We start from the raw sequence: 54511 nt of genomic DNA, 5'->3' as shown, positions 1-54511 counted from the left end.
TACCAGGACCACGACAAGCCCGAGAAGATGTACGCCGAGGCCGGCCTCGACGCACACGGCATCCAAAATACCGTCCTCAACGCATTGCCGGCCAAGCGCGACGACGACAATGTCGTCAGCGTCCGTCGCCGCCAGCGCTGAGATCCCCCCACACTCACCTCGAGCGCGCATCGGAACCCGCTTTTGCGATGACGCCCGGTCGCTGACGGAGAGCGGGCCGGGCGCGGATGGGCCTGTCCCGTTTTCTATGCTCGAGGGTCAGGCGAGCTTCGGCAGCACGTCCTTGCCGATCAGATCGAGCTGCTCGGGCAGTTCCTCGCTCGGCACGATGCAGAGCACGACGGAGGTCGAGCCTGCCTCGAACAGGGCCTGCATGGAGGCCGTTGCCTCCTCGGGCGAGCCGGCGATGCCGATCCAGTCGAGCCACTCGTCGGGCATGTCGCGCTCCACCGCCTCGGCGCCACCCTCATCCAGCATGGCGCTCAGACGCTCGTTGACGCCGTAGACTTCGGTGAGCTGCGTCGGTCCCATGGCGTGCAGGTAGAAGGCGGCGAACTTGCGCATCTTGCGCCGCGCCTGCGCCGAATCCGGATCGATGCAGGCCAGCGCGTAGGTGACGATCTGGAAGTCGGGCGAGAGGCCCTCGGCCTTCCGCAGGGCGGCGACCCGCTCGGCCACCTGCTTCACGTAACGCGGGCCGGCCAGCACCGAGATCTGCAGGCCGTCCGCGATCCGGGCGGTGAGATCGACCGATTTCGGGCCGACCACCGCGGTGAGCACCCGCAGGTCCGGAGCCTTATGAGTAAGGCTGACCTTGTCGAAACTGTAGTAGTCGCCCTTCTCCGTCAGGGTCTCGCCCTTGGCCAAGCGCTTGATGCCGTGGACGGCCTCGGACATCGAGGTCAGGACGGATTTCGGGAACAGGTCCATCTGGCGCATCCAGGCGGGGACGCCGTGGCCGAGGCCGAGATCCCGGAAACGACCCGGGAAGGCGCCGGCCAACGTGCTCGCCTCCATCGCCGCCACCGCCGGATGGCGGACGCGGTTGGCGATGGCGCCGATGCCGACGCGGATCGACTCTGTGGCCTGGAGCGCGATGCCCGAGGTCGCGAAGGCCGAGAGCATGAAATAGTCCTCGGCAATCCAGATCTCGGTGAATCCGGCCGCCTCGACCCGCTGGGCCATCTCGGCGATGCGATTCGGCGGCAGATCGCCGAGGAGGAAGACGCCGACATCGCGCTTCGGTCCGGCCATGGGCTTCGATGCTCCTGGGATGAGGGCGGGGGGACGCCCGGAAGGATCAGGACGTCGCGGTCTCGCGCTCGCCGTCCATAATGGCGGCCAGCACGTCCTCTGGCGTCACCGGGATCTTGCGGATCGGCCGGCCGATCGCGTCGGAGACGGCGCAGGCGACCAGGGCTGCCGGCAGCAGGATCGGCGGCTCGGCCGAGCCCTTGGCGCCGAATGGGCCATCGGCAGAGGGGTGCTCGGTCAGGATCGACTCGACCCGCGGGGTGTTGATCGCGAGCGGCAGGCGGTAGCTGCCCAGGCTCGCTTCCAACGTCCTTCCCTCGTCGTCGATGCGCAGGCTCTCACAGAGGCCGAAGCCGAGCCCTTGGGCCACCCCGCCCTGGATCTGGCCGCGCAGGCTCGTGAGGTTGACGACCTTGCCGACCTCCTGGGCCACGACGTAGCGCTCGATCGTAACCGTGCCGAGCACCGGGTCCACGGCCACCTCGATGTAGTGGACATGGTAGGTCGGGCTCGCGAAATAGGCGAAGAGCAGGCCGCTGGCGCAGCTCGGGTTGTAGGGGACCGGCGGCAGGGCGCTGCGGCCGCTGCCGGCCAGCGTGCCGAGACCGAAAGTCGAGGCCGCCCCCACGGTGGCGAGGGCAACGCGCCGGCCCGGTTGGGCCCGCACCCGCACGAAGCCCTCCGTCATCTCCAGCGCGTCGGCTGAGGCCTGAAGCATCGGCGCGGCGGTCTCGAGGATCCGGCCCTTCAACTCCCGCGCCGCGGCGAGCGCCGCATTGCCCGCGACCTGCAGGGTGCGGCTGCCCTGGGAGCCACCGTCGAAGCCGCCGATATCGGTGTCCGGATCGGGGATCACCACGGCGTCGGGCGCGATGCCGAGCTCCTGCGCCACGATCTGGCGCAGGCCGACCGCGACGCTGCCGGTGCCGTTCTCGTTGGCGCCAGTGAGCAGCACCACCGAGCCGTCCTCCTGGAGCTTCGCCGTCGCCGAGCCCGGCAGCGGGTTTACCAGCCACAGGGCCGGGGCGATGGCGCGCCCGCGCCAGGGCTTGCGTTCGTAGGCGTCCCAGGGCGCCACTTCCTCCACCGCGGCGAATTGTTGGCGCAGGATCGAGGCGTCGTGAAGGACTTGGCCGTTCGGGAGCTTGTCGCCGTCCTTGAAATGGTGGCGCAGGCGGTATTCGCGTCGGTCGACGCCGAGCTTGTCGGCGATGTGGTCCATGTGGGTTTCGAGGGCGGCGTACATCGGCACGCCCGTCACTCCCCGCATGGCCGCAGTCGGCGGGGTGTTGGTGTAGACGAGCCGGGAGCGGGCTCGCAGTCGGCCGACCCTGTAGCTCATCGCCGCGAAGTAGAAGGGGAAGCAGGCGAGGAAGGCCGTCTCGCCGGTATAGGCGCCGTTGTCCATCAGGCAGTCGGCGTCGCGGGCAATGATGTTGCCCTCCGCGTCGAGGGCCGAGCGCAGGCGCACGATGGTACCCTCCCGCGCGGTCGCGCAGGTGATATCCTCGGCCCGGGTGTTCAGGATCTTCACCGCCCGGCCGCCGGCGGCCCGCGACAAGGCGACCGCGTGCGGCTCCACGCTGGTGTCGAGCTTGCCGCCGAAGCCCCCGCCATAGGGATGGCCGATCACCCGCACCCGTGCAGTCGGCATGGCGAAGTACTGACAGAGCCGGGCGCGGATGTTGTAGGGCCATTGCGTGCCCGAATGGACGGTGATCCGCCCCTCGCGGAAGATCCCGACGGCGCCCTTCGGCTCCAGATAGCCCTGATATTGCCGCTGGGTGCGGAACTCATCCTCCACGACCAGGGCCGCGGCGGCGAAGGCCTCCTCGACGAAGCGGGGATTCTCCAGCGTCGCGGATTCGGCGGCCACGTTGCCGTAGCGGGGATAGGGTGTGCCCTCCTGGTCGGCGAGGACGTAGCGGGACAGGTCCGGATGGATCGGGCCCGCGCCCTCGGCGAGCGCCGATTCCATCGAGGCGAGCACGGGCACCGGCTCGATCTCGAGGAGGATCGCGTCGACGGCCCGGCGGGCCTGGTCCAGGGTGTCGGCGGCGACCGCCGCGATCGGCTCGCCGATGTAGCGCACCACGTCGGAGGCGAACATCGGCGTGTCGCGGATGATCCAGCCGGCGAGCACCGGCGGCACGTCCGCGGCGCTGACCACGGCCCGCACGCCGGGCATGCCCCGGGCGCGGCCGAGATCGAGCCGGACGATCCGCCCGGCCGCGACGGGCGCGCGCAGCAGCACGCCGTGCAGCATGCCGGGCTCTGCATAGTCGGCGGCGTAGATCGTCTCGCCCGCGACCTTGCCGAAGGCGTCGGGGCGCGCATAGGCGCCGTCAAAGGTTTCCATCGGGCGCTCCCTGGAGCCGGCGGGCGGCGGCGAGCGCCGCGTCGACGATCTGCGCGTAGCCGGTGCAGCGGCAGAGATTGCCCATCAGGGCCCGCCGGATCCGATCCTCGTCTGGCGCGGGCTCGGCCCGCAGCAGGCTGGTCAGCATGACGACGAAGCCGGGGGTGCAGTAGCCGCACTGGACCGCGCCCGCGGCGACCATGCTCTCCTGCACGGCGCGGGCGACCAGATCCGTCAATCCCTCCACCGTCTCGACATGGTGGCCGGCCACCGCCTCGGCGGGGTAGAGGCAGCTGTTTACGGGCACGCCGTCGACCAGCACGGTGCAGGCGCCGCAGACGCCCTCGTGGCAGCCGCCCTTGGCGCCCGTGAGGAAGAGGCGGTGACGCAGGGCGTCGAGCAGACTCTCCAGGGGGGCGACCGGGAGGATCTCCTCTCGTCCGTTGATGGTGGCGGCGACGTCGGTCATGGCAGGCGGCATGGCGGAGGTCCGGGGGGGCAGGCCGCCGCCGCCCTGGCGCCGTCGCGCAGGGCTCGGGCGAGGAGGCGTGGCAGCACGGCGCGGCGGTATTCGGCGCTGGCGCGCACATCCGTCTGCGGTGCAGCGGGGATCAGGGCGGCCTGTCCGGCTTCCGCGAGCAGGGTGTCCGAGAGGCGCTGCCCGCGCAGGAGCCCCTCCGCGGCCTCGGCCCGGAATGGCAGCGGCGCCATCGCGCCGACGGCGATGCGTGCTTCCTCGACGGTTTCCCCGTCCTCTGCGAGGCTCAGGCGGATCGCGAGCGACACGGTCGAGAACTCCATCCCGCCCCGGCGCGTCACCTTCACGAAGGCATCCGCCGTCCGCGCCGGCCGTGCCTCGAGGCTCACGCCGGTCAACATCTCGTGGGCTCCACGGGCGACACGATGCGGGCCGAGTAGGAAGTCCGCGAGCGGCAGGATGCGGCTGCCCTCCCGCAGGCTCTCCAGCGTGACGGTGGCGCCGTGCACGAGCAGCGGCGGCACAAGGTCGGCATAGGGCGCCGCGTCGCAAAGGTTGCCTCCAATGGTGCCGACGCCCTGGATCTGCCAACTGCCGCTCAGGGCGGCGGCCCGGCGCAGGCCGTCATAGGCTGCGAGCTGGGGCGCCTCGGCGAGTTGGCGGAGCGTCACGGCCGCTCCGATCCAGTCCGGGCTGAGGCCCGCGAGATCCGGCGCGCGTCCGACATGGATCACCGTCTCCGCCCCGCCCCCGCAGCGGCGCAGGCGGGGCGCGATGATGGTCCCGCCGCCCATCACCGCGGCGGCGTCGCCGAAACGGTCGAGAAGCGCGAGCGCCTCGCCCTTGCTGGTTACGGTCAAGAAGTCCAAGGGCTGCTCCCGCTGCGGAGGTCGGTCGAGCTCTGGCGGTGAGCCTATCGGGGCGGCCGAGCGCCGCCCAATACCGACGGTGCCGCTTCTGATGCGTGTCCGGCATCAGAGGCGGAGACCCGAACGATTGATGATCGCTGCGCTTCCGGCCGTGCTGAAGCGGTATTGGTCGCGTCTTTTCCGGGCCGCCTAGAGTTCGTCCGTGCCCCGGAAGACTCCCGCACGGTCCGATGCCGGCGCTTGCCGGGCACTCCCGTCGCCTGTCCGACCTCCAGGAGTCCTCCGATGCTTTCAACGCGTCTTTTCGCGCGCGGCCTCGCCCTGGCCGCTTGCCTTCTGCCTCCGCTGAGCGCCCCCCAGGCCGCGCCCCCCGACATCGTGGTCGGCTTCGCCGTCTCGAAGAGCGGCTGGATGCAGGCCTACAGCGTGCCGCCGATGGTGGCCGCCAAGATCAAGATCGACGAGATCAACGCGGCGGGCGGCCTGCTCGGCCGAAAGATCCGCACCGTCGAGGCGGATGTGAAGACCGACCAGATCCAGGGTACCAAGGCCGCCCAGGAGGTGATCGGCAAGGGGGCCGACTTGGTCGTAGTGGATTGCGACTTCGATGTCGGCGGCCCGGCTGCCCTCAAGGCCCAGGCCGCGGGCAAGATCTCGTTCTTCCTCTGCGCCGGCGACCCGAAGGCCGGCGTCGACGGCATCGGCAAGTTCTCCTTCTCGGGCGGCAACGCGGCGCCGCTGGGCGGCATCGCGCTCGCGACCTGGGCCTATGAAAAGCGTGGCTTCCGCAAAGCCTACGTGCTGACCGACGACACCATCGCCTACAGCAAGTCCGAATGCGCCGGCTTCAAGCACGAGTGGCCGCTCTTGGAGGGGGCCAAGCTCGTTGGGACCGACACCTTCCAGAACGCCGACCCCTCGATCGCCGTGCAGATCAACCGAATCAAGGCGCTCGGCGAGAAGCCAGACGTGATCGCCCTCTGCACCTTCACCCCGGGCGGGGCCAGTGCTGTCCGCCAACTGCGGGCAGCCGGCATCGACACGCCGATCGTCTCCGGCATCGCCATGGACGGGACCTACTGGCTCTCGGCAGTGCCGGACCTGTCGAACCTCTGCGTGAGTGCCTTCGGCTCGATCTACGGTGATGCGCCGGAGCCGGCGCTGGCGAGCTTCATCGACAAGTACAAGGCCCAGGCCGGGGCGCCCGCCACGGCGTATCCGCTGACGGGCTACGCCCTCGTCGAGCTCTGGGCGAAGGCGGTGGAGCGGGCCGGTAGCACGGACACCAAGCCGGTGGTGGCCCAGCTCGAGGCCATGCAGGACGAACCGACTATTCTGGGGCCCCGCGGCTTCAACACTGCCCTGCACATCCAGTCCAAGGCCCGCTACGCGATGATCTGCGTGGAGAAGGGGCAGCCGAAGTTCCAGGGCTACTGGACCGCCGGCCCCGTCGAGAAAGCGGTTCTGATGAAGAACTGAGCGCGATCGGCATCGGTCCCGCGGGATCATGACCCGAACGGCATTGGACGCGAGCGCCTCCGTGCCCGCAAATCGGATCGTCCCGCGGTGGCCGGCCCGGTCCTCGCGCCTTAGGCACGGAGGGAGTGCGTCCACCATGAGCGCGGATCAGCGCGGCGACCGCCCCCACTTGCGCGTGTTGACGGGGGGCGCCTCTCCTCCTCGGGTCGGGACGCCCGCCCGGCGCGCCCCGTCCCACCCGACCGACGTGATCCGGCAGATCGACACCGACATCCTGGGCGGCAAGCTCAACGCGGTGGTCGACGAGATGGCCACCGTCCTAGTGCGGACGAGCCTCAGCCCGGTCATCAACGAGGTGCTCGATTTCGCCTGCTCGGTCTGCGACGCGGAGGGGCGCCTCGTCGCACAGACCAATGGCATCACCATCCTGACCGGCACCATCTCCTGCCAGCTCGCGGCGATCCGGAAGAAGTTCGCCGGCACCATCCGCTCGGGCGACGTCTTCATCAGCAACGATCCTTACGGCGGCAACACCCACACCGCCGACATCACCTTGGTGAAGCCGCTGTTCTTCGAGGGCGAACTCGTCTGCTTCGTCACGGTGACTGCGCATTGCAACGAGCTCGGCGGCAAGGTCGCGGGCAGCCTGTCGCCGGACGCCTCCGACATCTTCCAGGAGGGCCTGCGCATCCCGGCTCTGCGGATCGTGCGCGAGGGCGTCCGCCAGGACGACCTCATCGAGATGATCGCCGGCAATGTCCGCCTGCCGGAGATGACGGTGGCCGACCTTTCCGCGCAGCTCGCCGTGGTGCGGCTCGGGGATCTACGCCTGCGCGAACTCTGCGAGGGCTACGGTGCCGAGCGATTGCGAGCGAGCTTCGCCCGGGTCCTCGATGTCGGCGAAGCCCTGAGCCGTGCCGCGATCCGGCGGCTGCCCAACGGGACTTACCCGGGCCGGGATTGGATCGACGGCGACGGCAACGAGGACGAGCGCCTGCCGATCCAGGTGAAGATCACGATCTCCGGCGACGAGATCCGTGTCGACTTCACCGGGTCCGCCCTCCAGCGCGCGGCCCCGATCAATTGCACCCGCGCCGTGCTGGAGGCCGCGGCTAAGACGGCGCTGCTCGCCGTGGTGCGGCCGGAGACGCCGGCCAATGACGGCTGGTTCCGCCCGCTTACCGTGATCGCGCCCGAGGGCACAGTGTTCACCGCCACCCACCCGGCCCCGACCGGCTGGTGCTACGAGACGGCGGCGCAGGCAATCGACCTCGTCTGGAAGGCGCTGGCGCAGGGCGTGCCCGAGCGCCTGAGCGCAGGCAATTACACCAGCCTCTGCGTCACCTATCTCGGCGGCCGGAAAGCGGATGGCGAATCCGACTTCGTGCTGGTGGAGCCCCATGTCGGGGGCTGGGGCGGCGCGTCGGGCGCGGATGGGGCGAGCGCCCTGATCGCGCCGGCAGACGGCGACACCTTCAGCCATTCCGTCGAGCTGTTCGAGGCCGAGCATCCGATCCGGATCACCCGTTACGGCCTCGCGCCCGGTGGCGCGGCGGGGGCCGGGCGCCATCGCGGCGGCCTCGGCATCCTGCGCGAATACGAGATCCTGGCCGACGGGATCTTCTTCTACAGCAGCTTCGGCCGCTCCCGCACGGAGCCCTGGGGCCTGGAGGGCGGGGAGCCCGGCGGTCTCAACCACGTCCAGGTCGAGAGCGGCGGCACCGTCGAGCGCGGCGCCCGCATCCCCTTCCGCCGCCTGAGGGCCGGGGACCGAATCCGGGTCGTGACCGGCAGCGGCGGCGGCTATGGCGACCCGCTCGGCCGCAGCCCCGCCGCGGTGCTGGAAGACCTGCGCAACGGCTATATCGACCCCGAGACCGCCCGCGACGTCTACGGTGTCGCCCTGATCCCGGGGAGGGACGGCAGCCCGGTCGCCATCGACCTCGAAGCGACCGCCGCCCTGCGCAACCGGGGAGGCAGCCGATGGGACCGCTGACGGTCGACATGGGCGGCACCTTCACCGATGCCGTCTATCTCGATGAGGCGAGCGGAACGCTCCGCACCGCCAAGGCGCTCACCCGTGCCAGCGACTTCGTGGCGAGCCTCCTTGACGTCATCGACCGGCTCGCGGTCCGCCCCGAGGAGGTCAGCTACTTCGCCTTCGGCAGTACAGTGGCGATCAACGCCATCCTGGAGCGCACCGGCGCGCGCACAGCCCTCGTCACCACCGCCGGCTTCCGCGACGTGCTGGAGACGGACCGGGGCAACCGGCCCGACCTCTACAATTTCCGCTACCGGAAGCCGCGGCCCTTTGTGCCCCGCGCCCTCTGCTTCGAGGTACGCGAGCGCCTCGACGCCCGGGGCGCGACGGTGACGCCCCTCGACCTCGACGATGTCGATCAAGTTGCCCGGCGCTGCCGCGAGGAGGGGGTCGAGGCGATCGCGATCCAGTTCCTGCACAGCTACGCCGCGCCCCGCCACGAGGCCCAGGCCGCCGCCCGCCTGCGGGACCTCTGCCCCGGCATCGCGGTCACCGCCTCCCACGAGATCTGCCGGGAATGGGGCGAATACGAGCGGTCCAGCACTGCCGTGTTCAACGCCTATCTCCAGCCGGTGGTGCGGCGGCAATTGGAAGGCGTCGAGCGGGCGCTCAAGGAGCGTGGCTTCCGCTGCCCGCTCTTCGCGCTCCAGTCGAATGGCGGCATCGCGAGCTTCGCCGATGCGATCCGGCATCCGGTGAGCCTGCTGGAGGCGGGCCCCTCTGCGGGGATCAACGGCGCGGCCTATCTCGGTGAGGCCTGCGGCGAGGGCAAGATCCTCTATCTGGATGTCGGCGGCACCACCGCCAAATGCTCCATCATCGATGCCTACCAACCGCGCATCACCGGCCAGTATTGGATCGGCCGCTCGCGCGAATGCCCGGGCTATCCGGTCAAGGTCCCGGTGGTCGACGTGGTGGAGATCCCCGTCGGCGGCGGCTCCGTGGGCTGGATCGACGAGGGCGGCAGCCTCCGGGTTGGGCCGCGCAGCGCCGGAGCGGATCCGGGGCCGGCCTGCTACGGCCGGGGCGGCAGTGAGCCGACCCTCACCGACGCCAACCTCGTGGCGAGCCGGATCCGTGCGGACTACTTCGCCGATGGCCGCCTGACCCTCGACATGGGTGTCGCCCGCGCGGCGATGGAGACACTCGGGCGTCCGCTGGGGCTCGACGCCGAGGCGGTAGCGGGCGCCATGCTCCGGGTCGGCGAGGCGGCGGTCATCAATGCCCTGAAGCTCGTCTCGGTCCAGCGAGGCCATGACCCGCGGGACTTCGTGATGCTGGTCGCGGGCGGCTGCGGCCCCCTCCATGCCGCCCGCCTCGGCCAGGAGCTTGGCGTGCGCGAGATCATCGTCCCGCGCCATCCGGGCTACGCCTCCGCCTTCGGCATGCTGGTCACCCAGCCGCGGCGCGATTTCGTGCGCACCCTGCCTCGGGCCGCCGAGACGGTGGATGCCGCCCTCCTGCCGGGCATCTTCGCCACACTGGAAGCGGAGGCGCGGGACGCCTTCGCCGGCCTGCCGGAGATCGCCGTCTCGGAGCTGTTCTTCGAGTACCGGGTCGATCTGCGCTATGTCGGCCAGCAGCATTGCCTGACCCTGCGGCTCGATTCCGCTGAGGACCGGCCCGCGGACCTCACCCGGCGATTCGCGGAGGCGCATGAACGCGCCTTCACCTTCGAGCTCGATGGCCACCCGGTCGAATTCGTGGCCTACCGGCTGTCCGCTTCCGTCGAGGCGGTGCGCCCGCCTCTGACCCATCCCCGCCGCGGATCGCAATCCATGGAAGCGGCGCTGCAGGGGGAACGCCTCGTCGAGATCCCGGATCAGGGCTGGCAGAAGGTCCGCGTCTTCACCCGCGACCTCCTGCCGGTCGCTCTCGAATGCGCCGGGCCTGCCCTTGTCGAGGAGGCCTCGACCACCACCCTCGTCCTGCCCGGCCAGCGCCTGTTCATCGACGAGGCCGGTCTCCTCCACATCCTTCCGGCAGAGGTCTCCTCATGACGCCGTGCCGGCATGCACGCGGCCCATCGCCGCCGGCTCTGATCCCTGGCCCGCTGCGAAGCGCGCCACCAGAGCGGCGAAATCGACCACGATCCGAGAGGTGTTCTCCCGATGCCAGGCACAATGCAGATCGAAGCTGAGGGGAGTCTCCACCAGGGGCCGTATCACGACGCCGCTGCGCGCGCTCATCTGCACGCCGGCTGGGCAGACACCGATGCCCGCCTCCGCCGCCACGAAGGCCAGCAGCGCATCCTGGTGCGGCACCTCCTGGTGGAGCTGCGGCAGGAAGCCGGCCTTCAGGCACAGGCGCTGAAGGTTCTCCCAGCCCTCGCCGCCGCAGGTCACGAAGCGCTCGCGGGCGAGGTCCGCCAGGGTGAGCTTGGTCTTCAGGGACAGGCGGTGCGAGACCGGCATCACCACGACTGGCAGATCGGAATGGATGCAGCGGGCGTCGAGCCGGACGTCGCGCACCGGGCCCGGCAGGAACCCGCAATCGATCCGGCGGTCCGCGAGCAGTTGCAGCACCGTTTCGGGGCTGCCCTGCGTGAGTTCCAGCTTGGCGTTCGGGTTGTCCCGGCGGAAGCGGCGGATGATCTCCGGCATCGGCCCGCACAGGGCGGCATCGGCGTAGGCGACCGAGAGGAGACCAGTCTCGCCCCGACCCATGCGTTGGGTGGCCTGCACGGCGTCCTTCATCTGCCGCATCAGCTTGCCGAACTGGTCACGGAAGAGCTGGCCGGCCGGCGTCAGTTGCACGCTGCGTGTGCTGCGTTCCAGGAGCTGGACCCCGAGGATCGCCTCGAGGTTCTGGATCGTCCGGCTCAGGGCCGGCTGGGCGATGTTGAGCTGGTTCGCGGCCCGTCCGAAATGCAGTTCGGAAGCGACGGCCAGGAACGCCCTGACGTGGCGGATTTCGATGACCACGGGCGGCAACCCCTTCTCTCGGACCGCCGGAGCGTCAGCAAGAAGAATGCCGCGCCGATCCACACACCGCCGCAAGCTTGCGGCATGGTCTGAGGAGCGCGCCCTGCCATGGATATTCAACCAAAAGTTGGAAATCTTCATATACGCAATGCTTGCGTGACGTTTCAGGGCATTCTGGCCATCGAGGATGTCTCCGAGACCTTGAGCGGCGGCGAGATCCTGGGGCTCATCGGCCCCAACGGGGCTGGCAAGACCACCCTCGTCAACGCCGTGACAGGATTTCAGCCCCTTAGCGGCGGCGACGTGCTTCTGGGCGACGTCTCCCTGAAGAGGCTGCCGCCACAGCGGGTGCGCCGGCGCGGCGTCTCCCGCACTTTCCAGGCCGGCCGCCTGTTCCACAGCATGAGCGTGCGGGAGAACGTGGAACTCGCTGGGCTCTCCGCGGGGCTGTCGCGCCGGCGGGCCGCGGAGGAGGCCGGGGAGATCCTCGCCTGGACCGGCCTGTCGGACGCGGCGGCTTTGCCCACCGGCGTGCTGCCCTATGCCGACGAGCGGCGGGTCGGCATCGCCCGCGCGCTGGCCGGACGCCCGGCGTTCCTGCTGCTCGACGAGCCTGCGGCCGGCATGTCCGACCTCGAATGCGACCGGCTGATCGCTCTGATCCGGGAGATCCCGAAGCGCGTCGGCAGCGGCGTACTTCTGATCGAGCACAATGTCCGCCTCGTCACCACCGTTTGCGACCGCATCCATGTGCTCGAATCCGGCCGCACCATCGCCCGTGGCTCGCCGGAAGCGGTGCGCGCCGACCCGGCCGTGGTCCGGGCCTATTTCGGAGAGGAGCGCAGCCGTGCAGCTTGAGCTCGACCGGGTCAGCGTCCATTACGGCCGCCTCGCCGCTTTGCGCGACGTCAGCCTACGGGTGGCGGAAGGGGAAGTGGTCGCCATCGTCGGCCCGAACGGGGCCGGCAAGACCACCACTTTGCTCACCGTCTCCGGCATCCTCGCCCCGACCAAGGGCGGGATCCTGTTCGGCGGCACCCGCATCGACCGGCGCGCGCCGGAGGACATCGCCCGGCTCGGCCTCGCCCATGTGCGCGAGGGGCGGCATACCTTCACCACCATGACCGTGGAGGAGAACCTCCTGGTCGGCCTGTCCCTGCGCCGCGACAAGGCAGCGGCGCGGCGCGAGATGGCGGCGCTGATGGAGCGCTTTCCCCAGCTCGGGCAGCGCCGCGGCCAGCCTGCCGGCAAGCTCTCCGGCGGCGAGCAGCAGATGCTGGTCATCGCCCGCGCCCTCCTGAGCAAGCCGCGCCTGATGGTGATCGACGAGCCGTCCCTCGGCCTCGCCCCCCTGGTGGTGGATCGGGTCTACGAGACCTTGCTCGACCTCAACCGCAGCGACGGGCTGACCCTGCTGATCGTCGAGCAGAAGCTCGAACGGGCGCTGGAGGCCGCCGGGCGGATCTACGTGCTGCGCGGCGGCGCGCTTCAGGCAGAGGGCTCGCCCGCGAACCCGGCCGACACCGACCGCATCCGTCAAGCCTATTTCGGCTTCACCGACGCTCCAGCCGGAGGGATCGCCGCATGAGCAACGCGCTCCAGATCCTGATCACAGCGCTCAGCCTCGGCAGCCTCTACGCGCTCACAGCGCTCGGCATCGGCCTCATCTTCGGCGTGCTGCGCCTCGTGAATTTCGCCTACGGCGCCTTCATCACCATCGGGGCCTATGCCCTGGTCATGCCCTCGCACGAGGCGGAGGCGACGATGGGCATCGGCGCCCTGCCGACGCCCCTGCTCGTGGGCGGCATCCTCGCCCTCGTCACGCTGCTGGCGGTGGCTTCGGAAGCGGCGGTGTTCCGGCGCCTTCGCAACGCTTCCCCGGCAACGCTGATGATCGCCTCCTTCGCCCTGGGCTACACGCTCCAGAACGTGGTGATCATGTTCTACGGCAGCCGGCCCAAAGCCGCGGGGCTGTGGTCGGGGCTGATGGAGAGCGCGCAGATCACCGAGAATGTCGGCGTGCCGCGGCTCCAGTTCCTGGTGATCGCCCTCACGGTCGTCTTCCTCGGCGGCCTGATCGCCTTCCTCAACCGCACGTCGCTCGGCCTGCAGATGCGCGCCGCGGCGGAGGACTTCCAGATGGCACGCATGCTGGGCGTGCGCGGAAACCGCGTGATCGGCGCCGCCTTCGCGCTCAGCGGCATCATCGCCGGCTTCTCGGCGTTGATCCTCGTCGTGCAGACCGGCGTGCTCGACTACGAGATGGGCACGCCGCTGATGCTGTTCGGCTTCATCTCCACCGTGATCGGCGGCATGGGCAGTCTGCTCGGCACGGTGGTGGGCGGCTATGTCGTCGGCGTCGCCAGCGTGTTGCTCCAGGCCTTGCTCCCGGAGGAGATCCGCGGTTTCCGCGACGCCATCGTCTTCGCCCTCGTCATCGTCATTCTGCTCGCGCGGCCGCAGGGGCTCGTCGCGTCCCCGGCCATGAAGGAGCGCGTCTGATGAGCCATCCCGTCGCCGCCCCCGCCGCTGCCAGTCCCGCGCTTCCCGCTGCGGCCCGGAGTATGCTCCGCAGCGTCTGGCCGCTCCTGCTGATGAGTGGCCTCGTCACTGCCATCACCCTGCTCGCGGCCGTCCTCGGCGCGGGCGCCCTGGACGAGGCGATCATCGAGGGGTTGATCCGCCTCACCATCGTGCTTGGCCTCTATCTCTTCATCGGCAATACGGGCGTGATCTCCTTCGGCCATATCGGCTTCGTGGTGATCGGCGCCTACGCGACCGCCTGGCAGACCTGCTGCGTCGATAACCGGGCCATGTACATGCCTGGCCTGCCCGGCTTTCTCCTCGCGATGGATCCGCACCCGCTGATGGCCGTGGCGGCGGGCGGCCTGCTCGCGGGCCTCGTCGCCCTCGTCACGGGCCTTGCCCTGATGCGGCTCAACGGCATCGCCGCCTCGATCGGCACCTTCGCCTTCTTCATCGTGGTGCACTCGGTCTACCTGCATTGGGACAGCTGGACCGCCGGGCCGCGGGCGATCATCGGCATCCCGACCGTGACCACGGTCGGCACCGCCCTCGGCTTGGCGTTGTCCGCGATGGTCGCTGCCTTCGCCTATGCCCGCTCGCGCTCCGGCATCGCCGCCCGGGCCAGCCGCGACGATCAGGTCGCGGCAGCCGCCTCCGGCGTCGAGGTCTTCCGGCACCGGCTGATCGCCTTCGTGCTCAGCGCTGTGCTCGCGGGGGCGGCCGGCGGGATCATGGCCGAGTTCCTCGGCATGCTGACCGTCTCCTCCTTCTACCTCGACATGGCCTTCGTGACCCTCGCCATGCTCGTCGTCGGCGGTATGCAATCCTTGTCCGGCGCGGTGTTGGGCACGCTGACCCTCACGATCCTGATCGAGGTTCTGAGACGGCTGGAAACGGACGTGACCGTGTTCGGGGCGAACCTGCCGGCCAACTCGGCCGAGGTGGGGCTCGGCCTGGTCATGCTCTCGATTTTGGTCTTCCGGCCCGAGGGCCTGTGCCGGAACCGGGAGATCCTCTGGCCCTTCAAGGGGCCTGCGGCCGGCGCCCCCCCGGCCCATCGCCGTCAGTCCTGAGAGCGCCTCCGCTCGCTCGACGGGGAGGCGGGGTCACCACGGCCGCCCTTACGACGCACGCTGTGCACGAATGATGCTGCCGCACGATGAGCGGCCCTTCCATCGGTATTGGCGGCACCGGGAACGGCGCTGCTAGCCTCCAGCATCGACACCACGCCGTTTTCCTCCCCGTCAGAGGTCGACATGTCCGAAAAGACCGCCGAGAGCGTCATCCGGGACTTCCTCGCTTGCCTCGCCAGCGGTGACAGTGCCGGGGCGGTCGCCCTCTTCGCCGAGGACGGCGCCATCGACATGCCCGGCACCGGCGCCCTCCCCTGGGCCGGCCGCTGGACCGGCAAGGCCAAGCTCGTCGAATATTTCGAGGTGATGCCCGCCGCGCTCGAGATCCGCGGGCATACCCAGAAGGTCTGGGTGGTGGATGGCGACAACGTCGCGGTCACCGGCACCGAGGTCGCCGCCTCGCGGATCAGCGGCAAGGAATACACGGCCAAATGGGCCTGGGTCTTCACGGTGAAGGACGGACGCATCCTTCTGTGGGATGCCTATGAAGACACCGAGGCGATGTTCAATTGCGGGCCCTGGCGCGCCTGACCCCCGGCCCACCAATGCCGCCTCCGCTTGGTTAGAGCTGTCGCGGCAAGTCTGCGCGGCGTTTGAGCGATGACCCCATCCGCCATCCCCGAGGGATCGAACGGATGGCGGATGAGCCCCGACAACCTTCACGAGACGAGGACACAGGGATGTCGATACCCCCCCCGGGAGCCGGGGGAACGGCGGAGCTGACCGCCGTGACCCACGAGATCATTCAGGGCAAGCTCCTGTCGGCCGTCGACGAGATGGCCATCGTGATGGCCCGCACCAGCATGAGCCCGGTCATCTACGAGGTTCTGGATTTCGCCTGCGGGATCTGCGACGCGGATGGCGCGCTCGTTGCCCAGGCCAACGGCATCACGCTGTTCACCGGCACCTTCTCGACGCAGGTCCGCTCCCTGATGCGCCGCTTCGGGGACGATCTGGCGCCCGGTGACATGCTCGTCACGAACGATCCCTTCAGCGGCGGTACCCATGCCTGTGACCTCGCCTTGGTCCGGCCGATCTTCTTCGAAGGTCGTGTGATCGCCTTCGCAGTCAACGTCGCCCATTGGCTCGATGTCGGCGGCGCGGTGCCCGGCAGCCTGCCGCCGGACGCCAATTCCGTGTTCCAGGAGGGATTGCGCCTGCCCGGCATCCGGATTGCCCGGGGCGACGTGCTGATCCCGGAGATGGTCCGGATCATCACCGAGAACGTGCGCATGCCGGATCTCGCGCTGGGCGACCTCAACGCCCAGGTCGCGACCCTGCGCGTGGCGGAGAAGCGGGTGCTCGAGATCGTCGGGCGTTACGGCCTTCCGGTGACCCGCGCTTCGATCGAGCGGCTGCTCGATGACAGCGAAGTCCGCAGCCGCGCCGCCATCGCTGCCCTCCCCGACGGCACCTACCGCGCCGCGGACGTCATCGACGGCGACGGCGCCACCGATGCCGCCATCGTTACGCAGGTCGCCGTGACGATCCTCGGCGACACGATGATGGTCGACTATACCGGCTGCCCCGCCGCCCGGCCCGGGCCGATCAATTGCTCCCGCGGAGCCCTCGAATCCGCTGTTAAGACCGTGTTCAAGGCGCTGGTCGCTCCCCACGAGCCCTCGAACGAGGGCTGGTTCCGGCCCCTGACTGTCGTGGCGGAGGCCGGTACCCTGTTCACCGCCGAGAAGCCCTCGCCCACCGGCTGGTACTACGAAGGCTCGGTGCATGCCTCCGAATTGCTCTGGAAGGCGGTGGCCGGTCTCGTACCCGAGCGGATGTCCGCGGGGTCCTATACGAGCCTGTGCGCGACCTACATTGCGGGCGAGGGCGACGACGGCCGGCCCTTCGTGCATATCGAGCCGCATCACGGCGGCTGGGGTGCCTGCCGCGACCGGGACGGCGCCAGCGGCTTGATCGCGCTCACCGATGGCGACACCTACAACTACTCCGTCGAGGTCATCGAGACCAAGTTCCCGCTCCTCGTCCGTCAATACGCCTACAACACGGCCGGCGGTGCCGGTGCCGGCCGCTTCCGCGGCGGGTTCGGGCTCGTGCGCGACTACGAGATCCTGAGCGACAGGGCGCAGGTCCATTGCGGCATCGGGCGCACCCGCACCGCCCCCTGGGGCATGGAGGGCGGCACTGACGGAAGCTGCAACGGGCTTGAGGTGCTTTCGCCCGCCGGCGGCAGCACCGAGCTCACCCGCTCACCGCCCCGGCCCCTGAACCGCGCCGACGTGGTGCGCATCCGGACCGGCGGCGGCGGCGGCTGGGGGCCGGCCGCCGAACGGGATGGCGCTGCCATTGCCGCGGACATCGCCGACGGCTTCCTCACCTCTGACGAGGCCCTGCGCCTCTACGGCCGGACCGGCCCCTCGGATGCGGCCCCGGAGGCCTTGCACGCATGATCCGTCTCGCGACCGATGTCGGCGGCACCTTCACCGACCTGATCGGCTACGACGAGCGTGAGGGCCGACTCTACACCGCCAAGGTGCTCACCACGACCGATGACCAGTCCCAGGGCGTGATGCACGCCATCGACCGGGCCGGTGAAAACCAGGGCCTTGACCCGACCGAGGTGCGCTTCTTCGTCCATGGCGGCACCACGGTCATCAACGCCATCACCGAGCGCAAGGGCGTGCGCACGGCTTTGCTGACCACCCGCGGCTTCCGCGACGTGCTCGCCATTGGCCGGGGCACCCGCCCTGACCTCTACAATTTGCGCTCGAAGACCCCCGACGCCTTCGTGCCGCGCCACCTCCGCTTCGAGGTGCGCGAGCGCCTGAACGCAGCCGGCGAGATAGTGGAGCCCCTGAACGAGGACGACGTGCGCGCCTGCGCCGATGCTTGTAGGGCGCAGGGCGTCGAGACGATCGGTATCGTTCTCCTGCACAGCTACGCGAATCCGGCCCATGAGGAGCGCTGCGCGCAGATCCTTCGCGAATGCCTGCCGGACGTGCCGGTCTGCGCCAGCCACGAGATCTCGCGGCAATGGCGCGAATACGAGCGCTCCAACACCGTGGCGCTCAACGCCTACGTCCAGCCCATCGTGCAGCGCTACTTCGCCAATCTCGAACGCTCGCTGGCCAAGGGCAGCCTCGAGGGGCCGTATTACGCCATGCAGTCGAACGGCGGCATCGCCCGGTTCGACCAAGCGGCGCGGGCGCCGCTCACCCTGATCGAATCCGGGCCGGCCGGGGGGGTGGCCGGCGCGGCGCGCATCGCGCAGGTGCTGGCCGAGCCGGACCTGATCTATCTCGATGTCGGCGGCACCACGGCCAAGTGCTCGGTGATCCGCGGCGGGCAGCCGAGCCTCGCCCCCGATTACAAGCTGGAGAAGACACGCACCTCCCCCGGCTACACCGTGCAGGTGCCGGTGGTGGACATCGTCGAGGTCGGTGCCGGCGGCGGCTCGATCGCCTGGCTCGATGCGGGCAACCGCCTGCGCGTCGGCCCGCACAGCGCCGGCTCCAATCCAGGCCCCGCCTGCTACGGGCTCGGCGGCACCCGGCCGACCGTGACCGACGCCAAGCTCGTCACCGGCGTGATCGATCCCGTCACCTTCGGCGAGGGTCGCATCGCCCTCGACTTGGAGGCGGCACGCAGGGCTGTGGCCACGATCGCCGAGCCTCTGGGCATGAGCGTGGAGGAAGCGGCCTCGGCCCTCATCGAGGTGGCCGAGGAGACCATGATCAGCGCCCTGAAGCTGATCAGCATCCAGCGCGGCCACGACCCGCGGGACTTCGCCCTCCTCGTCTCCGGAGGCGCCGGGCCGCTGCTCGCCGCCAAGCTCGCCCGCGAGATGAGCGTGCGCGCCTGCATCATCCCGACCCAGCCCGGCATCTTCTCGGCCTGGGGGATGCTCGCGGCGCGTCCGCGGATCGATCTGCGCCGCATGATCCTCGCCGGCATCGACGACGAGCTGACCGAACGGCTGCCGGTCCTGTTCGCCGAGCTGGCGAAGGAGGCGGCGGCCTATTTCGGTGTCGATGACGCGAAGGCGCTCGTGCTGACCCCCATCGTCGAGGGCCGCTACCGCAACCAGGAGCACAGCGTCGCCTTCGATTGCCCGCCCGACGCCTCGCCGGCCGAGGTGCTGGAGCGGTTTCATGCCGCCCACCGGAAGGCGTTCACCTTCGATCTGCCCGGGGTCGCCGCCGAGCTGACCACGATCCACCTGCAGGCCGAGGCGCCGGTCGAGACCGTGCCCGTGCCGCGCAGCGACGACCGCAGACACACGCCGCCGGTGCCGGATCGGCACCGGCCCCTGTATCTCGATGGTCAGGGCTGGGCCGACAGCCCGGTCTACCGCCGCGAGGGCTTGCGTCCCGGTCAGACCGTCTCGGGCCCTGCCCTCGTCGAGGAAGCGACCACCACCACCCTGGTGCTGCCGGGACAGACCTGCGCCATGGACCCCACGGGCCAGATGATCATCCGCGAGGACATCGCATGCTGACCCTCGGCTACAAGGCCTCGGCAGAGCAGTTCGGGCCGCGCCAGCTCCTCGACTTCGCCGTCGAGGCGGAGGCCTCCGGCTTCGATTCCGTCTTCATCAGCGACCATTTCCAGCCCTGGCGACACACGGACGGGCACGCGCCTTTCTCCGTCGCCTGGATGGGGGCGCTGGGCGCGCGGACGAGCCGGATCGTCATGGGCACGAGCGTGCTCACGCCCACCTTCCGCTACCATCCCTCCATCGTGGCCCATGCCTTCGGAACGCTCGGATCCCTGTTCCCGGGCCGGGTCGTCCTCGGCATCGGCACCGGCGAGGCGCTGAACGAGACGCCGGCCACCGGCCTCGCCTTCCCGGAGCCGAAGGAGCGCCTCGCACGACTGAAGGAATCCGTGGAGCTGATCCGCGAGCTCTGGACACAGGAGCGCGTCTCCTTCTCCGGCACCTACTACGAGACCCGCAACGCCACGATCTACGACCGGCCCGAGATCCCGGTGCCGATCTACATCGCCGGGGCCGGACCGCTCATCACCAAATTCGCCGGGCGCGTCGCGGATGGCTTCATCTGTACCTCCGGAAAGCCGTCGACGCTCTACAGCGAGACGCTTCTGCCCAACCTTTCGGCAGGCCTTGCCGCGGCCGAACGTCCCGAGAGCGCGGTCGATCGGATGATCGAGATGAAGGTCTCCTTCGACACGGACCGAGCCCGGGCGCTGCAGGACACACGCCACTGGGCCGCCCTGGCCCTGACGGGCGAGGAGAAGATGTCCGTGGAGGATCCCCTCGACATGGAGCGTCTGGCCGACGCGCTTCCCCTGGAGCGAGCGGCAAGCCGTTGGATCGTCTCTGACGATCCGGAGGAGCACGTGGCGCGCATCCGCCCCTATATCGAGCTCGGTTTCCGCCATCTCGTCTTCCATGCCCCCGGCACGGATCAGGTCCGGTTCCTGCGTCTCTACGCGGAGCAGGTGCTGCCGCGCCTGCGCGCCCTCGCCTGAGGGGGCCGAGCTTGAGACGACGCCCCGGATGAGAGTCCAGACGCCCCTTACGCTAACGCCGCTTCCGGGGCTGCCCCTCGTGCGCCCCGGCGATGACCTCATGGGCCTGCTGATCGCGGCCATCGATCGGGCGGGGCTCGTGCCGGGGCCTCGGGCCGTGCTGGTGGTCGCCCAGAAGGTGGTCTCGAAGGCGGAGGGACGCTTCGTCGATCTCGCCGACGTCGTCCCCTCGGCGCGGGCGCGGGACATCGCCGCCATGGTCGACAAGGATCCCCGCCTCGTCGAGGTGATCCTGTCGGAATCCGACGAGGTCGTCGCCACCCGCAGGGGCGCCCTGATCGTCGCCCATCGCCTCGGCTTCGTCATGGCCAATGCCGGTGTCGACCAGTCGAACGTGGGCACGCCGGAGGATGGGGACCGGGTGCTACTGCTGCCGGAGGATCCGGATGGCTGGTGCACCCGGGCGCGGGAGGCGCTTTCCGCCCGCTATGGAAGGGACGACCTCGCCGTCGTGATGGCCGATAGCTTCGGCCGGGCTTGGCGGCACGGCACGGTCGGCGTGGCACTCGGCGCCGCTGGGCTGCCGGCTCTGATCGATTGCATCGGCACGCCGGACCTGTTCGGGCGCGCGCTCCGCGTCACTCAGATCGGCTTCGCCGACGAGATCGCGGCGGCTGCCTCCCTGCTCATGGGGCAGGCCGCCGAGGGCGTGCCCGCCGTGCTGGTGCAGGGCCTGTCCTGGCAGCACCCATCAATGCCCGCTGCGGCCCTCTTGCGCGACAAGGCCGGGGATCTCTTCCGATGACGGACAGAGCGGAGCGGCCCCTGCGCCCGGAGCGTGTGCTCGCCCTGTGCGGCGGCATCGGCGGCGCCAAGCTGGCTCTCGGCCTGACCCGGGTGCTGGAGCCGGACCGGCTGACCGTTCTCGTCAACACCGGCGACGATTTCGAGCATCTCGGTCTCACGATCTGTCCGGACATCGACACCGTGACCTACACCTTGGCTGGCCTGAGCGACCGGAAGCGTGGCTGGGGCCTCGCGGGGGAGAGCTGGGGCTTCCTGGAAGCTCTCGGCCGGCTCGGGGGCGAGACCTGGTTCATGCTGGGCGACCGTGATCTCGCCACCCATGTCCATCGCACGCAGCGCTTGCGGGAGGGCTCTACCCTCTCCGAAGTCACCGCCGAGATCGCCCGGAGCCTCGGCATCCGCGCCCGGCTGATGCCGGCGAGCGACGATCCCGTCCGGACGATCGTGCAGACCGAGGAAGGCCCCCTGCCCTTCCAGACCTATTTCGTGGCTCGCCGCTGCGCGCCGGTCCTGACCGGGCTGACCTTTGCCGGCGCGCAGACTGCACGCATGCCCGCCGACCTGCCGGGCCTGCTCGCGGACGAGGATCTTGCCACGATCCTGATCTGCCCGTCGAACCCCTATCTCAGCATCGACCCCATCCTGGCGATCCCCGGCCTGCGGGCCGCCCTGCGGAGGGCGGCCGCGCCCGTCGTCGCGGTCTCGCCGGTGGTCGCGGGTAAGGCGGTGAAAGGACCGACCGCCAAGATCATGGCCGAGCTCGGCCTGCCCGTGAGCACGCAGGCGGTGGCCGCCCATTACGGCGATCTCCTCGACGGCATGGTGCTCGATGCGGCCGACGCGGCGGAAGCGCCCCGGCTCGGCCTGCCGAGCCTCGTCACCAACACGGTGATGACGAGCCTGTCGGACCGGGAGGATCTCGCCCGAGCCGCCCTCGACCTCGCCGCGACCCTGCCGCGGAGACCGCTGTGACCGCCCCCTGGTGCCTGATTCCCGTGAAGCGCCTGGAGCAGGCCAAGCAGCGCCTGGCGCCCCTGCTCGATCCGGACGAGCGGGCACGGCTCGCCCGTGCCATGGCCCTCGACGTGATCGAGGCTGCGACCCGGGCCTCGACTCTCGCCGGGGTCGCGGTGATCACGGCGGATGCAGAGGTCACCGCGCAGGCGCGCCGGGCCGGCGCCCGGATCATCGCGGACAGGGCCGAGGCCGGCACCTGCGTTGCTGTGGCGGAGGGCGCTCGCATCCTCGCAGAGGATGGCGCCGCGGGTATCCTGGTGCTGGCCGCCGACCTTCCCCAGGTCATGCCGGAGGATCTCGATCACGTCGTCGTCCGGCACGGGGCTGCCCCGGCGGTCAGCCTCGTGCCAGCTGCCGCAGACAGGGGCACGAACCTGCTCGCCTGCTCGCCGGTGCAGGCAATCCCCTTTCTCTATGGGCCTGACAGCTTCCACCATCATTTGCAGGCAGCGCGCGCCTGCGGGATCACTCCCCGCGTTCTCGACCTGCCCCGGCTCGTCCGCGACATCGACCGGCCGGGGGACTTGAGCGCTTTCCTCGCGCAGGGCGGCCCGCCGAGCCGTAGCCGCACCTTGCTGAAGGCGCTCCCCGGCGCGATCTGGCGCTTCGCCGAAGCCCCGCCCGGCGTCTCCCGCGCCGATCCGCCCCCGACCCGCCTGCCTGCATGAGAGGCCTGCCATGACCGCATCGTTCGGCCACGAGGCCGGCTTCGGGAGGCTTTCCGCCGAAGAGGCCCTGGCGCTGACCGAGGTCCTTGACCTCGATGCTCTGACGGCACGGGCGGCGGCCCTGCGCGATGCGGGATTTGGCGACACGGTCTCCTATTCGCGCAAGGTCTTCATCCCCCTCACCCAACTCTGCCGCGACACCTGCCGCTACTGCACCTTCGCGCGCGCGCCGGCGAAGGTCGGTACCGCCTTCCTGCCGTTGGAGGATGTTCTCGCCATCGCCCGTCAGGGCGCGAAAGCCGGCTGCACCGAGGCGTTGTTCACCCTCGGCGACAAGCCGGAGCTGCGCTACCGCGCCGCCCGCGAGGGCTTGGCGGTCCTCGGCCACGCCCGCACCCTGGACTATCTGTACGAGGCCGCCGAAAGGGTTTTTCGCGAGACGGGGCTGATGCCTCATCTCAATCCGGGCCTGATGGAGGCGGACGACCTCGCACGCCTGCGCCTCGTCAGCGCCTCTATGGGCATCATGCTGGAGACGGCGAGCGAGCGGCTTTCGCAGCGGGGTGGCCCGCATTTCGGCTCCCCCGACAAGCGCCCCGCCGCCCGGCTCGAGACCATCCGGCTCGCCGGCGAGGGCGCCATCCCCTTCACGAGCGGCCTGCTCATCGGCATCGGTGAGACGCGGCGCGAGCGGATCGAGGCGCTCCTGGCGCTACGCGACCTACACGACCGCTACGGCCATCTCCAGGAGATCATCGTCCAGAACTTCCGTGCCAAGCCCGGTACGGCCATGGCCGGGGCGCCGGAACCGGATTTCGAGGACCATCTCTGGACGATCGCCGTGGCGCGGCTGGTCTTCGGCGCAGGCATGAGCATCCAGGCGCCGCCGAACCTCGCCAAGGGTGCGCTGCCCCGGATGATCGCGGCCGGCGTCAACGATTGGGGCGGCGTCTCGCCCGTGACGCCGGATCACGTGAACCCCGAGGCGCCCTGGCCGCATCTCGACATCCTGGCGCGGGCGACCGCGGCGGCGGGCAAGCACCTCGTGCAGCGCCTGCCGGTCTATCCGTCCCATCTGCGGGAGCCGGAGCGCTGGCTCGCCCCGCTTTTCCGCACACCGGCCCTGCGCGCGATCGATGCGGACGGCTTCGTCCGGGACGACGACTGGTCGCCGGGCGAAGCCCGCAACCCGCCCACCGGCTTCCTCGGGGATGGTCGGGCGGCGCCTGTGGCGACTTCGGCCCTCGGTGGCATCCTGCGGCGCGCCCAAGCCGGGCACACGCTCGGGGAGAGCGACCTTCTCGCCCTGTTCGCCGCCCGCGGCGAGGCCTTCCGCGCGGTCTGCACCGCCGCGGACGAGCTGCGGGCGAGCACGAACGGCGACACGGTCAGCTACGTCGTCACCCGCAACATCAACTACACCAATCTCTGCACGCTCAGTTGCCGCTTCTGCGCCTTCTCCAAGGGCAAGACCGCCGAGCACCTGCGGGGCAAGCCCTACGACCTCAGCCTGGACGAGATCGAGCGGCGCGCCCGCGAGGCCTGGAGCCGGGGCGCGACCGAGGTCTGCATGCAGGGGGGCATCCATCCCGACTATACGGGCGAGACTTATCTCGACATCTGCCGTGCGGTGAAGGCGGCGGTGCCCGGCCTGCATGTCCACGCCTTCTCGCCGCTGGAGGTCTGGCAGGGCGCGGCCACCCTTGGTCTGCCGCTTGCCGAATACCTGGCTCGGCTGAAGGCGGCGGGCCTGTCGAGCCTGCCGGGGACGGCCGCCGAGATCCTCGATGACGAGGTCCGGGCCGTGCTCTGCCCGGACAAGATCGACACGGCGCAGTGGTTCGCCGTGATGGAGGCGGCCCATGGGGCCGGCCTGCGCAGCACGGCCACGATCATGTTCGGGCATGTGGAGCGGCCGGTGCACTGGGCGCGCCATATCCTGAGGATCCGCGCCCTCCAGCGGCGCACCGGCGGCTTCACCGAATTCGTACCCCTGCCCTTCGTGCATATGGAGGCGCCGATCGCCCTGAAGGGCTTGGCCCGGCGCGGACCGACCTTTCGGGAAACGCTGCTGATGCACGCTGTCGCCCGCCTCGCCTTGCATCCGCTCGTGCCCAACATCCAGGCGTCCTGGGTCAAGCTCGGGGCGGAGGGCGTCGCCCAGGCGCTCCGCAGCGGCGTGAACGACCTCGGCGGCACACTGATGAACGAGACGATCTCCCGCTCCGCCGGCGCAGCGCATGGCCAGGAAATGACGCCTGCCGCGATGGAGGCGCTGATCCGGCGCTGCGGCCGGGTACCGGTCCAGCGTACGACCCTCTACGGCCTCGCTTCCGAGGAACGCTCCCGCGCCGCAGCCGCCGCGCCCTTCCTCACCGATGTCGTCAACGATCCCCTCCCCCGGCGCGCCACCTCGGCAGACCGGCCCCTCCGCTTCGCCAGCCGCCGCCTTGCTAAGACCGCAAACGATGGAAGGGGCTCATGAGGTGTGACTGGCGAATTGGTGGAGACTTCCCGCTATCAGCAACCAATCATTCCTGCTTGGGTTTTTGTTTTGCCGCCGCTTCTGTGGGCAGGTCACTGATCCCTCTGTTTCCAGTTTTCTGGAACAAAAAATAGCCTCTGGTTTTTATATTAACAAATAATTATTTATCTAACGGTAGGTGAAGTTAGTCTTCGCGGCAACCGCGATTTATTGCATTTCTCACGTGCTTATAAACTATTGATGTCAGAAATATTTTTATTAAGCACAGATAATCGTATCGAGGGTGAAAAATAAAATTGCTTTTAGTAATAATTGATATTTGTCAAGACAGATTGTATGAATAACAATTTTATCAGCTGTAAATATTAAAATTAATTAATACTAAGATGTTTGGTCGGCCCTAAAAAATTTTTCTAAAAGTTGTTCAAATATATTAGCGTCAATTGAAAACGAAGAATTCATGTCATTATTTTCGTCGTTACTTAATCCATGAAGTGAAATGTACTGGCCTTTTTTTAAAGAAACCAGATCCCAAAAAAAATCGTCCTGCATATTTTCAGGAGAAAGACCGAAAAACTTTACGCCAGGCTTGCTAAATACGATATTTGTGCATTCTGCACCCAAGACTCCTACGACAGCTTCAGCATTTGCAAACGTAAGAACTTGTTGGTGAAAGCTCATTTTACTGGGATTTACAATAGCAAACCCATTTTTTGAAGCGATGTCTTGTATTATTTCGATATTTAATAACGAGCGACGTGATGTGTTGGGGCGTTCAATAAAAATTTTGCTTGAGTATGCGATAGGCTTCTCTGTTGATTCTGCAATGATGGAGGCGCACAATTCATCCAAGGCAACCACGGAAAGTGGTGATTTTATCCACGGTTGAATAGTAATCGGGCTCGGGTAAATCACTTCATCAAAATAGTAATTATTGTATTGACTAAAGAATATATCTTCTGGGGCAATGCCAATTGTTGCCAAGCTATCAACATAAACCTGATCGATTTTTCCACCGTTTCCGGAAACAATAATCTTAAATCCCTGTATAGAGATGCTCTTCGAAAGCAAAATTAGGCGCGGAAGGCACTCTATTAGCCAGTGGCCATAATTTCCGTCCCATTGGACTTTTATGTGAATAAAATTGCCATCCAATCTTTTGACAATATTGTTGTGATTCAACTCAAAGCCATTTGCAGACTCTACGCGGTGGATGTTGCCAAGGGTTTTGTCGTGCTCGCAGTTTTGTAATGTTTCTTGTACCAATATTTTGTCCGACAATGTTACGACTCCAGGTCCATGTATAGTAGCATTTTTAAATTTTATAATATCAAAGTCGGGCGCTTTTACTTCTTCATCAATTTTTTGAGAGATAATATCTTTCATCCACTCTGCGCGAGGGCCATAAATCAAAGGGATGGTTCGCTTATATGGTGGAGACTTGATGCCAAAAGGCATAACTTCTCCACAGGAGGTATAATTTTGAACTTTTAGCATGGCGGTATCCCAACTAAATGCAAACAAAGTGCGCGAGAATGTATTATAGATAGCATAGACCCCGTAAAATTAAGTCATGCTGGCGCACCTTCAAGTGAGTAGGGTTTTGTGTCGTAAATCATTTTGCAAATAGGCCTAGCTTAAGAATGTGTTATGTCGGATGCGCCTGCGAAATTGGTGCAATCGATATAGAAATTCATTGCCATCCGAGGTATTTGTTGGTGGACGCAGTCATCAAGCACACTTTGTTGAGTTTAAGCGATGTATCGCGGGACAGGTATGGATGGATATTTATTCTTCGCGTCTGATGCCGTCGCAATCTGTCGCACACTTAGCTGGGTAGGTTCCTCACCCCATCCTCCTCGGGCTCCAACAGCAGTCTCACTCCCGAGATGTTGAACGATAGAGTCCTAGTATCGGAGGATGCCTTGTCGATATCGACAGGACGAGTGGCGCGGCTCGCAATCAGGCGAGCCACACCGAAATAACGCGGAGCGGGAAGGGTGAAGCGGATGGTATGGCTGCGGCCGTCGACCAACCCAAGCGGCTCGCCCGACAGCGCCGCTTCGTTGTCGAGCATCAGGAAGAGGTCGGGTGGCGTGTCGCCGATGTAGGAGACCACGCTGATGAGCAGGCCGGTCGCACGCCGGTCCGCGAACGGGTTCAACAAAGTCGCGGATTTGGGCATCCATCGAGAGGCAACACCGTCTGTCGTCTCCAGCCTGTGCCAGTCATCGCCATAGGATGCGTGTCCCGGATCGAGGCGCAGAACATCCTTGGCGCACGGAGCGATCCGGCCGCTCCGAGGCTGCCTGATGGTCTCATAGAAGGCCTGGACCGTCTGGTCGATCTCTGCGGCGCTGCTCGGATCGTCCGGCGCCTGCAGGCCTCGGTCATAGACGAGGGCCGAGAAGTATTCGATGACTTCGTTGAGGCGCATCTGTTGATGCGCGATCGCCTCTTCCAAGAAGCGGCGGTTGCTGACGGCATCGATTCGTGCTCTCGCGCCGAGCTGCGCGACTTTCGCCTCCAACTGCGTCACGGCCTCCGCCAGGGCGTCTCGGTCGGTTCGAGCGAAGTGGAGACTGGCGATAGGCTCGAGGCTCGGCAGGGTGTGGATGCCGATGCTTGCGCCCGTCTCGGTCAGATCGCCGGCTTCGAGGGCAAGCGAAATCTGACAAGTGCTGCCGCCTTCGTCGCGCAGGTGCATAGGACCGATCTGGACCTGACGAACGACTTCGTTGACCTTCGCAACCAACACCGGCACTGCGAGCCCGTTGAGCGCATTGGTGACTGTGCCGATCACGACTCCATTCTCGATCCGCAGCCCATCGCACGTGATCTCGCCAGGGCCCGCTAGCCGTATCGCCTCGGCCGCGGATCTGATCGGAATCGGGGGGGCCACCTCGCGGCTCTCCTCGTCAGAGAAGCGGATCTCACATGGCAGCGCGACGAATGGAAAGCGCCTGATGGAGATTGCCACCTCCTCGCCCAGCAAGCAGGTGCCGAGCGGTCGGCTACGGCCAATCTCGATCCCCTCGACGAGTGCGAGCACGGGGCCGGAGACGCGGACCGTCTCCCGAGCCGTGAGGAGGATCTGGCCCGGGATGAGGCGCCCGTGTTCGAACGGAAACCGGTCGATGATTGTGGCGCTCGGCATGGATTCAGACGGGCTCTTTGTGGCCCTGGCGCTGGCAAGCATGGGAGAGATCCTCGATGGAACCGATCAACGTATCGAATTGTCCGGTGACTTCGCTCGCATAGGCGACGGCGAGACTGCGGCTCGCCCCGGCCACCTCTTCCTGAAGCGCGGCGCTTGCCGCGTAGTCTTGCATGCCATCCGCCAAGGCCTCTGGGCTCGCGAAGCAGTGGAATGGGTGGGCGGGTCGCAGACCCTCGAATGCCGCCGTCGTCCCAATGATGGGCCTGCCGTATGACAGCGCCTCGATGGTCTTGATCTTGAGCCCGGTGCCCCCGATCATCGGGTTCACCACGCAGGCAACGTGATCGTAGAAATCCCGCGGATGGTCGAGACGGCCGAGTTTGAGCGGGGTGGTCTTCAAGTGCAGCCGGCTCTCGCAAATCGTCCCGGCAATGGCCCAAGTCCGGTGGGGCCGCGTGGCCAGGGCGGCGTCGAGGGCTAGGGCCGAGCGTTTGTTCCAGGGATTGCCGCTCGCGAAGTAGCCGAACGGCAGCGGCCGGTCCGAGTCGGAATCCGCGAGCAGGAAGCCGAGGTCGAGGGGATGTCCTACGGTCATGACTCGGCCCTCGAACCGCTCGGCGATCAAGGTGCTCTCCGCATCCTGGATGCCGATCACGATGTCCGCCCGGGCGAAGGCTTTGTGCTCCTCGGCCACCGAGGTGAAGAACCAGCGCGGGTCGAGGCCGGCCTCCACCATCTTGTCGCGCCGGTCGGCGAACATGTCGTGGGTGTCGATGATCTTGACCGGGATGTCGCAGAATTCCAGCACCCGCGACATCCAGGTGTAGTTGACGACGATCGCGTCGTAGCGGCGCGCAGCGGCGAGCCGATCAACGACGTCGCAGAGCGCGTCAGAGCACCAATCATCAATGCCCCAGAAGGTCGGGTAGGATTGCCGGCCAAGCGGCTGGCTCGGTACGTGGATGAAGTCGTCCCAGGCCGCCCGCATCGCCGCCTCGGCGTCTGGCGTCAGTCCTTCCATGCCGTAATACACGAGGTCGATGCGTGCCCCGCGCGCCATCAATTCCCGGTTGAACGCCAGGAGCCGGAGCGAATTGCCTTGGTTGAAAGGGTGGGATGCCATGGGCGAGACGACCAGGATCCTGGGCCTGGCCCTGAGGGGCGCGGTGCGGCTCATCAGGCGTTGGTCTCCTGGGGTACCGGCTGTGCACTGGTGGGCGTCAAGGTCACGGCCTTGATGTGTATCGTGAGCAGGCGCCCGTCACCTGGGGGCCGGATGCCCTCGCGGCAGCCGATCGACAGAACCAGTGGCTCGGCCTCCTGAACCGGCGGAAGCGTGAGGAGCGCCGCCCCGTCTTGGCCCGCGATGGCCGTCGCCGCCTGGACTGTCCGGCCGTTGAATTGGAAGTGCAGCAGATCACGGCAACGGGAGGCGATGCCTGCGTCGATAGCCTGAAAAGCGATCCCGAGCGTTGACCGGGTGAAAGGTCGGCGCCCGAGCGCGAGACGCAGGGTTCGGTCAGGCCCGCACCAGATCCAGGATTGTTCCCCGGACATCTCCGCCGTGCCGGAGGCGCAGATGAGGTGCTGGGGCAGGAGTAGGATGCGCTCGAGAACGGGCGCTTCGTCCGCGGGTGGGAGGAGCGCGGTCCGCCGTCCCGAGCCGACCAAGGCCGCGACCTGCAGACCGTCTACGTCGACAGGACCGAGATCGACCCGTGTGGCTCCGGCCGGCTCTGCCGCGAGAGCATCCGTAATGCGGGCTGGCTCATCCCGCACCAAGAAGGAGCGCAACGCGAGGGACGGCCCGAGGCGGCGGGGCAGCCCATCGCATCCGCCGACATAGACCCATTCGTGGGATTCGGGCCTGTGCGGCAGGCCGCCGACAAAGATCGGCTTGTTGCCGCCCTGCTGGCGGAACTCGGCGTAGAACTGGGCTCGATCCTCCCGTTCGAGCAGCGCGGGAGGCGCAGCCACTGCCGTTTCCGGCACGAGGCTGGGAAGGATGTGGTCCGGATATGTGGCGTCGACGAATCGAGCTTCTGGATCGAGGCGCCTCACTGCCGATACCGCGCTGGCGAGGGCGCGCAAGGCTAGGTCTTCCGAATACCGAGCGACGTCCTGGCCTCTCCGCTGCATCATCTCCAAGCGGATGATCGGCTCGATCAGATGGACGGTTGTCCGGTCGCCTATATGGAGTGGCGCTGCGAGGCGCCCCTCACGCATCCCGAAATGCAGGTAATGGACGAGGGGATGCTCACCGGCTGCCCGGACGTCCGGATTCTGTTCCAGGTACCAGAGGGTGCTGAAGTCGGGGCTCGGATCCCGTCCATCCTGCACGCCGTGCCGCAGGTAGTGGATCAGGGGATGCTGGCCGTAACTGAGCACATCGGGGTAGCGCTCGACGTACCACCGCGTGTCGAAGACCGGGTTCGGCCGCTGGCCGGCGGCGAGCCCATCGCGCAGATAGGCGAGGATTGGCAACGTGCCGTCCTTCACGGCCTCTGGGTATGTCTCCGCGTACCAGACGGGATCGAACAAAGGGTTGGGCCAGCGGCCTTCCGCGGCACCTGAGAAAAGGTAATGGGATATCAGGTCTCGGCGAGCGGCTCTGACATCGGCGTAATGCCTCTGGTACCACGCGGCATCGAACAGGCCCGATTCCAGCAGGCTGCGGCCTTCCTCGGATCGGAATGCCCGCTTGATCGACAGGATGTTGCGCAGGGAAACCACATCAGCCTCGATGCAAAGGGAGCGTGGCGTGTCCGTCAGGCCGCCGGCGCATAGTGCAGACCGACCTTGCGGCAGAGATGCAGCCGGAGCTCGTAGGTTGCTTCTCCGGTGCGGGTTTCGGACGAAACGGGTGCGACGCGGACGTGCCGGGCCTCTGCGCGATCGGGCAGAAGGGTGTCGAGGAGCGGGCGCGCAGCGACCGCGGCATCAATTGGGCTGATCACGACCTCGATCCCGGCCGGATGTGCCGCGAGCGCCTCGGCAAGGCGCGGGCGCGCAACGGCCGGATCAAGAGCGAGGTGCAGCGCGGGACGTGGGGGCGGGGCCGGCATGGCGAGACCGGGCGCGTCGAGGCCGTCGAGGACCTCGCAGAAGCGCGCGATATAGCGGTCCATCGACAGGTCCGTTACCGCGTAGTGCGCGGCTTGCCGCTCGAAGGCATCGCGCAGGGCAGGTTTCTCCGACAGGGTGCTCAGGGCCGCAGCGATTATCCTCGGCGCCCCGATCGTCGGGATCTTGACCGCGACATCGGCCGGAATCTCCTTGAACGCCGCCGTATCCGACACGAGACAGCAGGTCCCGTTCCCGAACGCTCGGGCCAACGAGCCTGAACTCTCGCCCTCCGAGGGGAAGCGAAGGTTCACCAGGACATCGGCTGCCGCGATGGTGGTGTCGAGGTCTCTCTCCGAGAGATAGCCCGTAACGCGCGACACCGCCTTCACAGCCGGGAAACGGTCGAGGAGGGCGGACATCGGCACCTCCTCCTCCCGCAATTCGCCCGCCTGGATCCAGATCACCGGCCGGGCGTTCGTCTGCACTACTTGGTCCAGGGCCTCGATCAGCCATTCGTAGCGCTTGCGGCGGTGGACGAAGCCCGCGGTGACCACCACGAAGGCGTTCCGGTTGAGACTGAGGGCGGCCCGCGCGGCCTCTCGCGACAGCTTCGCGGGGGGATAGGCGAAATGCGGGATGACCGACACCTTCGCGGCCGCTGCCTCGCCGTGATGGCGGCGGATCAACTGGCGCGCATATTCGGAATGCACCACGATGGCGCGGGAGACCCGCAGCACCTCTGCCAGCGCATCGAACAACACGTGATCGATCCGGGTCGGCCCGCGGCCGTTCAAGCGTGCGTCGCGGGCAAATTGGGCTGCGCGAGGGTTCGAGGCGACCATCAAATCGTAGAGATCCTGGGTCTTAGTGCCGGCGACCTGATATAGGTACAGGAGACGCGGATCGTGCAGCACGACCACGCCGGGATAGCGCAGAGCTGCGCGCAGCACGAAGACGTGGCCGGGATTGTTGCCGAGCTGATACACGATCCTCGCGCCCGGCGACACGTGCTGGAACGCGAGCGCCTCATCGACCAGCGAAACCCCGTCCGGAACCTCGGCGAACAACGATTCGGCAAATGCCGTAACCTTGTAGCGCAAGGATAGTTTTGCCAGAACCCTGGCTGAATAATCCGCAATGCCGTTGCGAGATGGAGGCAGGGGACTAAAAAACAACAGATCCGTCATGTTGTGACGCTGCATTTTGGTTTGCTGGCCATCCATCAGCATCGTTCCTGCAGCGGTGTGGGCCAGCGCGTATAATTCCGATGAGCGAGGAAGCAAGGCTTCAGTCTTATTTTCCGTGCCTGCCGTTTGATCCTGGCTCGGATCTCGCGCAATCTGTCGGTTACGGGAGTGTCTAAGAGAGGTGCAGCGGGATGATGCTGCGCTCCGTCGTTCGATCGGGCGTAGCCTCGACCAGGCCAGATCCAGATAGAGCCCCTGGAGCGTGTCCACGCGTCCGGCGCGATGATCCGGGGCCCGGTCAGGATGGCTCTCCCACGATCGCGAGCCGTGTCCATCCAAGCATATACAGGCAAGACTCCGACCAGCCCTCATATAGGCCGAACGGAATATCTGAGCTGGCGAGGAGTCTTTCCGCCTCCTCGGAGGGATCGACGATGATCAGCGAGGTGTGCAGGCGGGCCAGGTCGATTAGTTTTGACGGCTCACTATCGTCAGAGGACATATCCACGAGACAGATCGAACCCGCCGCCGGTTCCGCGCTACCCTCGCTGCGCGTCGACAGCTTGTCCTCGATCAGCTGACCGTGCTCCGCCTGGACAGAGATGGCGGTGCGTTTCTGTGACAATAGCTGCCTACACACGTGCATGCCGAGCCGGGTCGGAGCGTCAAACCCGCATTCGCTACACACGAGCCTCGGCCTGCTGCTTCCGGAAGAGTCGAGTCCGGTGCTGCCGCCAATCGTGCTGAAGCGCGTCCTGTCTTCGCAGACGATGCAGTAGCCGGTCGGAGCGTCGGAACTCTGAAGCGCCTGTTTCACTCTGCCTTCCGCCGCCTCTCGGGTGGCGCGCACGCGAGGGGGAGGTCCTCGATCGGCGCGGAGGTTGCGGAGAGGGATGTGAGGAGGAGCGTCGTTTTTTGGGCGGTTCGAGTAGATTTCCAAAAGAGTGTGCTCATTTCTTCCGGAGGAACCAGACCAGTTGAAACCGTAGTCAATACTTGAGAAAAAATTATGACCATTATTGAATATAATTTTTCTGTATTCTTTTAATAAATCTCCAACAAATCCAAAAGAATGAATGTTGAACTCGTGGCTGTGTCTTGAAAAGACGTTGGCGTCCTCGATTAGATTTCCGCTGAAGTGAAAGAACCTCAGGGGCAGCCGATTGACCTGCCATTGTGTCCCGCATTTGGTCAGGCGTCTCTGGCTCAGGTTCCAATATGCGGCGTTGTAGCCCGGGTGACGGAGAATCGCCGTGTTTCCGATCATTGCAGGCAGAAGGTCAGCCCATTTCTGATCGACGAACCGTCCACGCGGAAGATCAATGATGCATTCGGTTTCCAGCCGCCGCGACCACCAGGCCATGACCCTCTGCACATGTGGCGTGTCGTGAAAGCAGCAGAACCCGAGGTTGTAGATGCCGTAGATCAGGAACATGCCGTCATTCATATCGGCGAACTCGGCAGGCTCGGTGATATGCGGAGTCAGGATGCAGGGTGCGCCCGCGTGCATTAGCTCTTGGAGTTCGGTCAGCGGCGAGAAAACCATAATGTCAGGGTCAAAATAAGCGACGTGCTTTCCAGGATGCTGATCAAACAAATACAGAAACATAAATGGCTTAAGAGATGTATTGAGTTCTGTAATGCTGTAATTATTCTTCATATTTTGGAAATTTGGAACACCTAAATCTTCTATATATATAATATCAAAATCGAACGCACCAACGTCGACGGATCCTTTATTATCACAAAGGAGAACATAGAACGTGAGATCTGCCTCGTGCTTTGATAAAGTTTCGTGGAGTGTTAAAGCATAGCTCATGAAATTGGCAGAGCAAATCGTAAAAGCTATCATTTCTGAGCCCGAGACGCTTAAACTCTCAACCACCGCCGCCGTGATTGCGTCGCTACCCTGTCGAAGGGATAGGACTTTGTGTCGAGAGACGGCCCGTCGGCGCGGGCGCCTTGCGCGCAATCAGCTTCAGCGCTCCTCCGACCTCGCCGAGCTATGTCACTTTGCGCTTCATGCCAGTCTAGTTCGGCTGCATCAACCCAGCGATGCCAAATCTCGAATGCAGAGAGCCGGCTCATCATTGCGCCGGCAGCGTGTAATCACCTTATAATAGTATAATTATTTTTATAACTACTTATAGTTGTGTATGAGTCGTGGTAAAATTTCATACAAAGGGGATGAGACTTCATTCGTGCATTTGCGTCAGCGAGCCATTGATCCGATGTTTGCCGGGCGCCAAGTCGCTCCGGACTTTCTCCCTGCAGCCCCATCTGCTCGCTGAAACAAGTTGCCTGGAGGTTTTATCCGCCGGCTCGCGCGACATGTCGCTGTGCTGGGGCGGCGTGGTATCGGGCGGTTCGGTGAGCTGAGCGGTGCATGGGTTGAGCGCGGGCAATACCGCTCGCGGATGCGTGGCTCGCCGGCAGGCTTGAGCCAGGATTCGGCGCGTGTAGATATGCGCACTGCTGCTGGCCTCCGGTCCGCCTCTTCGGATCCCATGGCACGGTCGGCGGATGGACAGGACAGATATTCTCAAGCGACGTCTCGATCCCGATCGCGGCTTCCACGAAAGCATCTTGTACAAGGTTCAACGATGGGAAAAGGACGTGGCATGTTTGTCGAGTATGCCACCCGGACCGGGCGAGCATTGAATGGATACCGCCGCAGGCACCAGACAAAAATAAACACTAAGTTTTATGAAGATTATCAAATTATAAAAAACAGCATGGGTATGTTTGATATCGCGTGGTACCTTGCGGAGTACCCCGATGTCAGAGAATCAGGGATAGACCCGATCGCCCATTACATCGATCACGGGGCTAAAGAAGGGCGTATGCCGAATCCGCTCTTCGCGGCACGCTGGTATCTCGATCGATATCCTGATGTAGCCTCGTCCGGCGAGAACCCTCTGATTCACTACATCCGCCACGGCGTCGAGCGCGATCTCCGGCCTCACCCACTCTTTGATACGGCCTGGTATGCCCGCGAGTACCCGGACACGATGCGCGGCGGCCTTCATCCGCTAGCCCATTTCCTGCGCCATGCCTTCGAAGGCACCGTCGATCCGAACCCACTGTTCGATACGGATGCCTATCTGAAGTATTATCCAGAGCTTCGTGGTGCCAGGATCAACCCGCTGGTGCATTATGCCTCTACGGATTTGAATTTCTGCGCGACCGCAGAGATGGCAAGAGCTACCCGGGCTCGCAGGAGCTGTGCAGAAATTCTCTACATCGACAGCTATCATCCCAGACCGAAGGCCGATTCAGGATCTCTTGATGCGCTCAACTTCCTCAGAATTTTTATCGATATGGGATTTAAGGTAACTTTTGTCGCGGCCGCTGAATTTTTCAATCATAACCCATATCGCGTTCACATCGAATCCATGGGAGTCGATTGTATCGATTATTATAAATTTAATTCAGTCGAAAATTTTATTGAGAAAAATGGACAAAAATTTGATATATTTTTTCTTTCTCGCGTGCATTGTGGGGGTAATTATTACAGGCTTGCAAGAAAAAACTCTCAAAAAGCAAAGATTGTTTTCAATACGGTCGATCTTCATCACGTACGGGAGGAACGGGAAGCTCGACTCGTCGGCGATCGTGAGTCGCTCAACCGCAGTTACTGGACGCGTGAGCGGGAGTATTATCTGAGCAGAATGTGTGACGCGACCATCGTGGTGTCCTCGGTCGAAGCAAGGCTCATCGAAAACAATGTTGGGGGCGCAAATATCCGCGTGATCCCGCTGCTCCGCGACGTGACCGGGCGCGGGAAGCCTTTTCGGGAGCGAAATGGGGTCGGATTTATCGGTGGCTACCGCCACACGCCGAACGTGGACGCCCTCCTGTATCTGCTCACGGAGATCTGGCCGTTGGTCACGATGATCAACGATCGCCTCACATTGTACGTCATGGGGGCGGATCTGCCGTCGTCTTTCAGGGAGAGGAATGATCGCAACGTCGTGTATGTCGGATACGTCGACGACATGGAGGAGGCGCTCGGGACGCTGCGCGTGACGACGGCTCCGTTGCGATATGGCGCGGGCGCCAAGGGGAAGGTGGTGTCCAGCCTCCTTCATGGCGTTCCCTGCGTCGCGACATCGGTTGCGGTCGAGGGCATGGATCTGGTTCCCGGGCGGGACATTCTCGTGGCCAGTGATCCGGCCGCATTCGCCGAAATGATCTGCCGTCTGCACGAGGATCAGGAACTGTGGGAGCGCGTGTCTCAAGCGGGATACGACCACGCATCAGGATTGCATGACATCATGCGGGGATATGACCTGATACGAAGCCTGCTCGACAGCATGCGCTTCGATCGTGCCGCCGCGTGAGGCAGCCCCGAACACCGATTGAGATGTTGGGCCGATGCGCTTCAAGGGCGTGGTGCTGGTCACGAACCTTGAGCGAAAAGGGGCCGCTCGCTTCTCCTTGGCTCCGTTCCCTCAAGCCTTGAAGCCGCTGGCAAGCCCCCGTGTGGCGTGATCGCTCCGGCTAGGGTCAAGGGGTGTGAGGAAGCCGCAGACCGTCCTGAGGCGGGGATCCGCCCTCATCAAGGGAGACGTCCTGAGGTATGGCTTTCGAGCCAGGACGAGGGCGGACAGACGGGAACGAAGCGGCATAGGCCGCAAGAGATGGCCGGCAAGCTGCGGCAGATGGAGGTTCTGGCCTCTCAAGGACCGAGCGGGGGAGGGCGTGATCTGCGCCATCGGTGTGGCGAAGGTCACAGACAGGTCCGACACACGAGTAGCCGAATCTGATGGTGCTCGGCTGCGCTTATCACCCGCACTTCAGTGCGGGAATGGCGCTCCCAAGGGGACTCGAACCCCTGTTTTCGCCGTGAGAGGGCGACGTCCTAGACCGCTAGACGATGGGAGCTTTCCGGCCGGCGAGGGGTCGTATAGCGAGGCGTTTCCGGGTGGGCAAGGCCCCTCTCGGATCTTCGTGAAACTTCTTTGCTGGCATCGGGACGGAACGGGTGGATCAATCGGCAGCGCAGCGGCGTGCGGTCGTCTTGGGCGGGGAGGAGATGCCGGCAGGGGGCGAGCGGCTCGACCGGGCCCTGGCCCGGGCCCTGCCGGAATTCTCGCGGGCGCGCCTGCAGGCGCTGGTGCGCGCCGGGCAGGTGAGCGCGGGGGGGCAGGCCCTGCGCGATCCCGCCGCCAAGGTCGCGCCGGGGCTGCATCTCGACATCGTTATCCCGGAGGCGCTGCCTGCGGAGCCTGCCCCGGAGCGGCTCGCCCTCGTCGTCGTCCACGAGGACGACGACCTCATCGTCATCGACAAGCCGGCCGGGCTCGTCGTGCATCCCGCACCCGGTCACGAGGGCGGCACGCTCGTCAACGGGCTCATCGCCCATTGCGGCGCGAGCCTGTCGGGCATCGGCGGGGTGCGCCGGCCCGGCATCGTGCACCGGCTCGACAAGGACACAAGCGGCCTGCTCGTGGTCGCCAAGAACGACCACGCCCATCAGGGCCTCACCGCGCAATTTGCCGATCACGGCCGCACCGGGCCGCTGGAGCGCGCCTATCTCGCCCTCGTCTGGGGCGTGCCGCAGCCGCGCAGCGGCACCATCCGCACCAATCTCGCCCGTTCCCGGCGCAACTTCGAGAAGATCGCCGTGGTCCGCGAGGGTGAGGGCCGCCATGCCGTCACCCATTATAGGGTCGAGGCGGAGCCGGACGGCGAGAGCCAGGTCGCTCTGGTGCGCTGCCAGCTCGAGACCGGGCGCACCCATCAGATCCGGGTGCATCTGAGCCATCTCGGCCATCCCCTCCTCGGGGATGATCTCTACGGCAGCGCCTTCCGCACCAAGGCCGCGCGGCTCGGCCTGGCGGCGCGCGACGCCCTCACGGCGTTGGGGCGACAGGCGCTGCATGCAACCCTGCTCGGCTTCGCCCATCCCCGGACGGGGGAAACCCTGCGCTTCGAGAGCCCGCTGCCGGCGGATATGGCGCACCTGCTCGCCGCCCTGTCGGACTGAACCGTGACAACCGGGGTGCGGTGTCGCTCTGTCGTCACGGTCAACGATGCATCTTGTGCGTTTTTGCACCGCGACTCGGTGACCAGGAATGCGAGAGAACTCTGCCACCCGGTTCGCGCGTTGTTGAGGACGCGAGGGGCGACCGACGCTACCGGAGCGGACCGAACCCCGTTAGAATTCGAAACGAGGGCGGCCGGCTTCAAGAGGAGCGGCGTGTCCTCGTGAGCCTGCCCGTCCGGGGGGCCTTGAAGGAGGTGTACATGGCTGGCGCTCTGCCCGTGCTCGCCACTGAAGGCGGCCTGTCGCGCTACCTCGACGAGATCCGCAAGTTCCCGATGCTGGAACCTGCGGAGGAATTCACCCTCGCCAAGAGCTGGCGCGATGCCGGTGACCGCGAGGCGGCCCACAAGCTCGTGACCTCGCATCTGCGCCTCGTGGCCAAGATCGCCATGGGCTATCGCGGCTACGGCCTGCCGATCAGCGAGGTCGTGTCCGAGGGCAATGTCGGCCTGATGCAGGCGGTCAAGCGCTTCGATCCCGACAAGGGCTTCCGGCTCGCTACCTACGCGATGTGGTGGATCAAGGCCGCCATCCAGGAATACATTCTGCGCTCCTGGTCGCTCGTGAAGATGGGCACGACCGCCAACCAGAAGAAGCTGTTCTTCAACCTGCGCAAGGCCAAGGGCCGCATCTCTGCCTTCGAGGAGGGCGACCTGCGCCCCGATCAGGTCCAGCAGATCGCGACATCCCTCGGGGTGCCGGAACAGGATGTGGTGGAGATGAACCGCCGCCTGTCGGGCGATTCCTCGCTCAACGCGCCCCTGCGCGAGGAGGGCGAGGGCGAGTGGCAGGACTGGCTCGTCGACAACACGCCGAGCCAGGAGAGCGTGCTCGCCGGCGAGGAGGAGGGCCGCAATCGGCTCTCGGCCCTGCGCGACGCCCTCGGTGTGCTCAACCCGCGTGAGCGCCGCATCTTCGAGGCGCGTCGCCTCGCCGAGGATCCGATCACCCTGGAGGATCTCTCCGGCGAGTTCGGCGTCTCCCGCGAGCGTGTGCGCCAGATCGAGGTCCGTGCCTTCGAGAAGGTGCAGGAAGCGGTCAAGAAGAACCTCGCCACCCGCGAGCTTCCCCGGGGCAACGGCGCCGCTCTGCCCGCCTGATCCGTTCCCGGGCCGGGCGGCTGCCCTCCCCTCCGCCTGACACAGACTGCAAGAAGGGCTGCGCAGGCGATGCCGCGCAGCCCTTCTTCGTTTTCGATGGGAGGCTTGAGGGCCGCGCTCAGGCCGCGCGGACGTCGGCGAGGAAGCGCTCGACCTCGGCCCGCAGGTGCTCCGACTGCGCCGCGAGATCGTCTGAGGCCTTGAGCACTGAGCCGGCGACGAGGCCGGCCTCGTCGGCGACGCGGGCGACCTCGGCGATGTCGCTCGTCACGGCGCCGGTGCCGGCCGAGGCTTGGCTCATGCTGCGCACGATTTCCTGGGTGGTGACGCCCTGCTCCTCGACGGCGGAGGCGATGTTCGTTGTCACCGCATTCATGGTCTGGATCCGCGCGGCGATGCCCTGGATCGCCTGCGAGGCGCCGTTGGTCGCCGCCTGGATCGAGGCGACCTGCTGGCCGATCTCCTCGGTCGCCCGCGTGGTCTGGCTGGCGAGTTCCTTGACCTCGGCGGCGACCACCGCGAAGCCGCGGCCGGCCTCCCCGGCCCGGGCCGCCTCGATGGTGGCGTTGAGGGCGAGCAGGTTGGTCTGGCCGGCGATGGTCGACACCAGGTTGACCACGTCACCGATGCGAGAGGCGGCGGTGGCGAGCGCCGCCATGGTCTCCTCGGTGCGCATCGCCTCCTGCACGGCGGCGGAGGACAGGCTGGCGGCCTGCTCGACCTGGCGGCCGATCTCCTCGACGGTGGCACCGAGCTCCTCTGCCGCGGCGGCGACGGCGTTCACGCTGGCGGCGGTCTGGTGCGCCGCGGCTGCGACGCTGCTGGAGCGCTGCGAGGTTCCCTCGACGGCGCGCTTCATGCTGCCCGAAGAACCGTGAAGCTCCTCGACCGCGCTCGACACCCGGGTGACGATGCCGCCGACCGAGCTCTCGAACTGGCCCGCGAGGTCGCGCAGCAAGGCGCGCCGGGCCTGCTCCTCGCGCAGCCGCGCGGCTTCCGTCGTCTTGAGCTGCTCGGCCGCCTCCTCCAGCGACATGTCGCGGATCGTGACCACGGCGCGGGCGATATCGCCGATCTCGTCCCTGCGGGCGCTGCCGGGCACCTCGGTGAGGGGCTCGCGGGCGGCGAGCGCCTTGAGGGCGCGGGTCAGGGCGTCCAGCGGACGCACGATCGAACGGGCGAGGCCGAGCCCGAGCAGAGCGGTGACGGCGAGCACGCAGAGGGCGATCAGGGCGAGGGTCTGCGAGAGGGCCTTCACCGAGCCGATGGCCTCCGCCTCGCTCTGCTCGGCGACGACCGTCCAGGGTGCCCCGAGCACGGTCACGGACGAGGTGGCGCCCATGTGCGGGCCGTCGGCCGAGGTGAAGACGAAGTTCTCGCCATCGCCCAGAGTCTTCGGGTCGATGCCGAGGGAGGTGGGCGGGTCGCCCGCCTTGGCCTGGGTCTCCAGCGGCGGATTGCTGCGTAGGCGTCCATCGGTGCCGATGGCGAAGACCTGGCCCGTATCGCCGAGGCCGGCCCGCTTCGACAGGGTGCGGTCGAACAGCTCGGCGTTCACGCGCATCACCACGAAGCCGATCCGCTCGGCCGCCTGGGCGGTGCCCATGGCGACGTTGGCGCGCTTGGTCAACGCACGGCCGATGAAGGCGGAAGGCCCTTCGCCGACGGGATAGGCGGCGTAGTCTTCGAAGACGACCGCGTCCGTGTCGACGATGCGCAGACGGTCGTAGAGCCGTGCGATGCCGGTGGCGCGCAGGCTCTCGTCGGTCACCGGCTTGCCGAAATCGACTCCCTTCGTCGTCGTGTAGACGATGCGGCCGTTCTGATCGAGGATCATCAGGTCGGCATAGCCGGTCTCGGCGACGAGCTTGCGGGCGACCTCCTGGATCTTGGCGTGCCGGCGCCCATACATCGTGTTGGTGGACAAGCCGTCGAAGGCGATGCGGGCTTCGACCGTTTGGGGAGCCTGAAAGGCTTCGATGACCGCGGTGATATCGCCTTTGGCCGGATCGAGGATGTCGATCAGATCGGGGGCGTTCGAGGCAACTTGAGGATGGGCGGCGATGGTGAGGAGGTCTGCCTGCAGGCGATCCGCCATCAGCCCGATGCTGTCGCGCTGGGCTGTGGCAGCGAGCTGCAGCCGGTCGCGGGCGGCGTCGATCAGGCTGCTCCGGGCCGAGTTCCAACTGAAGCCGCCCATCGCTGCCGCGCTGAGCAGAGCCAATCCAATTGTGGTGGCGGGGAGACGAACCTTCAGCGTTCTCAGGATAGACATCGCGATATGCCGGCCGACCTTAGGATTTGGTTCGGGCGATCATCGCTATGCCACGTTAAGTTTTTGATACTGCGCGGAATCTAGCCTTTTTACAACCATTGATGGCTTTGTGCGGCCTCTGTCGTGGGTGCGCCGAGGCGCGCGGACAAGCGATGCGGCTTGCTTAATCGTTCCACTGCTCGAAGGCGCTTTGGATCACCTGAGTGCCGGTATTGCCCTTTTCGAAACTCAGGATGGCACGGCCGCCGCCGGCGTATTGCAACCCGAGGTCGAACCATGGGCGATGCAACAGGAGGTCCGTGTTGCGGTCGACATCACTTTTGAGGGAGGACAGGCCGATCAGGAAGAGGTTGTCGCGCACCCGCACCGGCAGGCCGGACACGGTGGTTCCGCGGCCCTTCTCCTCGTCCTTGAGGGCGATCAGGCCGATGCTCTGGACGGCATGCTTGGCGGCATCCGTCCCGGAGGTGGTGAAGGCGATCTCGACCGTGTGCGAGGCGGGCAGCGCCGCATCGGTGTTCTTTCGGATCGTCATGGTGAGGCCGAAACCGGCATCCGGATAATCGACGTTCGCCCGGATCACCGTCTGGAGGGGCTGGCTCTGCTCGCCGCTCACGGTGTCCAGGCGCCAGACCACACGGCCTTGGGTGACCTTGGCCGGTCCTTCCGGATCGGCGGTGTTCTCCTCGATGAGCACGGCGCGCTGGGCCACGGTCATGTCGGTCTGGGCCGGCGCCCGGGCCGGTGCTTGGCTCTTGCGGGGGGCCGGCGCCTGCTCGCCGCCGATGCGGTCGGCGAACTTGGAATCGGCGGGCTCGGCCGGGGTCTCCCGCGAGGACGTCGTTTCCTGCACCGGCGAGGGCTTGTCGCGCAGGAGATAGGCGGCGACGCCGATCGCGCCGATCACGATCGCGAGGAGGCCGAAGACCACGGCGTTGCGCAGCATCTGCGCACGGCCGGTCCGCGGCGGCACCACGTCGATCTTGGGCCGGCGCCGGCCATTGGCATTGGCGGGCTCGGCCGGGGCCTCCCCTTCGGCCGCTGCGGCCGGCGCCGGCTCTGGCCGCGGCGGGCGCGGCGGCACGAAGGCGGCGAAGGGTTCGGGCGGCCCGGCCTCGGGCAGCGCGTCGGCGGCGGCGGCGGGCGGCATCAGCTCCGGCGGCGGGGCCGGCGGCAGCGTGGGCTCCGAAGCCCGCTCCGGAGCCGGGGCCGCAGGCTTCGGAGCCTCTTCCGCCGCAGGCTTCGAAGCCTCCGCTGCCGGGGATGGATCGGGCAGGAATGTGGGCTTCGAGGAGGCCGCAGCCGCGGGGGACGCCGGCGGCGGAGCCGGGGGTTCGGCTGCGGGCGCCTCGGCCGGCGGTGCGGGCTCCCCGTAAGCCGTCTCCAGGCGTCCGATCGCCGCGTCGAGGGCCTTCCGCTCCAGCTCGATATCGGCTTCGGCGATCGGCGGGTCGAGGGAGCGGAGCTGAGCGATCAGGGCGCCGCGGGCGCGATCGTAGACGGCCTTGCGCATGGCCGGCGAACGGTCGGGCAATGCGTCGAGCGCCCGCGCCAGCAACGGATAATAGTCCGCCATCGTGCCTCGATCCGATCCCTTCGGGGCGGCTCAGACTGCCCGCCTCTGCCTCAATCCTCGAAGGGGTTGTGCATCAGGATCGTGTCGTCCCGCTCCGGCGAAGTCGAGAGCAGGGCGACGGGGGCACCGATCAGTTCCTCGATCCGGCGGACGTACTTCACAGCTTCCGCCGGAAGCTCCGCCCAGGAGCGCGCGCCCGCCGTGGTGCCCGACCAGCCGGGAATGGTCTCGTAGACGGGCACCGCGCGCTGCTGCGCGCCCTGGCTCGCCGGCAGGTGGTCGAGCCGCGTGCCGTCGATCTCGTAGGCGACGCAGACATTGATCGCGTCGAGGCCGTCGAGCACGTCGAGCTTGGTCAGGGCGATGCCGTCGATGCCGGAGGTGCGCACGGTCTGGCGCACGAGGCAGGCATCGAACCAGCCGCAGCGGCGCTTGCGCCCGGTCACGGTGCCGAATTCGTGGCCGCGCTCGCCGATGCGCTGACCGATCTCGTCGTGCAGCTCGGTCGGGAACGGCCCCTCGCCGACGCGGGTGGTGTAGGCCTTGGCGATGCCGAGCACATAGCCGACCGCGCTCGGGCCGAGGCCCGAACCCGTCGCGGCCTGGCCGGCGACGGTGTTGGAGGAGGTGACGAAGGGGTAGGTGCCGTGATCGACGTCGAGGAGCGCGCCCTGCGCGCCCTCGAACAGGATGCGGCGACCAGCCCGGCGGGCTTCGTCGAGCAGCCGCCACACGGTGTCCTGGTAGGGCAGCACCTTGTCGGCGATGGCGGCGAGCTCGTCGTAGATCGTCTGGTGCGCGATCTCGGGCAGGTCGAAGCCCCGGCGCAGGGCGTTGTGGTGGGCGAGCAGCCGCTCGATCTTCGGCCCCAGGGCGTCGAGCTCCGACAGATCCATCAGCCGGATCGCCCGGCGGCCGACCTTGTCCTCGTAGGCCGGCCCGATGCCGCGCTTGGTCGTGCCGATCTTGGTGCCGGGCGCCCCCTCCTCGCGCAGGGCGTCGAGCTCCCGGTGCAGCGACAGGATCAGGGTCGCGTTGTCGGCGACGCGCAGGTTGTCGCGGCCGACCTTCACGCCCTGGCCGGCGAGCCGCTCGATCTCCGCGACAAGCGCGTAGGGATCGAGCACGACACCGTTGCCGATGACGCCCAGGGTGTTGGGCCGGACCACGCCGGAGGGGAGCAGGGAGAGCTTGTAGACGGCCTCGCCGACGACCAGCGTGTGGCCGGCATTGTGGCCTCCCTGGAAGCGGACCACGATGTCCGCCTTCTCGGAGAGCCAGTCGACGATCTTGCCCTTGCCCTCGTCGCCCCACTGGGCGCCCACGACGACGACGTTCGCCATAAGGTTCTGACCTGTCTCGCGCGGCGAGGGGCCAGAGCCCGGACGCCACGCGCGAAAACCCCGGCATTGGCCGGGGCGGGGTGGGTTGCGGGGCCTCTTCGGCCATCCCTGCGCCCGGGTCAAGGCGAGGGAGCGCAATCCAGCCGTCCGATCCCGTGAAAAGCCGCCGCTTCTCGAAGGTGTGACGCCTTATTTCGCGTTGCCCGGAGGCTTGATCACCGGCATCGAATTCGGGTTCGGTTCCGGTGCGATGGTCTTGATCTCGGGATCGACCTCGGAGGGCGGCTTGATGACGCCGTCTGAGTCCCGGAGCTTGTCGCTCAGCGTCCTGTTCTGCGCGTCCGTCTCGGGTCTCACCTTCTCCGGAACCTGCTCGCTCGGCGGCGGCAGCTTGGGGTCGGTGTCCTGTCCCTTCTGCGGCACGGACGGGTCCTGGGCATAGGCGGCCGTGGACAGGAAGATCCCGGCCAGCACGGCAATAGGCGAAACTCTGGGCATCCCGAACTCCTCGTGGCTCCGTACGGGAGAGTCCGGGACAAACCGGCCGGGGGCGGATGCGTTCCTGCCCCGCGGCCGAGGGGCGCCGCGGGATCTTCGGGGGATCGTCAGGCCGCCGCGGCCGCCGGCATCGGTCCCGCGCCGCCGTCGCGGCTGGCCTGGGCGGGATCCAAGCCACGGGTTTCCGGCATCAGCGTCAGGTAGACGAGGAAGCCCGCCGCGGCGATCGCCGCCAGGGCCAGGAAGGCGGCGGAGAAGCCGGCTCCGACGATGATCACGCCGGCCAGGGTCGCGCTGAACGAGGCACCGACGCCCTGCGCCGTGGCGATCGCCCCCTGCGCCACGTTGAACCGCCCGCTGCCGCGGGTGAGGTCCGCGACCACGATCGGGAACAGGGCGCCGTAGATGCCGGCGCCGATCCCATCGAGACATTGCACGCCCACCAGCCAGAAGGGGTTGTCCGAGAAGGTGTAGAGCACGCCGCGCAGGGCCAGGAAGCCGAAGGCGGCCAGGAAGATCGGCTTGCGGCCGATCGCATCCGCCTTGGCGCCGACGAAGATCGCGACCGGCACCATCACGCATTGCGCGGCGACGATGCAGAGCGCGATGAGCGAGGTCGCGTGGTCCTTGCCCGAGATCTTGGTCAGCAACTGGCCGACGGACGGCAGCATGGCCGCATTGGCGAGGTGGAAGGCGGCGCAGAGCAAGGCGAAGAGCAGCAGGTGGCGGTTCTGCAGGAGCGCCGACAGGCCGGAGGGCTGCTCGCCGCCCTGCTGCTCGGCGTGGTCGAGGCCACGGGCGAGGTCGTCGTCGATCGCCTCCGCCGGGATCATCAGCATGGCGACGATCGAGGCGCCGGCGAGGATCGCCATCAGCCAGAACACCACGATCGGCCCGAAGAAATAGGCGCTGGCCCCTGCGATCATCGCCGAGGCGGCGTTGCCGGCATGGTTGAAGCCCTCGTTCCGGCCGATCCGCTTGGAGAACATCTTCGGGCCGACGACGCCCAGCGTGATCGCCGCCAGGGCCGGTGGGAAGATCGCCCCGGCGATGCCCGCCAGCGATTGCGTGGCGGCGACGAGGAAGAAGTTCGAGACGAAGGGGAGCGCCAGACAGCTCAGGGTCACCGCCACCGCCGCGGCGATCACGATGGCCCGCTTGTGGCGGGTTCGGTCGATCAGGGCGCCCGCCGGCGTCTGAGCGATCAGCCCGACGATGCCGGAAATGGTGATGACGAGGCCGATCGTGGCCTCGTTCCAGCCCTGCTCGGGTCCGCGCACGGCGAGCAGGTAGATGGCGAGGTAGGGGCCGAGCCCGTCGCGCACGTCGGCCAGGAAGAAGTTCAGCGCGTCGAGGCCGCGCAGGGACTTCTGCGAGGGAGCAGGCGCACCCGTGGCACCGGTTGTCTGCGTCATGATCGTCATCCGTCGCTGAAGGGCGGATGACGCCGCGCACGTTTCAGGGTGCCGCCTTCATCCCAGGCATTCAAATGCGCATCCCGGACTCGGTTCCGGCCCGGGAACGCATTTTTCGCGGTCCGGCGGCGTGTGCGGCCAACCGATCTCCGCCCTGTGATGCGCAGGCCACAAATGCCGATGGAAATCGCGCCGCAGGCGGTTCGGCCCGCTGGAGGCGCCGCGATTCGCGCTTAAGATGCTCGGGCCGAGGGCCTCCGCATCCCGGCGCGGAAGAGTGCGAGGAGGGCAGGATGGGGTTCTTTCAGGATGCACTCGTCCGCTTCAACCGGGCGGTGATGTCCTACGCGGGCGACACGGCGTTCATGCAGGCGGCGGTGGCCGCCGCGGCCAACGTCATCGTCGCCGACGGGGAGACCGACGAGGAGGAGATCGAGGCCGCCCTGGTCAGCATGCGCGCCAACCCGATCCTGGAGAAATCCTACGACACCCTGGCCCTCGAGAAGGAGCTGTTCGAGGCGCTGGCCCGGGCCGAATTGCGCGCCGGGCGGCTCGAGAACCTGCGCCTCGTCTCGGCCATCGCCGACCGTCCCCTGGAGCAGCGCCAGCACGTCTTCCTGATCGCCGCCGACGTCGCCGACGAGGGCGGCGTCACGGAGAGCGAGCACAAGGTGCTCGACGACCTCGCCAAGGCCCTTCTCGTCGACAAGGCGGCCCTGCTCGGCTGAAGCCGCCTCACCGCCCCGCTCCGCCGGGACCCGCGACAGCAGGGGGCTGGTCATCGAGGGCATTGCGGTGCCGATCCCCGTGGCGACGCCGATCAGGCCGGCCTGCCGGGCGAGATCGGAGAGCGCGCCGCCCGTCAGGAACAGGGGCCGCGGTGGCGGGGGCGAAGGCGAGGCCGCCGAGCACCAGCGGCCGGCCACGATGTTGGCGAGACCCGGCACCACGGTGAAGGGCAGGAAGGCGCGGCCGGAATTCCCCCTATCCTCGGAGCTGTTGACGCGCGGGGCGGTCGTCGTGTCCCGGGTCAGCCCGCGACGCTTCGGTTCCGATCGAAGCGTCGTGGCTGAGCCGACGCGTCAGGCCGCCCGTTTCTGGTAGTCTTTCACGTCGGTGAAGCGGATCTTCTCCCAGCGCTCCTCCTCGTAGCGCAGGGAGAAGGCGGTGCTCGCCATGAAGACCGGCGCCCCGTCGAGGTCGCTCGCCATGGACGAGCCATGGGCGTTCACGAACTTGTCGAGCTCGGCCTCGGAGTCCGATTCGATCCAGCGGCACACGCTGAAGCGGCTGGTCTCGAAGTCGATCGGCAGGCCGTATTCGGCCTGGAGCCGTTCCTTCAGCACGTCGAGCTGCAGGGCGCCGACCACGCCGACGATGGCCGGGGAGCCGTCCTGCGGCACGAAGACCTGGACGACGCCCTCCTCGCCCATCTGCTGGAGCGCTTCCCGGAGCTTCTTGGCCTTCATCGCGTCGGTGAGCTTGATCCGGCGCATGATCTCGGGGGCGAAGCTCGGCACGCCGCGGAAGACCAGCTCCTCGCCCTCGGTGAGCGTGTCGCCGATGCGCAGGGTGCCGTGGTTCGGGATGCCGACCACGTCGCCGGCATAGGCCTCGTCGGCGATGGCCCGGTCCTGCGCGAAGAAGAATTGCGGCGCCGAGAGCGACATCGGCTTGCCCGTGCGCACGAGCTTGGCCTTCATGCCGCGCTTCAGCTGCCCCGAGCAGACCCGCATGAAGGCGATGCGGTCGCGGTGGTTCGGATCCATGTTCGCCTGGATCTTGAACACGAAGCCCGTCATCTTCGGCTCGGTCGGCTCGATCGTGCGCTTGTCCGCCTCCTGGCCCCGCGGCGGCGGGGCGAAGCGACTGAGCCCGTCGATCAGGTCGCGCACGCCGAAATTCCGGAGCGCCGAGCCGAAGAAGACCGGCGTGAGGTGGCCCTCGCGGAAGGCGGCGAGGTCGAAGGTCTTCAGGCCGCCCTCGGCGAGCTCGACCTCGTCGCGCCAGGCCTGCGCGGCGCCGTTCTCGGTCAGCAATTCGTCGAAGAGCGGGTCGTCGGGACCGGAGACGCTGAGCGTGCCGGCATCGTCCGCCGCGTCGAGGCGGCGCACCCGGGCCTTCCCGAGTTCGTAGGTGCCGGCGAAGTTCCGGCCCAGGCCGATCGGCCAGGTCACCGGCGCCACGTCGAGGGCGAGGGTCTTCTCGATCTCGTCGAGGAGGTCGAACGGGTCGCGGGCCTCGCGGTCGAGCTTGTTCACGAAGGTGACGATCGGGATGTCGCGCAGGCGGCAGACCTCGAACAGCTTGCGCGTGCGCGCCTCGATGCCTTTGGCGGCGTCGATCACCATCACCGCCGAATCCACGGCCGTGAGCGTGCGGTAGGTGTCCTCGGAGAAGTCCTCGTGGCCCGGCGTGTCGAGCAGGTTGAAGACGCAGTCGCCGTATTCGAAGGTCATCACCGAGGTGACCACCGAGATGCCGCGCTCCTTCTCGATGCCCATCCAGTCGGAGCGGGTCGAGACGCGGTTGCGCTTGGCCTTCACCTCGCCGGCGAGCTGGATGGCGCCGCCGAACAGCAGCAGCTTCTCGGTGAGTGTGGTCTTGCCCGCGTCCGGGTGGGAGATGATCGCGAAGGTGCGCCGCCGGGCGACCGGATCGGCTTTCGGGTCGGCGGGCTTGGGATCGGTCTGCATCAGCATGGCGGGCACCGGCCGCCGGTGGAAGGCGGCCGCTCGTCCTCGAGGAGAGTCAGCGGGAAGCGCGCGTCCTCATACGCGCTCGCGCGGGAGGGTGCAAAAGGGCGCCTCAGCCCCGGCCGAGATAGGGCATCTTCGTCGCCATCACGGTCATGAAGGGCACGTTGGCCGAGAGCGGCAGCCCGGCCATGTAGACCACGGCCTCGGCGACGTGGCGCGCCGCCATCACCGCCTCGGGCTTGATCGAGCCGTCCGCCTGCCGGGCGCCCTGGCCGAAGGCGCGGGTCATGTCGGTCTCGGCATTGCCGATGTCGATCTGCCCGCAGGCGATGTCGAAGGCGCGCCCGTCCAGGGCGGTGGCGCGGGTGAGACCGGTGATCGCGTGCTTGGTGGCCGAATAGGGTGCCGACATCGGCCGCGGCACATGGGCGGCGATGGAGCCGTTGTTGATGATCCGGCCGCCCTGCGGCTTCTGCGCCCGCATCATCGCGAAGGCCGCGCGGGTGCAGAGGAAGGCGCCGGTGAGGTTGATCTGCACGCTGGCGAGCCAGTCCTCGATCCGGACCTCATCGACGGTGGCGGCCGGGGTGAAGATGCCGGCATTGTTGAACAGGAGGTCGAGCCGGCCGAAATGCCGGCCGATCTCGGCGAACAGGGCCTCGACGCTCTGCGGATCGCCGACATCGGCCGGCCGCGCCAGGGCCTCGCCCCCCTGCCCCGCGATCTCGGCGGCGAGGGCCTCCAGGGGCTCGGGCCGCCGCCCGGCCAGGGCCAAGCGCCAGCCGGCCTGCGCCAGCCCGAGGGCGACCTCCCGGCCGAGGCCGGAGCCTGCCCCGGTGACCAGGGCCACGCCCCGTGCCGCACCCTCCGCCCCGCCTGCCCGCGCCATCCCGGCCTCCTGTTCGATCGCCGGCCCGATCCCGTGTTGCCAGCGGCCCCGGCCCCGTCTAGACAACGCCCGACCCGCGCGTCGATGGGGCGTCGCCAAGCGGTAAGGCAGCGGTTTTTGGTACCGCCATACGGAGGTTCGAATCCTCCCGCCCCAGCCATCCAGCCGATGACGCCGACGGCAGGTCTCCCCGTTACTGCAGCCGTTCCGTATAGGTCCGTCCCGCCGCATGGCGCAGGGCCTCGCCGGCCTCCTTGCCGATGGCGGCGGCGTCCGCCGCGAGGCCGTCGCGGGTGACGGCCCAGTGGCGGCTGCCATCGGGCAGGAAGAGCAGGCCGTCGAGATGCAGGCGGTCGCCGTCGATCCGGGCGAGCGCCGCGATCGGCGTGCGGCAGGAGCCGTCGAGGGCGGCGAGCAGACCGCGCTCGGCTTCCAGCGCCGTTGTCGTCGTGGCGCAGGCCACGGGAGCCAGCAATGCCCGGATCGGGTCGTCCCCCGCCCGGCACTCGATGCCGAGGGCGCCCTGCGCCACGGCGGGCAGCATCTCCTCCACGGAGAGGACGCTTTTGGCCACGCTCTCCATGCCGAGACGCTGCAGGCCGGCGAGGGCGAGCAGGGTCGCGTCGCATTCCCCCGCTTCCAGCTTGCGCATGCGGGTATTGGCGTTGCCGCGCAGGGGCACGATCCGGAGGTCGGGCCGGCGCATCAGCACCTGAGCGCCCCGCCGCAGCGAGGAGGTGCCGACCCGCGCCCCCGGCGGCAGATCGTCGAAGCCCTTCGCCTCGGAGGCGGCGAGGAAGGCGTCGCGGGGATCGTCCCGCTCCAGGATGCAGCCGATGACGAGGCCGTCCGGCAGCCAGGTCTCGACGTCCTTCATCGAGTGGACGGCGACGTCGACCTCGTCCGCGAACAGAGCCTGCTCCAGCTCCTTCGTGAACAGGCCCTTGCCGCCGATCTCGGAGAGCGGCCGGTCGAGCACCCGGTCGGCGACCGTCGAGACGACGACGATCTCGGTCTCCAGGCCCGGATTGGCCGCGACGATCCGGTCGCGGACCATGCCGGTCTGGGCGAGCGCCATGGGGCTGCCGCGGGTGCCGATGCGGAGGGGGCGGTTCAGGCTCATGCGCCGGGCTTAGCCCCGCGCCGGCTTCCTGTCACGCCGCTGTGCGGAGGAGCGGCTCAGCCGCGCCTCTGGGGCGCCTGCTGGTCCTCCAGGGGCTCGCCACCGGGCGTGCCGGCGGCGGGCTTGCCCTCGGAGCGTCCGTCCGGCGGCCCGCCCGCCGGGGAGCCGGCCGGGCGCCGGCTGGTATTGACGCTCAGATCCGCCAGACCGTCCCGTTCCGCCCGCCGGATCGTCTCCCGGGTCGGTTTCCCGTGCTCGTCGGACATGCGGTTCTCCTCTGGCAGGAGAACCATGGCCCGCGCCGATCGTTCAGAAGGCCTGAAGCGTCAGCTCGGTGTGCTCGACCTGCGGGGGAGCCTCGAAGGTGTCGGAGACGAGGGCCCGGTACTGCTTCCACGGCTCGGAGCCGGTGAAGTCCTTGGTGTGGGCCTCGAGCGTCTCCCACTCGATCAGCAGGCGGTAGCGCTGCGGCTTCTCCACGGAGCGGCGCACCGCGAAGCTGCGGCAGCCCTTGGCCGCGCGAAAAATCTCGGCGGCCTTGGCGATGCCCGCCTCGAACGCGGCCTCCGCGCCGGCCTTCACGTCGATCTGCGCGATTTCGAGGATCATCGTCGGTCGCTCCTGTTGACGTCCGGCGACCGCCCTACCCTCGCCCGCCGCCGCGGTCGAGCCCGATCAGCTGCGCTCGACGGCGGTGGCGGCGGCGTCGATGGCGGCAGCGACGGCGTTGATCTCGTCCGTGCTCAGCGGGCCGCGGGAGAGGCGCAGGCGCAGGGCCAGCTTCAGGTTCTCCATGGCCCGCACCACCTGCGGGGCCGGGCCGCCGCCATGGGTGCGCGCGGCCTCCGCCATGCGGGCGAGCAGCGGGTCGAGGGTGGCGCGCTGCGCCTCGAGGAAGGCCCGGCCCTCCTCGGTGATGGTGTGCAGCTTCTTGGCGCCGTCCCCCTCGCTGACGGTGACGTGGCCGAGCTCCTCGAGCAGCGTCAGGGTCGGGTAGATCGTGCCCGGGCTCGGGCTGTAGGCGCCGCCGACCTGCTCCTCAATCGCCTTGATGATCTCGTAGCCGTGGCGCGGCTTCTCCGCGATCAGGTGGAGGATGACGAGCCGCAGGTCGCCATGGGCGAAGAAGCGACCGAGGCCCCCCCGTCCGCCGCGCCCGAACCGGCCCGGACCGAAGCCCGGCCCCTCGCGGTGCATGCGGTGATGGTGAGGTCCGTCATGACCCTCCTCGCGGGCGAAGAAGCAGTCGGAGGGATGGCGGTGATGGGAATGGGGATGCATGGGATGATTCGATCCTGTTTCGATATGTCGTATTTTTAGATATATCGAAACAGGATCGACGGCAAGCCCCTTTCTGGTTCCGCGACCTCCGAAACGAAAAAGGCCTCCCCGGAGGGAGGCCTTTCCGCATCGTTCGAGACGGGTGCGCTTACGCCGCGAGCGAGCGCAGCACGTAGGGCAGGATGCCGCCGTTGCGGAAGTATTCCAGCTCGTCGAGGGTATCGATCCGGCAGGTCAGCGGGACCTCCTTCTTCGAGCCGTCGGCGGCGGTGATCTCGGCGGTGAGCGTCTGGCGGGGCTTCAGCTCGCCCTCGAGGCCCTTGATGGTGACGGTCTCGTCGCCCTTCAGCCCCAGCGACTGCCACGAATCGCCGTTCTGGAAGACGAGCGGCACCACGCCCATGCCGACGAGATTCGAGCGGTGGATGCGCTCGAAGCTCTCGGCGATCACGGCGCGGACGCCGAGGAGCTTGGTGCCCTTGGCCGCCCAGTCGCGGGACGATCCGGTGCCGTATTCCTTGCCGGCGAAGACGACGAGGGGCGTGCCCTCCGCCGCGTATTTCTGCGCGGCGTCGTAGATGTACATCTTCTCGCCCGAGGGCTGATGCAGCGTCCAGCCGCCCTCGACGACGTTGCCGGAGGCGTCCTTCACCATCTGGTTCTTGATGCGGATATTGGCGAAGGTGCCCCGCATCATCACCTCGTGGTTGCCGCGCCGCGTGCCGTACTGGTTGAAGTCCTGCACCCGCACCTGATGCGACTGCAGATACTCGCCGGCCGGCGAGGCCGCGCGGATATTGCCCGCGGGCGAGATGTGGTCGGTCGTGATGGAGTCGAGGAACAGGCCGAGGATGCGCGCGCCCTCGATGTCGGTCACGGGGGCCGGCGTCATCTCCATGCCCTCGAAATAGGGCGGGTTCTGCACGTAGGTGGAGCCCGCATCCCAGGCGAAGGTCTCGGCTTCCTTCACCTCGACGCCCTTCCAGTTCGCGTCGCCGCCGAACACGTCGGCGTAGCGGCTCTTGAACAGGGCCGAGGTGATGTTCTGCTCGATGAAGGCATTCACCTCCTCGGAGGAGGGCCAGATGTCCTTCAGGTAGACGGGCTGGCCGTCCGCGCCCTGGCCGAGGGGCTCGGTGGTGATGTCGATCTGCAGCGAGCCGGCGAGCGCGTAGGCCACCACCAGGGGCGGCGAGGCGAGGTAGTTCGCCCGCACGTCCGGGTTCACGCGGCCCTCGAAGTTGCGGTTGCCCGAGAGGACGGCGGCCGCGACGACGTCGTTGTCGTTGATCGCCTTCGAGATCGGGGCCGGAAGCGGGCCCGAATTGCCGATGCAGGTGGTGCAGCCGAAGC

The 54511-nt window shown here is 67.2% G+C and carries 42 protein-coding genes and 2 tRNA genes (1 of these 44 only partly in view); 20 read left to right on the top strand and 24 right to left on the bottom strand.

Annotated elements, in window-relative coordinates; translation table 11 throughout:
* Window positions 1-258: 258 nt before the first annotated feature.
* From MFF21_RS22765 to MFF21_RS22750, 4 genes are read right to left on the bottom strand one after another with little or no spacing between them, the layout of a single operon-like run.
* Window positions 259-1254, bottom strand: coding sequence for an LLM class flavin-dependent oxidoreductase (locus tag MFF21_RS22765; RefSeq protein ID WP_238314698.1), 996 nt, complete (start codon window positions 1252-1254; stop codon window positions 259-261).
* 46 nt (window positions 1255-1300) lie between these two features.
* Window positions 1301-3613 carry a xanthine dehydrogenase family protein molybdopterin-binding subunit gene (locus MFF21_RS22760; RefSeq protein WP_238314697.1) on the bottom strand — a complete coding sequence of 771 codons (2313 nt, stop codon included), beginning with the start codon at window positions 3611-3613 and terminating at the stop codon, window positions 1301-1303.
* Window positions 3600-4094 carry a (2Fe-2S)-binding protein gene (locus MFF21_RS22755; protein ID WP_238314695.1) on the bottom strand — a complete coding sequence of 165 codons (495 nt, stop codon included), beginning with the start codon at window positions 4092-4094 and terminating at the stop codon, window positions 3600-3602. The genes MFF21_RS22760 and MFF21_RS22755 overlap by 14 nt, the downstream gene beginning before the upstream one ends.
* On the bottom strand, window positions 4079-4960 hold the full coding sequence (locus MFF21_RS22750; protein ID WP_238314693.1) for an FAD binding domain-containing protein: 882 nt from the start codon (window positions 4958-4960) through the stop codon (window positions 4079-4081). Before MFF21_RS22750 ends, MFF21_RS22755 begins: the two co-directional genes overlap by 16 nt.
* A 285-nt stretch (window positions 4961-5245) precedes the next feature.
* On the opposite strand from MFF21_RS22750, the gene MFF21_RS22745 reads away from it, so the two are divergent.
* The 3 genes from MFF21_RS22745 to MFF21_RS22735 all read left to right on the top strand — a co-directional run bounded on the left by MFF21_RS22745 (window position 5246) and on the right by MFF21_RS22735 (window position 10480).
* The gene (locus MFF21_RS22745; RefSeq protein WP_238314677.1) at window positions 5246-6439 is read left to right on the top strand and encodes an ABC transporter substrate-binding protein; all 1194 of its coding nucleotides are present in this window, start codon (window positions 5246-5248) and stop codon (window positions 6437-6439) included.
* Between the two features lie 136 nt (window positions 6440-6575).
* Complete coding sequence (locus tag MFF21_RS22740) at window positions 6576-8435, top strand: hydantoinase B/oxoprolinase family protein (protein ID WP_238314675.1); 1860 nt, start codon at window positions 6576-6578, stop codon at window positions 8433-8435.
* Window positions 8423-10480 (top strand): hydantoinase/oxoprolinase family protein, encoded by a 2058-nt coding sequence (locus MFF21_RS22735; protein WP_238314673.1) that lies wholly within the window; start codon window positions 8423-8425, stop codon window positions 10478-10480. Before MFF21_RS22740 ends, MFF21_RS22735 begins: the two co-directional genes overlap by 13 nt.
* On the opposite strand, the gene MFF21_RS22730 is transcribed toward MFF21_RS22735, so the two are convergent.
* Window positions 10475-11404, bottom strand: coding sequence for a LysR substrate-binding domain-containing protein (locus MFF21_RS22730; RefSeq protein ID WP_238314671.1), 930 nt, complete (start codon window positions 11402-11404; stop codon window positions 10475-10477). The two genes, MFF21_RS22735 and MFF21_RS22730, sit on opposite strands and share 6 nt — an antisense overlap.
* Before the next feature lie 156 nt (window positions 11405-11560).
* Between MFF21_RS22730 and MFF21_RS22725 the strand changes: the two genes are divergently transcribed.
* The 12 genes from MFF21_RS22725 to cofH all read left to right on the top strand — a co-directional run bounded on the left by MFF21_RS22725 (window position 11561) and on the right by cofH (window position 25494).
* Complete coding sequence (locus MFF21_RS22725; protein ID WP_238314669.1) at window positions 11561-12262, top strand: ABC transporter ATP-binding protein; 702 nt, start codon at window positions 11561-11563, stop codon at window positions 12260-12262.
* Window positions 12252-12992, top strand: a complete 741-nt coding sequence (locus tag MFF21_RS22720) for an ABC transporter ATP-binding protein (protein WP_238314667.1) — start codon at window positions 12252-12254, stop codon at window positions 12990-12992. The genes MFF21_RS22725 and MFF21_RS22720 overlap by 11 nt, the downstream gene beginning before the upstream one ends.
* Entirely contained in the window at window positions 12989-13906 is a 918-nt protein-coding gene (locus MFF21_RS22715; protein WP_238314665.1) for a branched-chain amino acid ABC transporter permease, read from the top strand. Before MFF21_RS22720 ends, MFF21_RS22715 begins: the two co-directional genes overlap by 4 nt.
* Complete coding sequence (locus MFF21_RS22710) at window positions 13906-15003, top strand: branched-chain amino acid ABC transporter permease (protein WP_238314663.1); 1098 nt, start codon at window positions 13906-13908, stop codon at window positions 15001-15003. The genes MFF21_RS22715 and MFF21_RS22710 overlap by 1 nt, the downstream gene beginning before the upstream one ends.
* 183 nt (window positions 15004-15186) lie before the next feature.
* Window positions 15187-15594, top strand: a complete 408-nt coding sequence (locus MFF21_RS22705; protein WP_238314661.1) for a nuclear transport factor 2 family protein — start codon at window positions 15187-15189, stop codon at window positions 15592-15594.
* A gap of 149 nt (window positions 15595-15743) precedes the next feature.
* The gene (locus MFF21_RS22700; RefSeq protein ID WP_238314659.1) at window positions 15744-17474 is read left to right on the top strand and encodes a hydantoinase B/oxoprolinase family protein; all 1731 of its coding nucleotides are present in this window, start codon (window positions 15744-15746) and stop codon (window positions 17472-17474) included.
* Complete coding sequence (locus tag MFF21_RS22695; protein ID WP_238314657.1) at window positions 17471-19522, top strand: hydantoinase/oxoprolinase family protein; 2052 nt, start codon at window positions 17471-17473, stop codon at window positions 19520-19522. Before MFF21_RS22700 ends, MFF21_RS22695 begins: the two co-directional genes overlap by 4 nt.
* Window positions 19516-20517, top strand: a complete 1002-nt coding sequence (gene fgd, locus MFF21_RS22690) for a glucose-6-phosphate dehydrogenase (coenzyme-F420) (RefSeq protein ID WP_238314654.1) — start codon at window positions 19516-19518, stop codon at window positions 20515-20517. The genes MFF21_RS22695 and fgd overlap by 7 nt, the downstream gene beginning before the upstream one ends.
* Before the next feature lie 28 nt (window positions 20518-20545).
* Window positions 20546-21322 carry a coenzyme F420-0:L-glutamate ligase gene (cofE, locus tag MFF21_RS22685; protein ID WP_238314652.1) on the top strand — a complete coding sequence of 259 codons (777 nt, stop codon included), beginning with the start codon at window positions 20546-20548 and terminating at the stop codon, window positions 21320-21322.
* Complete coding sequence (cofD, locus tag MFF21_RS22680) at window positions 21319-22296, top strand: 2-phospho-L-lactate transferase (protein ID WP_238314650.1); 978 nt, start codon at window positions 21319-21321, stop codon at window positions 22294-22296. The genes cofE and cofD overlap by 4 nt, the downstream gene beginning before the upstream one ends.
* Window positions 22293-23009 (top strand): 2-phospho-L-lactate guanylyltransferase, encoded by a 717-nt coding sequence (gene cofC / locus MFF21_RS22675; protein ID WP_238314648.1) that lies wholly within the window; start codon window positions 22293-22295, stop codon window positions 23007-23009. The genes cofD and cofC overlap by 4 nt, the downstream gene beginning before the upstream one ends.
* 10 nt (window positions 23010-23019) lie before the next feature.
* On the top strand, window positions 23020-25494 hold the full coding sequence (gene cofH, locus MFF21_RS22670; RefSeq protein ID WP_238314646.1) for a 5-amino-6-(D-ribitylamino)uracil--L-tyrosine 4-hydroxyphenyl transferase CofH: 2475 nt from the start codon (window positions 23020-23022) through the stop codon (window positions 25492-25494).
* A gap of 381 nt (window positions 25495-25875) precedes the next feature.
* Here cofH and MFF21_RS22665 read toward each other — a convergent pair whose 3' ends face one another.
* The 6 genes from MFF21_RS22665 to MFF21_RS22640 form a co-directional block, all read right to left on the bottom strand.
* Window positions 25876-26991, bottom strand: a complete 1116-nt coding sequence (locus MFF21_RS22665; RefSeq protein ID WP_238314644.1) for a glycosyltransferase family 61 protein — start codon at window positions 26989-26991, stop codon at window positions 25876-25878.
* Between the two features lie 331 nt (window positions 26992-27322).
* Complete coding sequence (locus MFF21_RS22660; RefSeq protein WP_238314642.1) at window positions 27323-28693, bottom strand: hypothetical protein; 1371 nt, start codon at window positions 28691-28693, stop codon at window positions 27323-27325.
* The gene (locus MFF21_RS22655; RefSeq protein WP_238314641.1) at window positions 28656-29831 is read right to left on the bottom strand and encodes a glycosyltransferase; all 1176 of its coding nucleotides are present in this window, start codon (window positions 29829-29831) and stop codon (window positions 28656-28658) included. The genes MFF21_RS22660 and MFF21_RS22655 overlap by 38 nt, the downstream gene beginning before the upstream one ends.
* Window positions 29831-31387: a hypothetical protein gene (locus MFF21_RS22650; RefSeq protein WP_238314639.1), complete on the bottom strand. Its 1557-nt coding sequence runs from the start codon at window positions 31385-31387 to the stop codon at window positions 29831-29833. Before MFF21_RS22650 ends, MFF21_RS22655 begins: the two co-directional genes overlap by 1 nt.
* Before the next feature lie 35 nt (window positions 31388-31422).
* Entirely contained in the window at window positions 31423-32943 is a 1521-nt protein-coding gene (locus MFF21_RS22645; RefSeq protein WP_238314638.1) for a glycosyltransferase family 4 protein, read from the bottom strand.
* Between the two features lie 262 nt (window positions 32944-33205).
* Entirely contained in the window at window positions 33206-34726 is a 1521-nt protein-coding gene (locus MFF21_RS22640) for a hypothetical protein (protein WP_238314635.1), read from the bottom strand.
* A gap of 802 nt (window positions 34727-35528) precedes the next feature.
* On the opposite strand from MFF21_RS22640, the gene MFF21_RS22635 reads away from it, so the two are divergent.
* Window positions 35529-37250, top strand: coding sequence for a glycosyltransferase (locus MFF21_RS22635; RefSeq protein WP_238314632.1), 1722 nt, complete (start codon window positions 35529-35531; stop codon window positions 37248-37250).
* A gap of 468 nt (window positions 37251-37718) precedes the next feature.
* Here MFF21_RS22635 and MFF21_RS22630 read toward each other — a convergent pair.
* Window positions 37719-37794 (bottom strand) — tRNA-Glu (locus MFF21_RS22630).
* Between the two features lie 151 nt (window positions 37795-37945).
* Between MFF21_RS22630 and MFF21_RS22625 the strand changes: the two genes are divergently transcribed.
* Window positions 37946-38899 carry an RluA family pseudouridine synthase gene (locus MFF21_RS22625; protein ID WP_238314630.1) on the top strand — a complete coding sequence of 318 codons (954 nt, stop codon included), beginning with the start codon at window positions 37946-37948 and terminating at the stop codon, window positions 38897-38899.
* A gap of 260 nt (window positions 38900-39159) precedes the next feature.
* Window positions 39160-40059 carry an RNA polymerase sigma factor RpoH gene (rpoH, locus tag MFF21_RS22620; RefSeq protein ID WP_238314628.1) on the top strand — a complete coding sequence of 300 codons (900 nt, stop codon included), beginning with the start codon at window positions 39160-39162 and terminating at the stop codon, window positions 40057-40059.
* A gap of 118 nt (window positions 40060-40177) precedes the next feature.
* Here the strand turns inward: rpoH and MFF21_RS22615 are convergent, their stop codons facing one another.
* From MFF21_RS22615 to MFF21_RS22595, 5 genes are all read right to left on the bottom strand, one after another.
* Window positions 40178-42334, bottom strand: a complete 2157-nt coding sequence (locus MFF21_RS22615) for a methyl-accepting chemotaxis protein (protein WP_238314626.1) — start codon at window positions 42332-42334, stop codon at window positions 40178-40180.
* Between the two features lie 163 nt (window positions 42335-42497).
* Window positions 42498-43910, bottom strand: a complete 1413-nt coding sequence (locus MFF21_RS22610; protein ID WP_238314624.1) for a histidine kinase — start codon at window positions 43908-43910, stop codon at window positions 42498-42500.
* Between the two features lie 50 nt (window positions 43911-43960).
* Window positions 43961-45253: an adenylosuccinate synthase gene (locus MFF21_RS22605; protein WP_238314622.1), complete on the bottom strand. Its 1293-nt coding sequence runs from the start codon at window positions 45251-45253 to the stop codon at window positions 43961-43963.
* A gap of 189 nt (window positions 45254-45442) precedes the next feature.
* Window positions 45443-45751, bottom strand: a complete 309-nt coding sequence (locus MFF21_RS22600) for a hypothetical protein (RefSeq protein ID WP_238314619.1) — start codon at window positions 45749-45751, stop codon at window positions 45443-45445.
* Between the two features lie 107 nt (window positions 45752-45858).
* Window positions 45859-47166 (bottom strand): MFS transporter, encoded by a 1308-nt coding sequence (locus MFF21_RS22595; protein ID WP_373325081.1) that lies wholly within the window; start codon window positions 47164-47166, stop codon window positions 45859-45861.
* 293 nt (window positions 47167-47459) lie between these two features.
* On the opposite strand from MFF21_RS22595, the gene MFF21_RS22590 reads away from it, so the two are divergent.
* Complete coding sequence (locus MFF21_RS22590) at window positions 47460-47894, top strand: tellurite resistance TerB family protein (protein ID WP_238314614.1); 435 nt, start codon at window positions 47460-47462, stop codon at window positions 47892-47894.
* A gap of 354 nt (window positions 47895-48248) precedes the next feature.
* On the opposite strand, the gene MFF21_RS22585 is transcribed toward MFF21_RS22590, so the two are convergent.
* Together MFF21_RS22585 and MFF21_RS22580 are read right to left on the bottom strand one after the other, a co-directional pair.
* A complete protein-coding gene (locus MFF21_RS22585; RefSeq protein WP_238314611.1) occupies window positions 48249-49868 on the bottom strand; it encodes a peptide chain release factor 3 in 1620 nt (539 codons plus the stop codon).
* Window positions 49869-49974: 106 nt separating this feature from the next.
* Entirely contained in the window at window positions 49975-50754 is a 780-nt protein-coding gene (locus MFF21_RS22580; RefSeq protein WP_238314609.1) for an SDR family oxidoreductase, read from the bottom strand.
* A gap of 85 nt (window positions 50755-50839) precedes the next feature.
* Here MFF21_RS22580 and MFF21_RS22575 point away from each other — a divergent pair.
* Window positions 50840-50914 (top strand) — tRNA-Gln (locus tag MFF21_RS22575).
* A 33-nt stretch (window positions 50915-50947) separates the two neighbouring features.
* Here the strand turns inward: MFF21_RS22575 and hemC are convergent.
* The 5 genes from hemC to acnA all read right to left on the bottom strand — a co-directional run.
* A complete protein-coding gene (gene hemC, locus MFF21_RS22570; protein WP_238314605.1) occupies window positions 50948-51877 on the bottom strand; it encodes a hydroxymethylbilane synthase in 930 nt (309 codons plus the stop codon).
* Between the two features lie 56 nt (window positions 51878-51933).
* Complete coding sequence (locus MFF21_RS22565; protein ID WP_238314602.1) at window positions 51934-52170, bottom strand: hypothetical protein; 237 nt, start codon at window positions 52168-52170, stop codon at window positions 51934-51936.
* A 16-nt stretch (window positions 52171-52186) separates the two neighbouring features.
* The gene (locus MFF21_RS22560) at window positions 52187-52486 is read right to left on the bottom strand and encodes an antibiotic biosynthesis monooxygenase family protein (RefSeq protein ID WP_238314599.1); all 300 of its coding nucleotides are present in this window, start codon (window positions 52484-52486) and stop codon (window positions 52187-52189) included.
* A 66-nt stretch (window positions 52487-52552) separates the two neighbouring features.
* The gene (locus tag MFF21_RS22555; protein WP_238314597.1) at window positions 52553-53158 is read right to left on the bottom strand and encodes a PadR family transcriptional regulator; all 606 of its coding nucleotides are present in this window, start codon (window positions 53156-53158) and stop codon (window positions 52553-52555) included.
* A gap of 148 nt (window positions 53159-53306) precedes the next feature.
* Window positions 53307-54511, bottom strand: partial view of an aconitate hydratase AcnA gene (acnA, locus tag MFF21_RS22550; RefSeq protein WP_238314593.1) — the 3' end only. It continues 1495 nt past the right edge of the window; only the last 1205 of its 2700 coding nucleotides appear in the window; its start codon lies beyond the right edge, outside the window — the gene reads right to left on this strand; the stop codon is at window positions 53307-53309.

Origin of the sequence: Methylobacterium organophilum (genome assembly GCF_022179465.1) — a bacterium.
Classification (GTDB): Bacteria; Pseudomonadota; Alphaproteobacteria; order Rhizobiales; family Beijerinckiaceae; genus Methylobacterium; species Methylobacterium organophilum.
This window is presented reverse-complemented; position numbering and strand designations above follow the sequence as displayed.

Coding starts and splice junctions, on each gene's coding strand:
- MFF21_RS22765 (WP_238314698.1), bottom strand. CDS start 1,254: ATGGCCGGACCGAAGCGCGATGTCGGCGTCTTCCTCCTCGGCGATCTG.
- MFF21_RS22760 (WP_238314697.1), bottom strand. CDS start 3,613: ATGGAAACCTTTGACGGCGCCTATGCGCGCCCCGACGCCTTCGGCAAG.
- MFF21_RS22755 (WP_238314695.1), bottom strand. CDS start 4,094: ATGCCGCCTGCCATGACCGACGTCGCCGCCACCATCAACGGACGAGAG.
- MFF21_RS22745 (WP_238314677.1), top strand. CDS start 5,246: ATGCTTTCAACGCGTCTTTTCGCGCGCGGCCTCGCCCTGGCCGCTTGC.
- MFF21_RS22740 (WP_238314675.1), top strand. CDS start 6,576: ATGAGCGCGGATCAGCGCGGCGACCGCCCCCACTTGCGCGTGTTGACG.
- MFF21_RS22735 (WP_238314673.1), top strand. CDS start 8,423: ATGGGACCGCTGACGGTCGACATGGGCGGCACCTTCACCGATGCCGTC.
- MFF21_RS22715 (WP_238314665.1), top strand. CDS start 12,989: ATGAGCAACGCGCTCCAGATCCTGATCACAGCGCTCAGCCTCGGCAGC.
- MFF21_RS22710 (WP_238314663.1), top strand. CDS start 13,906: ATGAGCCATCCCGTCGCCGCCCCCGCCGCTGCCAGTCCCGCGCTTCCC.
- MFF21_RS22705 (WP_238314661.1), top strand. CDS start 15,187: ATGTCCGAAAAGACCGCCGAGAGCGTCATCCGGGACTTCCTCGCTTGC.
- MFF21_RS22700 (WP_238314659.1), top strand. CDS start 15,744: ATGTCGATACCCCCCCCGGGAGCCGGGGGAACGGCGGAGCTGACCGCC.
- MFF21_RS22695 (WP_238314657.1), top strand. CDS start 17,471: ATGATCCGTCTCGCGACCGATGTCGGCGGCACCTTCACCGACCTGATC.
- fgd (WP_238314654.1), top strand. CDS start 19,516: ATGCTGACCCTCGGCTACAAGGCCTCGGCAGAGCAGTTCGGGCCGCGC.
- cofE (WP_238314652.1), top strand. CDS start 20,546: ATGAGAGTCCAGACGCCCCTTACGCTAACGCCGCTTCCGGGGCTGCCC.
- cofD (WP_238314650.1), top strand. CDS start 21,319: ATGACGGACAGAGCGGAGCGGCCCCTGCGCCCGGAGCGTGTGCTCGCC.
- cofH (WP_238314646.1), top strand. CDS start 23,020: ATGACCGCATCGTTCGGCCACGAGGCCGGCTTCGGGAGGCTTTCCGCC.
- MFF21_RS22665 (WP_238314644.1), bottom strand. CDS start 26,991: ATGCTAAAAGTTCAAAATTATACCTCCTGTGGAGAAGTTATGCCTTTT.
- MFF21_RS22660 (WP_238314642.1), bottom strand. CDS start 28,693: ATGCTTGCCAGCGCCAGGGCCACAAAGAGCCCGTCTGAATCCATGCCG.
- MFF21_RS22655 (WP_238314641.1), bottom strand. CDS start 29,831: ATGAGCCGCACCGCGCCCCTCAGGGCCAGGCCCAGGATCCTGGTCGTC.
- MFF21_RS22645 (WP_238314638.1), bottom strand. CDS start 32,943: ATGGATGGCCAGCAAACCAAAATGCAGCGTCACAACATGACGGATCTG.
- MFF21_RS22640 (WP_238314635.1), bottom strand. CDS start 34,726: ATGAGCTATGCTTTAACACTCCACGAAACTTTATCAAAGCACGAGGCA.
- MFF21_RS22635 (WP_238314632.1), top strand. CDS start 35,529: ATGTTTGTCGAGTATGCCACCCGGACCGGGCGAGCATTGAATGGATAC.
- MFF21_RS22625 (WP_238314630.1), top strand. CDS start 37,946: ATGCCGGCAGGGGGCGAGCGGCTCGACCGGGCCCTGGCCCGGGCCCTG.
- rpoH (WP_238314628.1), top strand. CDS start 39,160: ATGGCTGGCGCTCTGCCCGTGCTCGCCACTGAAGGCGGCCTGTCGCGC.
- MFF21_RS22615 (WP_238314626.1), bottom strand. CDS start 42,334: ATGTCTATCCTGAGAACGCTGAAGGTTCGTCTCCCCGCCACCACAATT.
- MFF21_RS22610 (WP_238314624.1), bottom strand. CDS start 43,910: ATGGCGGACTATTATCCGTTGCTGGCGCGGGCGCTCGACGCATTGCCC.
- MFF21_RS22605 (WP_238314622.1), bottom strand. CDS start 45,253: ATGGCGAACGTCGTCGTCGTGGGCGCCCAGTGGGGCGACGAGGGCAAG.
- MFF21_RS22600 (WP_238314619.1), bottom strand. CDS start 45,751: ATGCCCAGAGTTTCGCCTATTGCCGTGCTGGCCGGGATCTTCCTGTCC.
- MFF21_RS22595 (WP_373325081.1), bottom strand. CDS start 47,166: ATGACGCAGACAACCGGTGCCACGGGTGCGCCTGCTCCCTCGCAGAAG.
- MFF21_RS22590 (WP_238314614.1), top strand. CDS start 47,460: ATGGGGTTCTTTCAGGATGCACTCGTCCGCTTCAACCGGGCGGTGATG.
- MFF21_RS22585 (WP_238314611.1), bottom strand. CDS start 49,868: ATGCTGATGCAGACCGATCCCAAGCCCGCCGACCCGAAAGCCGATCCG.
- MFF21_RS22580 (WP_238314609.1), bottom strand. CDS start 50,754: ATGGCGCGGGCAGGCGGGGCGGAGGGTGCGGCACGGGGCGTGGCCCTG.
- hemC (WP_238314605.1), bottom strand. CDS start 51,877: ATGAGCCTGAACCGCCCCCTCCGCATCGGCACCCGCGGCAGCCCCATG.
- MFF21_RS22565 (WP_238314602.1), bottom strand. CDS start 52,170: ATGGTTCTCCTGCCAGAGGAGAACCGCATGTCCGACGAGCACGGGAAA.
- MFF21_RS22560 (WP_238314599.1), bottom strand. CDS start 52,486: ATGATCCTCGAAATCGCGCAGATCGACGTGAAGGCCGGCGCGGAGGCC.
- MFF21_RS22555 (WP_238314597.1), bottom strand. CDS start 53,158: ATGCATCCCCATTCCCATCACCGCCATCCCTCCGACTGCTTCTTCGCC.